The 57121-nt window shown below is 67.8% G+C and carries 51 protein-coding genes, 1 tRNA gene and 1 pseudogene (1 of these 53 cut by a window edge); 20 read left to right on the forward strand and 33 right to left on the reverse strand.

Going from position 1 to position 57121, the window contains the following annotated elements:
* Positions 1-40: 40 nt before the first annotated feature.
* The 20 genes from FA702_RS10505 to FA702_RS10600 form a co-directional block, all read right to left on the reverse strand.
* Positions 41-466 (reverse strand): CopG family transcriptional regulator, encoded by a 426-nt coding sequence (locus FA702_RS10505; RefSeq protein ID WP_136956103.1) that lies wholly within the window; start codon positions 464-466, stop codon positions 41-43.
* A 9-nt stretch (positions 467-475) separates the two neighbouring features.
* Entirely contained in the window at positions 476-2449 is a 1974-nt protein-coding gene (locus tag FA702_RS10510; RefSeq protein ID WP_136956104.1) for a conjugal transfer protein TraG, read from the reverse strand.
* Positions 2450-2465: 16 nt separating this feature from the next.
* Entirely contained in the window at positions 2466-4223 is a 1758-nt protein-coding gene (locus tag FA702_RS10515; RefSeq protein ID WP_136956105.1) for a DUF3363 domain-containing protein, read from the reverse strand.
* Positions 4224-4461: 238 nt separating this feature from the next.
* Positions 4462-5373: a lytic transglycosylase domain-containing protein gene (locus FA702_RS10520; RefSeq protein WP_136956106.1), complete on the reverse strand. Its 912-nt coding sequence runs from the start codon at positions 5371-5373 to the stop codon at positions 4462-4464.
* A gap of 4 nt (positions 5374-5377) precedes the next feature.
* The gene (locus FA702_RS10525) at positions 5378-5710 is read right to left on the reverse strand and encodes a DUF736 domain-containing protein (protein ID WP_136956107.1); all 333 of its coding nucleotides are present in this window, start codon (positions 5708-5710) and stop codon (positions 5378-5380) included.
* A 35-nt stretch (positions 5711-5745) separates the two neighbouring features.
* Entirely contained in the window at positions 5746-6303 is a 558-nt protein-coding gene (locus FA702_RS10530; RefSeq protein ID WP_136956108.1) for a S26 family signal peptidase, read from the reverse strand.
* Positions 6300-6806, reverse strand: coding sequence for a DUF2840 domain-containing protein (locus FA702_RS10535; RefSeq protein ID WP_136956109.1), 507 nt, complete (start codon positions 6804-6806; stop codon positions 6300-6302). The genes FA702_RS10530 and FA702_RS10535 overlap by 4 nt, the downstream gene beginning before the upstream one ends.
* Positions 6803-7069, reverse strand: a complete 267-nt coding sequence (locus tag FA702_RS10540; RefSeq protein WP_136956110.1) for an AlpA family transcriptional regulator — start codon at positions 7067-7069, stop codon at positions 6803-6805. Before FA702_RS10540 ends, FA702_RS10535 begins: the two co-directional genes overlap by 4 nt.
* A 129-nt stretch (positions 7070-7198) precedes the next feature.
* Positions 7199-7720, reverse strand: a complete 522-nt coding sequence (locus FA702_RS10545) for a DUF2285 domain-containing protein (protein WP_255504524.1) — start codon at positions 7718-7720, stop codon at positions 7199-7201.
* Positions 7721-7760: 40 nt separating this feature from the next.
* On the reverse strand, positions 7761-7982 hold the full coding sequence (locus tag FA702_RS10550) for a transcriptional regulator domain-containing protein (protein ID WP_136956111.1): 222 nt from the start codon (positions 7980-7982) through the stop codon (positions 7761-7763).
* A 155-nt stretch (positions 7983-8137) separates the two neighbouring features.
* Positions 8138-8401, reverse strand: coding sequence for a hypothetical protein (locus FA702_RS10555; protein WP_136956112.1), 264 nt, complete (start codon positions 8399-8401; stop codon positions 8138-8140).
* Positions 8402-8880: 479 nt separating this feature from the next.
* A complete protein-coding gene (locus FA702_RS10560) occupies positions 8881-9285 on the reverse strand; it encodes a single-stranded DNA-binding protein (protein ID WP_136956113.1) in 405 nt (134 codons plus the stop codon).
* Between the two features lie 1690 nt (positions 9286-10975).
* Entirely contained in the window at positions 10976-11917 is a 942-nt protein-coding gene (locus FA702_RS10565; RefSeq protein ID WP_136956114.1) for a DUF2493 domain-containing protein, read from the reverse strand.
* Positions 11918-12267: 350 nt separating this feature from the next.
* Entirely contained in the window at positions 12268-13332 is a 1065-nt protein-coding gene (locus FA702_RS10570) for a toprim domain-containing protein (RefSeq protein ID WP_136956115.1), read from the reverse strand.
* Positions 13332-17696, reverse strand: a complete 4365-nt coding sequence (locus tag FA702_RS10575; RefSeq protein ID WP_136956116.1) for a strawberry notch-like NTP hydrolase domain-containing protein — start codon at positions 17694-17696, stop codon at positions 13332-13334. The genes FA702_RS10570 and FA702_RS10575 overlap by 1 nt, the downstream gene beginning before the upstream one ends.
* 224 nt (positions 17697-17920) lie before the next feature.
* A complete protein-coding gene (locus FA702_RS10580) occupies positions 17921-18751 on the reverse strand; it encodes a hypothetical protein (RefSeq protein WP_136956117.1) in 831 nt (276 codons plus the stop codon).
* Entirely contained in the window at positions 18748-19272 is a 525-nt protein-coding gene (locus tag FA702_RS10585) for a hypothetical protein (protein ID WP_136956118.1), read from the reverse strand. The genes FA702_RS10580 and FA702_RS10585 overlap by 4 nt, the downstream gene beginning before the upstream one ends.
* Before the next feature lie 131 nt (positions 19273-19403).
* Positions 19404-19598, reverse strand: coding sequence for a hypothetical protein (locus FA702_RS10590; protein ID WP_136956119.1), 195 nt, complete (start codon positions 19596-19598; stop codon positions 19404-19406).
* A 135-nt stretch (positions 19599-19733) separates the two neighbouring features.
* On the reverse strand, positions 19734-21887 hold the full coding sequence (locus FA702_RS10595; RefSeq protein WP_136956120.1) for a ParB/RepB/Spo0J family partition protein: 2154 nt from the start codon (positions 21885-21887) through the stop codon (positions 19734-19736).
* 115 nt (positions 21888-22002) lie between these two features.
* Positions 22003-22902: a hypothetical protein gene (locus tag FA702_RS10600; RefSeq protein ID WP_255504525.1), complete on the reverse strand. Its 900-nt coding sequence runs from the start codon at positions 22900-22902 to the stop codon at positions 22003-22005.
* Between the two features lie 243 nt (positions 22903-23145).
* Between FA702_RS10600 and FA702_RS10605 the strand changes: the two genes are divergently transcribed.
* From FA702_RS10605 to FA702_RS23165, 3 genes and pseudogenes are all read left to right on the forward strand, one after another.
* Complete coding sequence (locus FA702_RS10605) at positions 23146-23421, forward strand: CopG family ribbon-helix-helix protein (RefSeq protein ID WP_255504526.1); 276 nt, start codon at positions 23146-23148, stop codon at positions 23419-23421.
* Positions 23418-23711 (forward strand): type II toxin-antitoxin system RelE/ParE family toxin, encoded by a 294-nt coding sequence (locus tag FA702_RS10610; RefSeq protein WP_136956121.1) that lies wholly within the window; start codon positions 23418-23420, stop codon positions 23709-23711. Before FA702_RS10605 ends, FA702_RS10610 begins: the two co-directional genes overlap by 4 nt.
* A 379-nt stretch (positions 23712-24090) precedes the next feature.
* Positions 24091-25170 (forward strand): annotated as a pseudogene (locus tag FA702_RS23165) (recombinase family protein); the annotation flags it as partial.
* Here FA702_RS23165 and FA702_RS23170 read toward each other — a convergent pair.
* Both FA702_RS23170 and FA702_RS10625 read right to left on the reverse strand, forming a co-directional pair.
* On the reverse strand, positions 25093-25497 hold the full coding sequence (locus tag FA702_RS23170) for a hypothetical protein (protein WP_255504527.1): 405 nt from the start codon (positions 25495-25497) through the stop codon (positions 25093-25095). The pseudogene FA702_RS23165 and the gene FA702_RS23170 overlap by 78 nt on opposite strands.
* A gap of 249 nt (positions 25498-25746) precedes the next feature.
* Positions 25747-25823, reverse strand: a tRNA-Arg gene (locus FA702_RS10625).
* Positions 25824-25953: 130 nt separating this feature from the next.
* Between FA702_RS10625 and FA702_RS10630 the strand changes: the two genes are divergently transcribed.
* Entirely contained in the window at positions 25954-26364 is a 411-nt protein-coding gene (locus FA702_RS10630; RefSeq protein WP_136956123.1) for a hypothetical protein, read from the forward strand.
* A gap of 48 nt (positions 26365-26412) precedes the next feature.
* Positions 26413-26925 (forward strand): MmcB family DNA repair protein, encoded by a 513-nt coding sequence (locus FA702_RS10635; RefSeq protein WP_136956124.1) that lies wholly within the window; start codon positions 26413-26415, stop codon positions 26923-26925.
* A 48-nt stretch (positions 26926-26973) separates the two neighbouring features.
* On the opposite strand, the gene FA702_RS10640 is transcribed toward FA702_RS10635, so the two are convergent.
* Together FA702_RS10640 and FA702_RS10645 are read right to left on the reverse strand one after the other, a co-directional pair.
* Complete coding sequence (locus tag FA702_RS10640; RefSeq protein WP_136957359.1) at positions 26974-27543, reverse strand: TMEM165/GDT1 family protein; 570 nt, start codon at positions 27541-27543, stop codon at positions 26974-26976.
* 288 nt (positions 27544-27831) lie between these two features.
* Positions 27832-29178: a M20/M25/M40 family metallo-hydrolase gene (locus FA702_RS10645; protein ID WP_136956125.1), complete on the reverse strand. Its 1347-nt coding sequence runs from the start codon at positions 29176-29178 to the stop codon at positions 27832-27834.
* 315 nt (positions 29179-29493) lie between these two features.
* Here FA702_RS10645 and FA702_RS10650 point away from each other — a divergent pair, with 315 nt between their 5' ends.
* The 9 genes from FA702_RS10650 (at position 29494) to FA702_RS10690 (ending at position 39726) form a co-directional block, all read left to right on the forward strand.
* A complete protein-coding gene (locus tag FA702_RS10650) occupies positions 29494-31059 on the forward strand; it encodes a DEAD/DEAH box helicase (RefSeq protein ID WP_136956126.1) in 1566 nt (521 codons plus the stop codon).
* A gap of 255 nt (positions 31060-31314) precedes the next feature.
* A complete protein-coding gene (locus FA702_RS10655) occupies positions 31315-32025 on the forward strand; it encodes a sterol desaturase family protein (protein WP_136956127.1) in 711 nt (236 codons plus the stop codon).
* Positions 32022-32453 (forward strand): DUF2141 domain-containing protein, encoded by a 432-nt coding sequence (locus tag FA702_RS10660; RefSeq protein WP_168195955.1) that lies wholly within the window; start codon positions 32022-32024, stop codon positions 32451-32453. The genes FA702_RS10655 and FA702_RS10660 overlap by 4 nt, the downstream gene beginning before the upstream one ends.
* A 13-nt stretch (positions 32454-32466) precedes the next feature.
* The gene (locus FA702_RS10665; RefSeq protein ID WP_136956129.1) at positions 32467-33729 is read left to right on the forward strand and encodes an MFS transporter; all 1263 of its coding nucleotides are present in this window, start codon (positions 32467-32469) and stop codon (positions 33727-33729) included.
* Positions 33716-34606 carry a CoA ester lyase gene (locus FA702_RS10670; RefSeq protein WP_136956130.1) on the forward strand — a complete coding sequence of 297 codons (891 nt, stop codon included), beginning with the start codon at positions 33716-33718 and terminating at the stop codon, positions 34604-34606. The genes FA702_RS10665 and FA702_RS10670 overlap by 14 nt, the downstream gene beginning before the upstream one ends.
* A gap of 113 nt (positions 34607-34719) precedes the next feature.
* Complete coding sequence (locus FA702_RS10675; protein ID WP_136956131.1) at positions 34720-36240, forward strand: hypothetical protein; 1521 nt, start codon at positions 34720-34722, stop codon at positions 36238-36240.
* 324 nt (positions 36241-36564) lie between these two features.
* Positions 36565-37506, forward strand: coding sequence for an alpha/beta hydrolase (locus FA702_RS10680; protein WP_255504528.1), 942 nt, complete (start codon positions 36565-36567; stop codon positions 37504-37506).
* A gap of 21 nt (positions 37507-37527) precedes the next feature.
* Entirely contained in the window at positions 37528-38916 is a 1389-nt protein-coding gene (locus FA702_RS10685) for a M48 family metalloprotease (RefSeq protein ID WP_136956132.1), read from the forward strand.
* Between the two features lie 9 nt (positions 38917-38925).
* Entirely contained in the window at positions 38926-39726 is an 801-nt protein-coding gene (locus FA702_RS10690; protein ID WP_136956133.1) for a DsbA family protein, read from the forward strand.
* 35 nt (positions 39727-39761) lie between these two features.
* Here FA702_RS10690 and FA702_RS10695 read toward each other — a convergent pair whose 3' ends face one another.
* Positions 39762-40352 (reverse strand): HD domain-containing protein, encoded by a 591-nt coding sequence (locus FA702_RS10695; RefSeq protein WP_136956134.1) that lies wholly within the window; start codon positions 40350-40352, stop codon positions 39762-39764.
* 75 nt (positions 40353-40427) lie between these two features.
* Between FA702_RS10695 and FA702_RS10700 the strand changes: the two genes are divergently transcribed.
* The 4 genes from FA702_RS10700 to FA702_RS10715 all read left to right on the forward strand — a co-directional run bounded on the left by FA702_RS10700 (position 40428) and on the right by FA702_RS10715 (position 44143).
* The gene (locus FA702_RS10700; protein ID WP_124810139.1) at positions 40428-41636 is read left to right on the forward strand and encodes a sensor histidine kinase; all 1209 of its coding nucleotides are present in this window, start codon (positions 40428-40430) and stop codon (positions 41634-41636) included.
* A 61-nt stretch (positions 41637-41697) separates the two neighbouring features.
* Entirely contained in the window at positions 41698-42495 is a 798-nt protein-coding gene (locus FA702_RS10705; protein ID WP_124810138.1) for a LytTR family DNA-binding domain-containing protein, read from the forward strand.
* 48 nt (positions 42496-42543) lie between these two features.
* A complete protein-coding gene (gene nadC / locus FA702_RS10710) occupies positions 42544-43410 on the forward strand; it encodes a carboxylating nicotinate-nucleotide diphosphorylase (RefSeq protein WP_136956135.1) in 867 nt (288 codons plus the stop codon).
* 4 nt (positions 43411-43414) lie between these two features.
* Entirely contained in the window at positions 43415-44143 is a 729-nt protein-coding gene (locus tag FA702_RS10715) for a ribonuclease T2 (RefSeq protein WP_255504529.1), read from the forward strand.
* On the opposite strand, the gene FA702_RS10720 is transcribed toward FA702_RS10715, so the two are convergent.
* On the reverse strand, positions 44140-44595 hold the full coding sequence (locus FA702_RS10720) for a nucleoside deaminase (RefSeq protein WP_136956136.1): 456 nt from the start codon (positions 44593-44595) through the stop codon (positions 44140-44142). The genes FA702_RS10715 and FA702_RS10720 overlap by 4 nt on opposite strands.
* 132 nt (positions 44596-44727) lie before the next feature.
* Here FA702_RS10720 and rpmB point away from each other — a divergent pair, with 132 nt between their 5' ends.
* The gene (rpmB, locus tag FA702_RS10725; protein ID WP_124810134.1) at positions 44728-45012 is read left to right on the forward strand and encodes a 50S ribosomal protein L28; all 285 of its coding nucleotides are present in this window, start codon (positions 44728-44730) and stop codon (positions 45010-45012) included.
* A gap of 83 nt (positions 45013-45095) precedes the next feature.
* Here the strand turns inward: rpmB and FA702_RS10730 are convergent, their stop codons facing one another.
* The 5 genes from FA702_RS10730 to FA702_RS10750 form a co-directional block, all read right to left on the reverse strand.
* On the reverse strand, positions 45096-46136 hold the full coding sequence (locus FA702_RS10730) for an esterase-like activity of phytase family protein (protein ID WP_136956137.1): 1041 nt from the start codon (positions 46134-46136) through the stop codon (positions 45096-45098).
* A gap of 242 nt (positions 46137-46378) precedes the next feature.
* Positions 46379-46879: a peptide-methionine (R)-S-oxide reductase MsrB gene (msrB, locus tag FA702_RS10735; RefSeq protein WP_136956138.1), complete on the reverse strand. Its 501-nt coding sequence runs from the start codon at positions 46877-46879 to the stop codon at positions 46379-46381.
* A gap of 135 nt (positions 46880-47014) precedes the next feature.
* Positions 47015-48349, reverse strand: a complete 1335-nt coding sequence (locus FA702_RS10740; RefSeq protein ID WP_136956139.1) for a cytochrome P450 — start codon at positions 48347-48349, stop codon at positions 47015-47017.
* Positions 48350-48422: 73 nt separating this feature from the next.
* On the reverse strand, positions 48423-49673 hold the full coding sequence (locus FA702_RS10745) for an ABC transporter permease (RefSeq protein ID WP_136956140.1): 1251 nt from the start codon (positions 49671-49673) through the stop codon (positions 48423-48425).
* Positions 49670-50665 (reverse strand): ABC transporter ATP-binding protein, encoded by a 996-nt coding sequence (locus FA702_RS10750; RefSeq protein WP_370385462.1) that lies wholly within the window; start codon positions 50663-50665, stop codon positions 49670-49672. The genes FA702_RS10745 and FA702_RS10750 overlap by 4 nt, the downstream gene beginning before the upstream one ends.
* A 46-nt stretch (positions 50666-50711) precedes the next feature.
* Here FA702_RS10750 and queG point away from each other — a divergent pair, with 46 nt between their 5' ends.
* Positions 50712-51779, forward strand: a complete 1068-nt coding sequence (gene queG / locus FA702_RS10755; protein ID WP_136956141.1) for a tRNA epoxyqueuosine(34) reductase QueG — start codon at positions 50712-50714, stop codon at positions 51777-51779.
* On the opposite strand, the gene FA702_RS10760 is transcribed toward queG, so the two are convergent.
* Complete coding sequence (locus FA702_RS10760) at positions 51763-52989, reverse strand: NAD(P)/FAD-dependent oxidoreductase (RefSeq protein WP_136956142.1); 1227 nt, start codon at positions 52987-52989, stop codon at positions 51763-51765. The two genes, queG and FA702_RS10760, sit on opposite strands and share 17 nt — an antisense overlap.
* Before the next feature lie 114 nt (positions 52990-53103).
* Positions 53104-57121, reverse strand: partial view of an NAD-glutamate dehydrogenase domain-containing protein gene (locus FA702_RS10765; RefSeq protein WP_136956143.1) — the 3' portion only. It continues 683 nt past the right edge of the window; 4018 of the gene's 4701 nt are visible here — the last part of the coding sequence; its start codon lies off the right edge, out of view; its stop codon occupies positions 53104-53106.

Consider the following 57121-nt stretch of genomic DNA (forward strand, 5'->3'; position numbering starts at 1 on the left):
GCGGATCACATCCTCGGCCGAACCGACGATCTCGGGAAGTTTATTCCGAATCGCTCGGCGTTTTGGGCCATACATCTTCGGGGATTTCGTCGAGCACGCTCTTGCCGCTGGCGAAGCGCCGGCCGAGCGTTTCGATGAAGCCTTCGTAGCGTTTGCGCCCCTTCACTTGGGCGGCCGCCTGATCCTCGTCCGGCAGCGGTGGGGTCACGGACAGCCAGAAGCGGACGAACAGCGCCAGCGCCTCAGTCGAAAGGCCCGTATTACGCTCAAGCCGCTGCACCTGACGCGACAGTCGGTCGAGGCGACGGGCGAACGCTGCCTCCATCCGGTCGGCGCCGTCGGGCGACAGGTAGGACGCCACCGCCGCCTCTACGATCGCCGAGCGTGAGATGCGACGCCGTATCGCCAGCTCGTCAACCTGCTTGGCGAGCGCGGGCGGGAAATAGACGTTGAGACGGGTCCGCATCACAGCCTCCTACAGTTCAATGCCGTCGCCGGGGTCGAGTGACGCCTGCCGCGCGATCCCCTGCATTCGGCGGCGCACGGCGGCCTGCCGCGCCGCATCGTCCTGATCGTCTTCGACGATCGAAAACTCCTGCGCCGGTGGCGGCGATGTTTCGGGCACAATGGCAACATGCTCAGGCAGCTCCGGTTCGCGGCGCAGCCCACCGTTGGCGGCATCCTCGGCCTCGCGAACTATTCGCGCGATGTGGCTGGGATCGGCCGCCGCCTGCCGCCCTGTCCAATCGTCGGGACGGATCTCGGCAGCGATCGATGTGGGCGGCGGCGCGATCCGCTCTGACAAGCGGCTGTCCTGGAAATAGCGCGCCTTCTTCGCCCGGATCGGATGCACGCCCGCCACCATGACGATCTCGTCGTCGGGCGGGAGCTGCATCACCTCGCCCGGCGTGAGGAGCTGGCGGGCGGTCTCGGACCGTGACACCATCAGATGACCCAGCCACGGCGACAGCCGGTGCCCGGCATAGTTCTTCATCGCCCGCATCTCGGTCGCGGTGCCGAGCGCATCGGACACGCGCTTGGCGGTGCGCTCGTCGTTTGTGGCGAAGCTGACACGGACATGGCAGTTGTCGAGGATCGCGTTGTTCGGGCCGTAAGCCTTCTCGATTTGGTTCAATGACTGCGCGATCAGAAACGCCTTGAGGCCGTAGCCCGCCATGAACGCCAGGGCGGACTCGAAGAAATCGAGCCGGCCAAGTGCGGGGAACTCATCGAGCATTAAGAGCACGCGATGGCGGTTGCCCTTCGGTGTCAGTTCCTCGGTCAGTCGGCGCCCGATCTGGTTGAGGATGAGGCGGATCAGCGGCTTGGTGCGCGAGATGTCGCTGGGCGGCACGACCAGATAGAGCGTGGCCGGCCGATCGTCCTCCACTAGATCCGATATGCGCCACTGGCACGCCCGCGTGACCTGCGCGACCACGGGATCACGATAGAGGCCGAGGAACGACATGGCGGTCGAGAGCACACCCGAGCGTTCGTTGTCCGACTTGTTCAGCAGCTCGCGCGCGGCCGAAGCGACGACGGGATGCACGCCGGCTTCGCCCAAATGCGGCGTCGCCATCATCGCCGCCAGGGTCTGCTCGATCGTGCGCGCCGGGTCCGACAAAAATCCGGCGACGCCGGCCAAGGTTTTGTCGGTCTCCGCATAGAGGACGTGGAGGATGGCGCCGACGAGCAGCGAGTGGGAGGTTTTCTCCCAATGGTTCCGACGCTCCAGCGAGCCTTCCGGGTCCACCAGCACGTCGGCGACGTTCTGCACGTCGCGCACTTCCCACTGGCCGCGCCGCACTTCCAGCAACGGGTTATATGCGGCCGACTGCGCATTGGTCGGATCGAACAGCAGCACGCGGCCGTGCCGAGACCGGAAGCCGGCTGTCAGGGTCCAGTTCTCGCCCTTGATGTCGTGGACGATCGCCGATGCCGGCCAGGTCAGCAATGACGGCACGACCAGGCCGACGCCCTTGCCGCTGCGTGTCGGCGCGAAGCACAGCACATGCTCGGGGCCGTCGTGGCGCAGATAGTCGCGGGCGAGCTTGCCGAGCATGACGCCGTTTGGCCCGAGCAGCCCGGCGGCGCGCACCTCCCGCACACTCGCCCAGCGCGCCGAGCCATAGGTCTCGGCGTTCTTCAGTTCGCGCGCTCGCCACACCGACATGCCGATCGCGACGACGATCGCGGCAAACCCGCCCGAGACGGCGATGAACGCGCCGGTCTGGAATATCTGCGGCGCATAGGCGTCGAACGAGAACCACCACCAGAAGAAGGCCGGCGGCGGATAGATCGGCCAGTCGAACGCCACGAACCACGGCGGACCAAGCTCGGCCTGATAGGCGAGCGCCGCCGCGGTCCATTGGGTCGCGCCCCACACGCCGACCAACACGATCAGGAACACCGTGATGACCTGGCCCCATAATATCTTCGTCGCGGACATGGCTTTTCTCCTTCAGTCAGATGCCGAGGCCGCGCTTGCGGCCTAGCGCCCAGTCGATGCCGCCACCGGCCCGGACGACGCCGGAGACCTGACGGCCGAGTTGCTGTTCGAGGGGGCTGGCCCAGGGCACGAGCCGGAAGCCAAGGCCATCGTCGATCATGGCGAAGCGGCCCGACGCCAGCGCGAGGCGCTGGCGGACGACGCCCGCGATCTTCTCGCCGGATGCGGTGGGCCGGTAGGTCCGCCCGGTTTCGCCCGCGATCTTTGCGCCGACGGAATCCAGCTCACGCTTGCGCAGCGTGTCGAGCATCCCGCGCTCGAACACCGTGCGCTCGCCGAAGCGCCGCGCCAGCCCCTCCTTGACGAGATGGTCGGTGCGCGAATCCATCGCTCGATGTACTTCCGCGCCGAACCCGCCGTCCGCCACACCCGCGCCGCGCTCGATAAGGCGATGGTCGAGCCAGGTCGCGCCGGGCGCTTTCACCTGTGCGGCAAGGTCGAGGTCCGATCGCGTCGCCAGCACGAGCGTCGGCTTCTCCTCGCCGGGCCGTCCAACGCCACGCAGTTCGACGATGCCGCCGAGCTTGGGGCTATGCTCCAGCGCCTCGATGCCGGGTAGCCGGACATGATGGGTCCGCCCGTCCGTGCCGTCGATCACGGCATAGGCGGCTCCATAGAGTTCGTCGTGCAGCCCCTTGTCGATCAGCCGGCCGACGATCGGCTTCTCGGGCGCACCGCTGACGACCGCATAGCTATCGAGCGGGCGATGCTGTCCCTGATCCTTCAGTGCCTGGCCGATGGTGCGGATGATGTCGCCGCGCGTGCCCAGCTCGCGCAACTTCGTCTGCGCCCCCTCGGCGACCGCCCATCGGCCCGGATCGCCCTCGGCCGCGAGCCCCATCGTCTTCAGATGTTGCAACCGCCCGACCATCAAACGGCGGAGACGCGGATCGTCCGGGCCAGGCCGCTCGGCGCGCAGGTCGATCACACCCAGTTCGTCGGCGGCGCGCCCGATCTCTGCATCGAGCCGGGTCCAGCGCTCGGCCGTCACCTCTCGGTCGAGCGCGCGCTGCACTTCATGCTCGGGCTTCGGCCCCAGCTCGGCGAAGGCCAGTTCCTCGGCGCGCGAGCGCAGGCCGTGGCCGATATAGTCGCGGGCAATAACGAGATCCTGGCCCTGATCGTTGACGCCGCGCACCAGCAGATGGACGTGCGGGTTGTCGGTATTCCAGTGATCGACCGCTACCCAATCGAGCCGCGTGCCGAGGTCGCTTTCCATCTGCCGGACGAGATCGCGGGTGTATTCGCGCAGGTCGGTCAACTCGGCCGCATCCTCGGGCGAGACGATGATGCGGAAATGGTGCCGATCATCCTTGCATCGCTCGGCGAAGCCACGATCGTCGGCGCGGTCCCCGTCCGAGTCGAACATGCGCGTCGGCGAGCCGTCGCGGGTCACGCCGTCGCGTTTCAGATAGGCGATGTGCGCGGACAGCGGCGCCATGCGCCGCCCGCCCCGGCTGCGGGCGGTGACAGGCAGCATCTTGACCAACACCCGGCGCTGCGATCCGAACAGCCGACTGCGGGCGAAGGCCGTGCGGCCCTGTCCGAAATGCGAGTGGCCGCCACGGCGCGGCCCGCCGGCGGTGCGCCGGCCGCTGCTGTGGATCGCCGCGACGCGCAGCACTTCGGCGACAAGGCCGCGTGCGTTGCGCCCCTGCGCCTTGCTGCGCTTGGCCTTGCCCGGCCGGACGCGAAAGTCGCTGTCCTCGGTCATGGCCGGGCCGCTTTCGGTCGAAAATGGCCTGCGGTGCCATTCGAGGCGTTGTTTTCTCTGCCTTTTTTCTTCCGTGCGGCACGCGCGCCGACCGACGCCCCCATGTGAAGCCACGGAAAAGCCAGAGCTTTTCGGCGAAACGGGGTGCGGCTTATATCTTGCCCTCGCACCTCCCCCCAGTTTCCTGCCCTCCCGGTTCCCTTGTTGAATCCGGTGGCCGATCGGGAGCGAGCACCGGTCATTGCGGTCGGCCCGCGCGGGCGCGGGGAACGAACAACGTGTCCGCCTGCGTTTCCGGTGACGAAGGCACAGCGCCTTCTTGCGCTTCGGTAGGACGTGGCGCGATCGTTGACGGCGCATCGGATGTGTCGTCCGATTGCGCGGCCGGCGACACGGACCCGCTGCCTGTGATGCGGACGAACAGCGCCGCACGACGCCACGCGAAGCGATCCGGCGGCGCACTCACCGCCGTTTCGACCGCTCCCGGTGCGCCAACTACGGCCGTAAGTTGCGCGAGATAGCCGACCGTCTCGGCGGGCAGCGGGCGGCCGCGCGATACATAGTCATCGTAGCGCCCCGGTCCCGCATTATAGGCCGCCAGCATCGCGCTAGGATTGCCGTAGCGGTCGTGCATCTCGCGCAGATAAGCCGCACCCGCCATGATGTTGTCGCGCACGTCGAACGGGTCGGTTCCGAGACCGTAACGGGCGCGCAGCCCTGCCCAGGTCGCGGGCATGATCTGCATCAGCCCCATCGCGCCAGCCCGCGAGACGGCGCGCGAATTGCCTCGGCTTTCGACACGCATGACCGCCCAAATCCACACTTCGGGGATGCCGAACCGCCGCGCGGCGTCGGCGACATCGCCGGCGTAAGGATGTGCTGCGACCGGGACGGCGACGGTCGCTTGTTGCGCCCAAGCCGTTCCCGGCGCAGCGCCACTGGACAGCAGAACGGCGGCAATCAATATGGCCGAACCGACTCCGCTTCGCCGCCAGCCTGCCACCGTGCTCTCTGCGGTAAAGGGTTCGCGCGAAGCGCCGACCTTCGGCCGCCCTTGACCTCCGCTGCGCGCGTTGGCCGGCCTTGGGCCGAGCGGGACGAAGGGATGAGACGGCTTTCCCGCGAACAAAGGGATGAAGATGGATCGCACCGGCTCAGTCCTGCTCGCGCGTCTTTGGCTGGCGATTCCAGCGCAGCGACCAGGCCGATTTGTCGCCCGTGGTCTGGAACAGCGCGGCGCGGATCGGCTGTGCGAACGCGGGGTCGTCGATGCGCACCGAGACGTAATCTCCCGCGCGCTCGCCGGTCTCGTTCCAGCCCGCGCCTATCTCCGGGCCTTCGCTGTCGCCGCGGTGGACGCGCCAGTCGGGCGCCTTGTCGGCGTCGCTCTGCTCGGCCGGAACGATCGAGATACGGATGTCGAGCGTCGCTGTCTCGATGATGCCTTCATAGCCGTTTTCGGTGCGGAAAAAGCTGCCGATCTGCATGGGAATGTCCTTTCGTTTGGTGGGTGGAGGGGGATTCAAGGCCGAGCTGCACGCCACGTCAGCGGCGCTTCGGGGGTGTCGCGGGTGATGATCGGGATCGCGCGGCCGAGTACGGTTGAGGCTGGCAGCGGCCCGAAATAGCGACCGTCCAAGCTGTCGGGATGATCGGGGTTGAGCAGCAGCAGCTCACCGGCTGCGAGCGTGCGGCAACCTTGCCACGCGGGCAGCGGACGGCCGACCCGGTCCCGGATCAGGGCGACGGCAACCGCCCGCTCGTCAACGCTGACTGTGGCGCCGATCCGGCAAACGCGCTGCCCCGTCTTGGCGGCGACATGCTTCAACAGCGGCACGTCGTGGCCGAGATAGCCGCGCTCAGCCATCCAATGGCCGAGCCGTTCGGGCGGCGCGACGGCGATAAGCGCGCCAACGGGCGGATCGCTGTCGGGCCGTATGCGATAAAGGCCGAGGGGCGCGCTCGCGCTAGCGTTCCAGATGATGCGCGGCAGCGGATCGGTCAGCGCGACGGCAGCAAATGACAGGACAAACACTGACGCAGCGGCGGCGGTCGCGCGAAAATAGAAACGGCGCGTCATCCCTCGATCTCCCGGCGCTTGAGCCAGGCGCGATGACGCTCCTGTGTGTAAGGACGCGGGATTTGTCCGGCGGCGATGCGGTTATGAACGTGCCGCCAGTGGTCGGGCGCGGCGTCGCACGGATCGACGCCGGCCGCCTCGGTCGCGTCGATCGCGACGAGCACTTGGCTGACCTTGGGCCAGCCCTCGACCTTGAGCAGGATGTCGCCACCCGGCCGCACGAACGGCAACGTGGTGAACGGCTCGCTCTTGCCGACCGCGCGCACGATGTCGATGCGCGAATTGATCGTGCCATAGTCGTTCGCCGCCCAGCGGACGAACGCGAAGATCGCGCCGGGCCGAAAGCGGACGATGCGGCGGCGGCGATCGACGATCTCGTCCACGGTAACGCGGCCAAACCTGATCCAGTGCTCGATCCGCTTCTCGATCCAGGTCAGTTCAACGCGGGTCATACCGTCGTCGGACGGCTGGTGGTGACGCATGGGTGACGGCGGGACGGTCATCGCCGGCTCCGGGCGATGGCCGAATCCTTGCGCGGCATAAGGTCGTCCTGACCCGGATCGGACGTCGAATGCTTGATACCGATGTCGGCCCATGCTCGCAGGTCATCGACCGAATAGACGACGCGACCGCCGATTCGGCGGTAAGCGGGGCCGGTGCCGAAATAGCGGTGTTTCTCCAGCGTGCGACCGGAAAGGCCAAGGAAGCGTGCGGCTTCCGGCGTGCGCAGGAAGCGGGGCGGCAAGTTGGTGGGCGTATCGGACAAGTGACGGCTCCTGCGGGTGGTGGCGGCAGGAGGCGTAATTGTCAGAATGCAAGCGGCTGGGTGGGGTATGAAGATGTGCGGCTGCGCGGATGTGACCCCCCCCCGCGACAGCGGGCCGGAGTGGGCGATTCAGCGGATGCGGAGCAGCTTGCGGTAGTCACCTTTCATCATGGCGATGCCATCACGGACTAGGCGAACCACGAATGACCGGGTCGCTGACATTTTCCAGTCGCTAGCGGAGAGCTTGGTCGCATCCTCGCGCCCCAGCTCGACCGCGATCTGGCGATAGGTTGCACCGCCATCACGCAAATCAAGGGCGCGGAGGATCAGGTTTAGGCGGGCCAAACGATAGGGTGTGAGCGGCCAACCGCGCGGCAACGGACCGGCCTCCCGGCCGAGCAGCCGCCGATGGAAGCGCAACAGGGTGGCGATGCGGGTAACGAAGTCCCGGTCGAGCGGAACGATGGCGGCGAGCGGCCGGCCGGGTGTCGAGTTACGCAGCCACAGACGGTGCTCGCCGGCCGCGTCAGCGACAATGACATGGCGCCCGTCAATCCCCGCTAAGTCCGCGAGCAGCGCACCGAGCGTGCGTGGATCGACCGGCTGGGCGGTCGCGAAACCATCCGGCGCGGCGTCGAGGATGACGGTCACGGCGGACAGCTCTGGCCGCCAGATGATGGGGTCGGTCAGGTCATCCGGCGCCGTGGCGAAAGGATAACCCCCAATGCCGCGCGAACACCGTTTCGGCGGCGTTCTTGGCGACGGCGCCGTCTGCGATGCGCTGCTGCATCTGCGCATATTCGGCGCGATAGGTGCGATTTCGGCGTAAAAACTCGGCGGCTATGTCGGCGCGCCCCAGCGCATCGGACAGTCTGCCGATGCGCCGCTGGCGACGCGCTGGCGGCGTCGGCATGGCATCCTCTCAATCACGCTTTTAGCGCGGCCTATGAAAGGTCCAAGATCGTCATGTAGAGTACGCGCGATAGCGCTAAGTGTGCTCACAACCATGCCGTGTAGGCAGTAATGTGAACTGGCGATTGGTCCGAAATGGAGAGTAATATTAACTATTTAGCCGCGCCCTGTTCTTAGCAAATAGGCGTACCCGATTTCCGTCATCCATCGCGCACGGACAAGGTGGCTTTCGTGCATGAGCTTTGCACGATCCGGCTCACGTGCAACGTCGATACCGAAGATCAAACCAGCGGTTTCACGCCAATCCGCCCCGACGGCATCAGCGTCGAGCAACCACAAGTAATCGCTGAGATGGCCTTCATCATAAGCCGTAAGATCGGCAGAGTTGGGCGCGCAATCATCGAAAAATTTGTTGTTCATCTCATTCTCGCCGATCCGTGCCCTTAACTAACTAGATCAGGTCACTGCATTTTCTATGTGCGTAATAGGCATGATTGGCGGCGAATCTTGCATGGCTCGCCGACACTCCAAAGGGCTGCTGATTTGCGGTGCGCCCCCGCAAACAGCTCCTATGACCCGTGATCGGGGAGTTGGAAAACCGGAATATCTCGGTCCCTATGACCTTTAGCCCGAGAGCCTGTTGTATACGCCACAGGCTCCCCGACCATGCGGTCAAGGATGGCGGCGTCGTCACGGCCGACGCCCAACCGGATATTCCGGGGTTTCCACGCCCCAGGCCGCCGCGTAGCGGCCCTCTGTCCTTCTACGGCAGCGGCAACGAGAATTCCACTACCAAGCGCGAGCCGGGAGCAAGCCCGGCGAGCGCACTTTTAGACCCACTCGTTCAAGATACTGAGGAAGCCCGGCGGCTTGAGCCGCCGGGCTTCACCTGCTCCTGGTCAGAACGGAATGTCATCGTCAAGGCCGTCGGAGGAGCCGCCGCCTGTCTGCGCGGGCTTTGACCGGCTCAGGAAGTCCACCGTCTCGGCGATGATCTCGCAGCCGTAGCGGTCAGCACCCTGTTGGTCGGTCCACTTGGTATAGTGGATGCGGCCGCGGACCAGCACTTTCATGCCCTTCTCGCAATGCTCCTGAATGGTCTTGCCTAGGCCGTTAAAGGCGGTGATCCGGTGCCATTCAGTGTCCTGCACGCGATAACCGTTGTCATCCCGAACGACTTTGCCCTCCGAATAGCGGGGGCGCGAGGTTGCGAGGGTGAAGTGGGTGATATGGGTGCCGCCCTGCGTGGTGCGGCTTTCCGGATTCTGGCCGATGTTGCCGGCGAGTATGACGATGTTCTGCATGATCTAAGTTTCCGTTGCTTCAAGTCCGAGGGACCGTCCCTCCGACGAGACCCGGCCAAGACCGTCGGGAGGAGCAGGCATCGACGCGCAGCGGAGACCTGACCCCCAAGGCCCGAAGTGGTGCGGGCAGGCGCTTCAGCGCCAACACGGTTCGGAAGCCGCGGGGGTTGCTGGCGATAACCGAACGGGCTTAGGGGATCAGTCAGTCGGAGAGGCTGTTCGCTCGGCGAAGCGGCACGGAGCGATTTGCAAAAACAGAGGATCTCACAGCGGTGAACGCACGATCAACCCGGTAGCCGAATCTGGGCGCTGCTACTTCGCCGCTTCCTCGCCTTCGCCCTGCCATGTCGGCTGGGGTCGTTTGACGGGACAGATGGCCACGTGCGGTTTGCCGATCCCGTGTTTCTGCCGAGGACAAGACAAACCAGTCAGGCGCCGGAAAGGAACTTTGCTGGTCGCCGGCATTCCCCCGGAGAGACCGGCCCAGAGCAACAAAAGCGGCGATGGGATTTCGCCGAATGGACGCCTAGCGAGGCGCGCAGACGGGCGGCGGCGATGACTGGCATCGTAGTCATTGCCGATCCGAGTTGCGCGAGCCCGGAGGAGGCGCGCCCCGGTCTTCGTCGGTTTCATGCGGAATGACCGATAAGTCCAGCGCGGTCTAAGGGCGCTGGATATGAACGGCAGGCATGGCCCACTACCAATAAAACCGAGCGACCGCGCAAGGCAGGGATGCACTACGCAACCGCCTCTGTCCTTTCGCCAGCCGGGCCCACTGCGGTTGCAGGCTGTATGAAAAAGATGCGAGGCCGGCTCGGCGCATGTCATCGGCCAGTTTTTGCAGTCGACGCCTTCGGTGCGGTTCAGCGCCGAAGGCGGATGAAGCGTTTCGATTAAGCCGTGAAGGGATCATATTCGTGAACGATGCTGGCCATATCCCCATCGAACTCACGTGCTTCGACGACGCCGAAGATACGGTCGCTGATCTTAAAGACGATTATGGAGGTCATCAGAGTCCGTGCGAGATTCCAGGCATGGGACTGAGCGATTTTAAGGGACATTGAACCGGCTCCTGTCTTTGGGAGCGGGGACCATCCCCGCTCGACAGGCGCCCGAAGTGTCGGGCGGACGGCCGCAATCACCGCACAGGCGAAGCCTGAAGGCCGCACGCTCGCGTAGCGGACCCTTTACGGGTTGATGGCGACAGGCCATCCGTCCGACCAAGGATAGCGACTCAAAGAGCGGGGTGGTGCGCGCGGAGAACGGAGTTGGATGCCCCGACAGGGTGATTGTTCAGACCTATAGCGACTTCACCAGCGATCAACTGTGTCGAACGAGGCCAAGAGGTTGCGTTTGCGGAAACCGTAGGCGCGATCTGCGCCGGTTTTCTGCTTGGCGTCTTGGTGCTTCCCGGATGAGGCGCCCGCCGGGGCCAAGTGCGCAAATCAGCAGCCGACCCAGGAAGAAGGCATTAGCTTTGGGCAATCGCGATCACCTTGGCTGGGGCCATAGCGGAATCATGCCGAGCAAATCAGGAATGGGAACGGATGTGGGGAGCCCCTCTTCACTTCGCACACGGGATCACACGCAACGGGCGATATGCCAGAACGGCCGGGCTTTACCTACGTCCATGTCGGGCAATCGCCGGTGGCAGGAGGCCGCTCCCATCGGGTGACAGGTTTGGCGGCGCTTACGCGCCGCCACGCTGCCGAAAGTCCCAGACCTTGATGCCCATAGCCTTGGCCTTGTCGCGGATGTTGTCCTGAATGCCGGTGCCGGGAAAGACGACGAGACCCTTCGGCATCGTTTCAAGCACATCGTCATTGCGCTTGAACGGCGCGGCCCGCTTGTGCTTGTCCCAATCGGGCTCGAAGGGGACGCTCGGGACGCCGCGATTGTCCGCCCACAGGACGGAGATGTGCTCGCCGCCGGTGCCGGTCGCGCCATGCAGCAGCACCATGTCGGGGAACTTCGCCTTGATCCGGTCCAGCGTCGCGAAGATGAAATTGACATCGTTGAACGCCGGACCCGAGGAGACCGCAATGCGGGTGCCGGGCGGCATGAGCACCTGCTTGTCGGCCCATTTGCGCGCATTGATGAAGTCGCGGCTGGAGATAACCGCCGAGGTGAGCGCCTTGCGGTTGACCTTCGAGCCGGAGCGCGGCGTCCAGGCTTTGCGGATATGGATGCGGTAGTGATCGGCGCAGGCGTCGCGGAAGAACTCCATCGCGTCCCGGCGCTCGATCATGGTCGCGCCCTCGCGCAGCAGCCGCTCCAGCTCGACCGACTTCACCTCGGAGCCATCCTGTTCGCGCTGGCTGCGCTTCTGGGCGAACTCGTTGTCGTCCAACTCGCGCTCGATCCGTTCGCCGGCGCGCTGGAAGACGTTGGTGATGTTCCAGAGCAGATCTTCAAGATCGGGTTCGAGCCGCGTGTCGATCAGGCACGAAACCATCGCGTCGAAGATGTCGGCGACTGCACCCTCGGCCGAGCGGGAGTCGGGGAGCGGGCGCTGGTCGGGCTCGTCCTCGAAGGGCCGGTATCCGTAAAGGGCCATCTCCTGAAGCAAGTACGCGGTGGGGGATTCCTCGTGCTCGGGTTCATGGTCGGGAAGCGGATTGTCGGTTGTCATGGCGACGCCTCTCATCGGTTGACCGCGCCCTCCGCGGCCTTCGCAGGCGTCGAAAGACGGCGGGCGAACCGGGCCTGCACCGCCAACCCCGCCCCTCGCGGGGTGGCGGCCAAGCGCAGCGCCGGACGGCAGGGCGGCGGCTAATTTGTTTCGCGATGCAAAGCGGCCGCTCGCGGCCGCGGCGGAAATTAGCCGCCGAACGCCGTTGCCGGGCCGGGGCGGCTGTCGTCCCGAACGCCTCTCAAGAAGGCAGCAAGGGCGCGGGCCTCTCCGATGATCGCAAGCGTCACCGCAACCGGCAGGCCGGACCTTGCCGAACCCCGAGCCGAAGCCCACGCCGCCTTTCCGGCTCAGCCGGGCATGGCCAGGAAACGGCCCGCATCCTCGGGGACGAGCTGCCCCGCCAGCGCCGCCGCCATCCGCTCGGCCCCGACCAGGCGCAGATCCTCGTTGAAATCGCCGAGCATGGGCGAGAGCGGCACGACCTCGATCCCGGCCCCGGAAGCCCGCTCGGTCAACCTCGCCAACGCAGCGTCGCCGGCCGGATCGTCGTCGCGGCCGACATAGAGGCGTCGGAGCGCGGACGGGAACAGGATGGCTCCAAGGTGGGGCGAGGACAGCGCGGCGATCATGGGCATGGCGGGCATGACCTGACGCAGCGACAGGATGGTCTCGATGCCTTCGCCGGCCGCCATCACCGCATCCGGTCTGCCGAAGCGGACACCGTGCCCAAGAAGGAAACCCATCGCGCGCCGAGGCGTGACCACCGGCGCCTTGGTCGATGTGGCAGGGTCGAGCCAGGTGCGATGAACGCCGGTGATCGCGCCGCCCTCATCGGTGACGGCGGCGATCATGGCAGGCCATGCGCGGCGGGTTCCGGGCAAGTCCTTCCGCGACGGGGTGTAGTAGCAGCGCGGGTGGAAACGGAGCGGATCGTCTGCCCGCAGGGCCGTGATCGCGCGTCCCCGCAGATAGGCTTGAGCGAGCGATCCACGGACAGGCCCGGACGCGGCGAACAGGCGCTTGGCGGCCTGCGGCGAGCCGGTGGGCGCGTTCGGCTCACGCGCATGGCCGGGACCATCGGCGCAAGGCTCGGGATGCGGCAGGCTGAGGAAGCTGCGCGCCTCGTCCAGCGTGTCGCGGAGCTGCGAATGGCCGCAGGCGAGCGCGATGATGTCGAGCAGGTCGCCATGCTCGCCGGTCGCGGCATCGGTCCATTTGCCGGCCGCGCCCCGGCCATCCTCCGAGCCGGACAGCCGCACATAGAGGCTGCGCCCCGGCGTGTTGTGGGCATCGCCGACCAGCCAATAGCGGCCTTCGCGATGCCCCTTCGACAGGTAATGACGGCAAACCGCCTCGGCCCGATCGCCGAGACGGTTTGCGAGTTCGCCTGCCTGATCCGACAGCCGGCCCATCACGCGACCGCCCGGTCGGCGATGCGCTGGAGCGGCCAGCGATCCATCAGGCGCTTCAGCACGGCCACGCCGACGGCATCGACGGGGACGAACATCCTGAGCGACCAGGAGATGATCTCATGGAACAGGCCGTAGGCGGTCAGCCGCTCGCGCATGGCGTCGGTGAAGCCGGTCAGCTCGATCCGGTAGGCGTTCATCACGCGCACGCGGCGAAGCTGGAGACCTTCAGCGAGGTCGAGCACGGTGCGCCCGTCCATCAGCGCGGCGAAGGCGGCTTGCGGGTCGAGGCTCGGCCCATCGTCATTGGCGGTCGCCGTCGCCACCCAGGCGGGCGACACCCGGCGGCCGACGATCCGCTCGCCATCATCGGTCTGGAGCCGATAGACGCGCGTGGATTCGTTCGGCAGGCGCTTCCAGATCGGGAGCAGCAGGCCCGTGACGATGTGCATGGTGCTGGTGGCGAACTCCGGCACCTCGGCCAGTTCCGCCTCCCAGGCGCGGGCGAAGTCCGCCCGGCTCGCCTCGCGCCATTGCGTCTGCGCCATCGCCTCCAGCGGCATCGGCGTCGATTCCATCGGCCGGACCAGCCGCACGCGGCGTTCGACGCTGCCGTCGTCGAGCAAAGCGCCCTTCGTCGGTATCTGCACGGCCGCACGGCCCGATTGTGCGTTGACCAGCAGGACCGCGCGCGGGTCCGACAGCCGGTCGAGCGCGTCGTCCAGTGTGAGGGGCCGATTGCGGTCTTTGCGTTCCATCGTCAGCAACCTCGTCTCCGCCGTGGTGCCCGGATGGGTATAGATGGTGCTCCGCTCGGCGATCGTGAAGCTCTCGGCCTGGAGCGTCTCCAGTCCCAGCTCGTAGGTTCCCGACGCGACGGCGCCCTCGATGCGGGCGGTCAGCAAGTCCTCGAACGCGGTGAACAGGACATTCTGCAAGTCGATGGTGAGCGCCAGCATCCGGTTGAGGAAAGTGGTGATCGGCGGCAGCTCGTCCTTGAGGCCGGTGTCGTCGCGCAGGCTGAGACCCGTCGCCTCCTCAAAGGCGAGCAGCGAACATCCCTCGACCTTGCCCGCATAGAGCAGGCGATAAAGCTGGCGCAGCGCATCGCGCGCATATTGCGATTCCAGATTATCCTCCGGCCGGAACAGCCCCTGGCCGCCGGTCTGGCGCTGGCCGCGCGTGATCGCGCCCAGCGTGTCGAGCCGGCGTGCGATGGTCGAGATGAAGCGCTTTTGCGCCTTCACGTCGGTCGTAACCGGCCGGAACAGCGGCGGCTGCTTCTGATTGGTGCGGTTGGTGCGGCCGAAGCCCTGGATGGCGTTGTCGGCCTTCCAGCCCGCTTCCAGAAGATAGTGGACACGCAGCCGCTGGTTCCTCGCGCCGAGGTCGGCGTGATAACTGCGGCCAGTTCCCCCCGCGTCGGAGAAGATCAGGATGCGCTTGGCGTCGCTCTGGAAGGCGTCGGTCTCGCCGACATTGGCCGAACCCGGCCGGCTCTCGACGACATAGCGGTCGATCCCGTCCGATCCGCGCCGCTTGACGATCCGCCGCGAACGGCCCGTCACCTCAGCAACCATATCGGTCCCGAAGTGGTGGAGAATCTGGTCGAGCGCGGCCGGCACCGGCGCCAGCGAAGCCAGATGCTCGATCAGTCGGTCCCGGCGGGCGGCCGCCTCGCGGGACTCGACCGGATTGCCATCCGGGTCGGTGACGGGCCGGGACGACAGATTGCCCTCGCTGTCGGTGAACGGCTCGTAGAGCTGCACCGGGAAGCTGTGTTCGAGGTAGGACAGGACATATTCGCGGGGTGTCACGTCCACGCGAACGTCGTCCCATTCCTCGGTCGGGATGTCGGCCAGCCGGCGTTCCTGCAATGCCTCGCCGGTCGAGACGATCTGGACGACGGCGCTGTGGCCGGCCGCCAGGTCACGCTCGATGCTGGCGATCAGCGAAGGCGTCTGCATCGCCGTGATGAGGTGATTGAAGAAGCGCTGCTTGGCCGATTCGAAGGCGCTGCGTGCCGCCGACTTGGCCTGGGCGTTGAGCGTGCGGGTCGCGCCGGTGATGTTGGCGGCCTGCATCGCCGCGTCCAGATTGTTGTGAATGATCTGGAACGCGCCCGCATAGGCGTCGTAGATGCCGATCTGCGCTCGCGTCAGCGCATGTTCGAGCATCTCATACTCAACGCCGTCGAAGGACAGCGAGCGGGCGGAATAGAGGCCGAGCGCCTTGAGGTCGCGGGCCAGCACCTCCATCGCCGCGACGCCGCCGTCCTCGATCGCCGCGATGAACTCGCTGCGCGTGGCGAAGGGGAAATCCTCGCCGCCCCACAGGCCGAGGCGCTGGGCATAAGCGAGATTCTGCACGGTGGTCGCGCCGGTGGCCGAGACATAGACGACGCGGGCATCGGGTAGCGCGTGCTGGAGCCGAAGCCCGGCGCGGCCCTGCTGCGAGGGCGCCTGCTCGCCGCGATCGCTGGTGCCGCCGGCCGCGTTCGCCATCGCGTGCGCCTCGTCGAAGACGATCACGCCGTCGAAGTCCGCGCCCAGCCAGTCGACGATCTGCTGCACGCGGCTCGCCTTCGCGCCGCGTTCCTGCGACCGCAGGGTGGCGTAAGTGGCGAACAGGACGCCCTCATCCAGCGTGATCGCCGTGCCCTGCCGGAAGCGGGAGAGCGGCGTCACCAGCAGGCGCTCCTGGCCGAGCGCCTCCCAATCGCGCATGGCGTCCTGATGCAGGGTCTCGGAACGGCTGATCCAGACGGCGCGGCGGCGGCCTTTCAGCCAGTTGTCGAGGATGATGCCCGCGACCTGGCGGCCCTTGCCCGCGCCGGTGCCGTCGCCGAGGAACCAGCCCCTACGGAAGCGCACGGCTTTCTCAGCATCGTCCGGCGCGGCGGTGACGCCATCCCAGCTATCATCGACCGTCCACGCTCCGGCGAGATGGCCGCCATGCGCCTCGCCCGCGAGGATCACGGATTCGAGCTGGGCGTCCGACAGGATGCTGTCGGTGACGAGGTTCGCCGGCAAGGTCGGCCGATAGCTCGGCTTGGGCGGCGAGACCGACGCCATCGCCGCCGATTGGACCAGCGGCGTCGGATGAGGCTTGGCGCCGTCGATGCGCAGCGACTGGAGCGCATAGGGCTCGTAGATCGCATCGGTCAGACGGCCGGCTTCGGCGGGCGTCCAGTCAATTGCCTCATAGGCCAGCTCCGCCGCCTCCGGCAGTACGATGGGCGCGGGCGTGGCTGGCCTGGCATGGCGGCGGACGGCGGGCTTCGCCGACATCGCCCGCATGGCGACGGGCAGCGCCACCGGCATGGCGGGCGGCGGCGCGTCGGGGCCGGACCCACGCGGAGGCACATGGTCGAGCACCCAACCGAGCAGGGTCGCGGTGTCGGGCGCAACACCCGGCGAGGCCGGGAAGACGGAAGGATCATCGGCGGGAACGCGCTCGATGACGGTCAGGCGCGTGTCGATGGTCGTGCCGTGCTTGGCATAGACGCGGCCGTCGATCGCAGCGGAAAACAGGACGCGCCCGCGCTCCTGAAGCCCGATGAAGCTGTCGGTCCAGGTGGAATTGTCGGGCGCGCAGCTCGCCCCGGTGATCGCGATCAGGCGGCCGCCCTCGGCGAGCCGGGCCAGCGCCGACCCGATATGGCGCAGCGCCGCGTCCTTCATCGTGCGATCGACATGGGCGACGGCCGAGAAAGGCGGGTTCATCACCACCACGCTCGGCACGATGTCGGCGCGCAGATAGTCATGGATATGCGCGGCGTCGTGGCGGGTGACGGGGCAATCGGCGAAAAGCCCCGCGAGCATCTCGGCGCGGATCTCGGCCAGCTCGTTGAGAACGAGGCTGCCCCCGCGCGTCTCAGCCTGGACCGCGAGGAGCCCGGTGCCGGCGGAGGGTTCGAGCACCAGATCGCCCGGCCCGATCGCGGCCGCGACAGTGGCGACGAAGCCCAGCCCGGCCGGGGTCGAGAATTGCTGGTACGCTTGGCTGGTCTCGGAGCGGCGCGTATGGGTGGGGAGCAGCGCCGCCACCTTCTCGATCATCGCCAGCGCGGCGAGCGGCGAGGCGGATTTACGCAGGACCGGGCCGCCATATTTACGCAGGAACAGAACCTGCGCGGCTTCGCAGGCGTCGTAGGCGGTCTTCCAGTCCCAGGCGCCATCGGCGTCCGAGCCGCCAAAAGCGGTCTCCATCGCCGAGCGCAGGGCGCGCGCGTCGATGGCGCGGCCCCGTTCGAGGTCGGGCAGGATGAGCGCGGCGGCGGCAAGGATGGACCGGGCGGTCGCGGCGAAACCGGGCGCGACGGGAAACGGCGCCGCCGAACGGGCAGCGGGAGCAGCAAGAGTCATGGCGAATGTCCTTGAGGAGAGCCGGGAGGGAATGGGCCACCGGACGCTCTCTCTCGATCCGGCCGACCCGCCCGTTCCCGGTCCGCCTCTCACTCTCTTGCAGTCGCGTGCGGTCAGAACACATCGGACACGCCGATCACCGCGCCGCGACGAATCCGGTCTCCAATCGCCGGACAAAAAAAGAGCCCGTCCCCGGCCGAAGCGGGGACGGGCCATGCTGAAGGTCAGGTATCGGGAGCGATCGGCAGCGCCCAGGTCTCGTGCCGGGCTTCGTCGATGACGAACCCATGCGGGCCGGGAGAATATTCCGCCGCGGGCACGAGAAAGCCGCGCAACGGCCTCCGTTCACGCTTGCCGCCGAGCGCCGCGACGCACTCCACGAACCCCGGCGAAGTCTGCGACCGGCTGGCCGAGACGACGATCCAGTCCTGGGCGTGGGCCTCCTCGAACAGGCGACGATCGTTCGAGAAGGATTCGCCCGGCGCGAGGGGCCGGCCGTGGACGGCTTCCCAGCGTTGGGGATAGGTATCGCGCAGGGTCTTCTCGGCGATGCGGCGCTCGTAGGCGGTGAACAGTTCGGGAAAGCCGCACGCGACCATCGCCCAATCGCAATCCTCCTCATACCAGCCACCCTCGATGCGAAGCGCGGCGGGCATCGCCGCGTTGCGGGCGTCATCGAGATTGAAGCCGCCATGGCTGGCGGTGACATGGAAGACGACGCCCTCGGCATAGACCGAGCCGCCCTGCGACGCGCCCCAGGGACTCCAGCGATCGGATGCCCGGTGCTGCCGGTCGAGCGCGATCATCTCGCGCCGATGCTCGACCTGCTCCGCGACGAGCGCCCGAAACTCCGCTTCGTCGGCGATCGCGTCGCCGAAGCCGGAGAAGTCGGCCCGCCGCCACTCGGCGATGGGCCGGTTGATCCGCCAGGCGCTCGCGAGGCGGAAGCCATCGTCGACCGGCAGCGCGAGATAGGCGTTGTCGCCGACCTGCGCCGCGAGATACTGATCGGCGGTGCGGCCATAGACGGCTTCGATCGGAGCGGCGGCGTTCATGCCGCCCTCCCGACCGGGATGGCGCCGGCTTCATCGTCGCCGACGATCTCGGCGATGGGATCGCAATAGCGGTTCTTTGCCATCCAAGCCTCCGCCTCGGCCATGTCGGACGCAAGGCGATGCAGTTCGGCGCCGCCCTTGCGGCGCGAGAGAACGCGGACCATTCCAGGCTTCGGCAGGTCGATGATCTCGAAGCGCAGGAACGTCGTGACATCGAAGACATGGTTGACCACGAGGATGACCGTGCCCTCGGACCCATAGGCCCCGTCGCGAAGCGTGATCGTTGCGGGATAGAGGAAACTGCCCGACCAGGGGGCGGTCTTCGCGTTGAGGCGGCCGACGCCATTGAAGCGTTGCCAGGTCCGCAATTTGCGGGTGAAGCGTTCCGGCGGCCTTGGCGTCCCGTCGAAATAGCGCAGGGTCGCGCCCAACGGAACGCGATCATAGACGGCATTGCCGTCAAGCGGGGGCGCAGCGGATGCGCCCGCCGGAGCGGCGGGAACGGTGGCGGAATATGTCATGGCGGTTCTCCGGGAGAGCGGGAAAGGAGCGAGCCGTCCGGCGCTCTCTCTCCATCCGGCCGGCTCACCCGGCCCCCGGCTTTCCTCGGGCTCTGGCCGCCGGCCCCGTTATGGGACCGGCGGCGCGCGGCTCAGTCGGTGAGCTTGCCGGCCGCGATGTCGGCGATCCATTCGGCGGCCTCGTCGAAATCGGCGTCGCCGTCGTCGACCTGCCGCGCCAGCGCGACGGCGCCCGATCGGCCGAGCTGGCCGAGACGCTGAATGGCGGCGAGCAGAACGGGCGCGAGCGCCTCGGCGTCCGCCAGGGCGATATCGTCGATCTTCATGGGATTCTCCTATGTTGGAATTGGAAGCCGCTGGCCGGAAGTGGCCCGGCGGCCATGCGAAAAGGCCCGGCGCTCGGCCGGGCCATTGGGCGCAAAAAAGGGGCGGAGCGGCCGAAACCGCCCCGCCCGATGCAGCTATTCCGCCGCGATGGCGTAGGCCGAGCCGGGCTCGTCCTCATCGCCGTCGTCGCCATCCTCGCCGAGGAACGCCGGGAGCGCCTCGCCGTCGGCGGCCGTGTCCGCGATCGGCAGGACGGGATCGACCTCCGGCATCCTCAGCGGTTCGGGAAGCCAGCCGGAATCGGCCAGCAGCCGCTCGGCTTCGCGGGCCATGTCGCCCTTCTTGAGGTGGTCGATCAGCCCGGCCTTCTGCGGCTCGGTGCCTTCGGCGACCGCTTCGAGGATGCGCGGCTTGGTGATGCGGCCGAGATAATTCTCGTAGGTCGGCCGCCAGCCCGTCACCGCCATGTCGAACCCGATAGCGCGGGCCAGGACATTGGCGTGCTCGATCCGGCGCGCGACGCCATGCGCCGAGACGCGGCCACCGCCATGCTTGGGGACCGGCTCCCATTGCGCGTTCACCGCATAGGCCGCGCAATGGGCGAACAGCGCCGCTTGGTCGGCGCCGTCGAGCTGCTGGATCGCGTCCCATGCATCCTTGTCGGACTTGGGAAGCCGCGCCTTCCAACCGGCGTGGCGTTCCTCCATCGCCTTCGCCGCCGCGCTTTCCCGCAGGCCCGGCGCCTGGAACGGGAAATAGACGCGGGAAACCGACAGCTCCAGGCAGGTCTCCGTCCGCACCTGATAGAAGGTGGTGAGCACCATCGCGTGCAGCACGGCGGCGAAGGCCACCGAGGGGTTCTGCGCGAAGGCGTCCTGCAGCGCGACCGTGCGGGATGCGGTCAGTTCGGCCACCAGCCTGTCCGGTAGCGGCTTGATGACTTCATCGTCGTCTTCGTCGCTGTCGGTGGCGACGGGCGCGACCGCGCCACCAAGCCTCTCGGAACCCGCCTGCACGGCGATGTCCGCCGGTTCATCGCCGGTCGCCTCGATCTCCTCATCGGTCTCCTCGTCGTCGGTTTCGACGGCTTCCTCCTCCGGCTCATCCTCCGGCCGCACATAGCCGCGGTCGATGTAGAGGGTGCCGTCAGCTTCGAGGCCGACGAACACGCCGGCGCGAGCCTGCTCCTGCGCGTCGTAGGTGCGGCGACCCTGCGACAAGGCGGCCAGCTCGACATCGATGGCGGTGACGCGGGCATCGACCTCGGCCGGGACGTCGCCCTTGCCCGCCCACTGTTCCTCCAGCGCATCGGCCTCGGCGCGAAGCTCGGCGATGCGGGCTTCGTCTTCCTCGGTCGGCGGCTCGCGGGTGGCTTCGATCGCGCGGCAGTCCGCGTCGTAACCATAGGGCAGATCGACCAGCGCCTCGACCCACTTCCAGCCTTCGGCCCTGATCCTGTTGGCCTCGGCGTCGAGCTTCTCGGCGACCAGGCGGTCGAGCAAGGCCGGATCGGTCAGCCAGCCGCCGTCATCGGGCTCGAACAGGTCGCGCGTCGGCGCCACGCCGCCCGCCGCGAGATAGGCGTCGAGACCGACGAACCGCACGCGGGCATCGGACATCTCCACCATATCCTCGGTCAGCTTGTCGCGGATGAAGCTGGGCGACTTGTTGATGCTGTGGTCGAGCTGCTTCCAGAGCTGCTCCTGGCGGGCATGATCGTCGCTGACGGTGAAGGCCATGAGCTGATCGAGAGTCATGTCGCCGGCGACATAGACCTCGTGCAGCGTCGGCGAGACCGCGGCGAGCTTCAGCCGCTGACGCACCACGGCCGGCGTGACGCGGAAGTGCGCGGCGATGGCCTCCTCGCGCTCACCCTTGTCGATCAGCACCTTCATGCCGTGAAACTCGTCGAGCGGGTGGAGCGGCTCGCGCTCGCTGTTTTCCGCAAGCGAGTCCTCCTCGGCCAGGACCGGATCGTTGGCCGCCTTGACGACGCAAGGCACCAGCGCATCCTTGGCCATCCGCTTGCGCTTCACGAGGATCGCCAGCGCGCTGTAGCGGCGGCCGCCGGCGGGCACCTCGAAGAAGCCGGTTTCGGCGCCGTCGTCATCGAGCTGCGGGCGGACATTGAGGCCGTGCAGCAGGCTGCGGCGCGCGATGCTGTCGGCAAGGTTCTCGATCGTCACGCCGTTCTTCACCCGGCGGACGTTCGATTGGGACAGGATCAGCTTGTCGAAGGGAATATCCCGCGACGGGCTGAGAACGATCTTGGCGGCAGCTTTTGCCATGTCGGTTACTCCATGACGAGCCGCCGCGAGACACTCTCTCGGCTATCCAGCCCGTCACGAAACCGAAGGCCCCCTCTCACTCTCTCCTGCGCTGCCGGGGCCGCCACGCCCGACGCTAGACGCCGCACATGCCCTCGCACTCATTGCCCCAGAGATCGAGCTGACCGCGATCGGCCGGGGTGCTGAGATCGGCTTGGTCGAGCGGCACGGCCGAGCGGTGCAGATACACCTCGCCCCGGATGCCGCGCAGACCGGTGCGGATCGCGCGGTCCACCACGACTGCTTCGCCCCAGGCTTCGGGATCGTGATCGCGGATCTCGCGCCAGCGCATGTCGGAATGGAAAGGACAGCCGACGCAGGCGCTCTTTGGCGGGATCGGGTAGTCGTGACGTTCGAGCCACCGCAGGCAGTCGTGTCGCGACATGCGCTGCTCGATCAGCGGCCAGCGGTTGACCTGCCACGCCTCGAACGAGGGCTTCATCCGTATCAGCTCGTCGAGCGAGATGCCGATCCACTGTTCGACGACAGGATGATCGGGCGAGCGGCGGCGGGTCAGGCCGATCAGCTCGCGCACCTTCCGGCGAATGGGGACGATCTTGTAATCTTTGGTGCATTGGCGCCGGATCATACCGATCTCGACATGGCGACGCTTTACCGTGCGGGTGAAGGCAGGGATCGAGGCCCAGCGTTCGCCGGCGCCGGCGCGCAGCAGGTCGGCACGAATATCGCCGGCTGAGACGATATGCACCGGGAATGGCAGGACGTTCGGCGACATGAGCCAGGCGAGATGCTCGCGCACGGCGCGCGGTTCCCAGCCTGTGTCGGCGAATATAGCGCAGTCGGGCATCGGCCCGATCTCCCCATGCGCGGCCATCAGCGCCAGCGTAGTCGATTGGACGCCCGCGCCGAGGCTGAGGACGCGCAACCGAAGCCGATCGCTAGAGGGGTTCTGGCCGAGGGTGATAAGGCCCGCTTGGTCGTAATATGCGTGGGCGGCTGTTGTGGTGAGCGCCATCGCGATTCTCCGCGACGGACCGGCAAGGGCTACTCCCTCTGCCTCGTGAGCCCGTCACGGCGACCGGGCCGGGCTCTCACTCTCAGCGGGGGCGTTGCGGGGGCGGCAGCCGCCCGCTCGAAGGGGTAGCGGGGGACCGCAAGGGCGCCCGCTCAGGGGAAGACTTTCCCCTCCCATCAAATCCGCATCAACCTTGCTTCCAGATTATTTTTGATTATATTTTAATCGAGTTGATAGAAGGTGATGAACATGGCGATCGAGACAAAAGTATTGACTACGCACGTCCCGCTGCATCTCGCGGAAAAGGTGGAAGCGATGGCCTCCCGGCTTGAACGCTCGCGCGGCTGGGTGATGAAGCAAGCGCTCGCCGCCTGGGTAGATCAGGAGGAAGAGCGTCACCGGATGACGCTCGAAGCGCTGGATGATGTCGATGCCGGGCGCGTGATCGACCATCAGGCCGTGCGCGCATGGGCGGACAGCCTCGGCACCGACGCCCCGCTGCCGCCGCCTTCGGCATGAGGATCAAGTGGACCGGCAAGGCGTCCTCGGATCTGGTCCGGCTGCACGAGCATCTGCGCCCGGTCGCTCCGGAGGCGGCGGCGCGGGTCGTACAGCAGCTCGCGCGCGCACCGGATCGGCTGCTCGACTATCCCCGGATCGGCGAGAAGCTGGACGCCTACGAACCGCGCGAAGTCCGGCGCATCATCGTAGGCAACTACGAGCTGCGTTACGAGATAGCGGACGCGACAATCTTCATCCTGCGCCTGTGGCATTGCCGCGAGGAGCGCAGCTTCGAGTCGGACGATTGACGATGAGACTGGCCGCCCGAAGCACTAGGACGCAGTGCACCGCCCTTCGCCCCTATCTGCGCTTCGCCGCGAGAGAGGCTTTGCATGAAGCGCGGGCACGACGCAGCTTGGCGGGATGGCCCTTCCTCGCAAATTACGTCGCCGCCAGCCTCGCCGCTGGGCCGAAGACCTTGACGACCTTTTCGACTACACCAACCGCGTTGCGCCACGGCGGGTGTCGCGCCGGGTGCGCTGCGATGACGGCCCGATCGTCGTCACGGACGACTGGCCGGACCAAGTCCCGATCGGCGATACCGAGCTGCGGGCGATCGAAGGCCATATGCGGCTGGAGCTGGACAAGCTGTTCGGTCCGCTGCCGTGAAGTGAGGAGTGAAGTATCATGACCAGCGCCGCCCTGCGACGAGGTAAAGATGAGGCGCCGGTCGTGGCGACCGCGCGCGCCGCTCTCTACCTGCGCGTCTCGACCGGCCGTCAGGCCGATAGCGACTTGTCGATTCCCGATCAGCGCCGCCAGATCGAAGGCTATTGTCTGTCGCGCGGCTGGGAAGTCGCGGCCGAGTTCGTCGAGCCGGGCAACACCGCGACCGACGACCGCCGGCCTGCCTTTCAAGCCATGATCGACGCGGCGATGCAAAAGCCATCGCTTTTCAACGTGATCCTCGTCCACAGTTTTTCGCGGTTCTTCCGCGACCAGTTCCAGTTCGAGTTTTACGTCCGCAAGCTGGCGAAGAATGGAGTGAAGCTCGTCTCGATCACGCAGGATTTGGGCGATGATCCGATGAGCGTGATGATGCGCCAGATCATGACGCTGTTCGACGAGTATCAGTCGAAGGAGAACGGCAAGCACACGTTGCGCGCGATGAAGGAGAATGCCCGCCAAGGCTTTTGGAATGGGGCGAGAGCACCCATCGGCTATCGCGTGGTTGCAGCCGGGGAGCGTGGCGCGAAGATCAAGAAAAAGCTGGAGATTGACCCGATTCAAGCGGAAACGGTGCGGCGCATCTACCGAATGGCGCTCAACGGCGTCGAAAATCGGGGACCGATGGGCCTCAAGTCGATCGCCACCTGGCTCAATGAGAACAATATCCGCACCCGCGATGGCGGGCGCTGGGGCTTGGGCGCGGTGCATCAAGTGCTCACTCGCACAACCTACATCGGGCAACACCGCTTCAACACTCGTGACCATAAAACGAAGACGCCGAAGCCGGAGAGCGAGCACGCCGTCATGGAAGTGCCGCCGATCGTCTCGGAAGCGGAGTTCGAGGCGGTCCAGCGCTCGCTCAAGGCGCGTAGCCCAAAAATGATGCCGCCGATGGCGGTGGGCGGGCCGACGCTGCTTACAGGCATCTGCTTCTGCGCGTGCTGCGGCGGCGCGATGACGCTACGAACGGGCACAAGCAGCATGGGCCGGGAGTATCGTTACTATACCTGCTCGACGAAGGCACGGCAGGGTTCCACCGGCTGTCCCGGCATCACCGTGCCTATGGAACGGCTCAATGAGGCGGTGGTCGATCATCTCGAAGCGCGGCTGCTCGACCCTGCACGGCTCGAAGCTCTGATGGATCAGATCCTTGAACGCCGCGACGAATGGGTAAATCACCGTCGCCAGCATGTCGCCGACCTTGAGCGGCGCGCGACCGAGGCGGAAGCCAAGCTCAAGCGGCTCTATGACGCGATCGAGAACGGCGTCATCGACGTGAATGATTCGTCGCTCAAGGACCGCATCGCCGAACTGACCGCAACCCGCGATCAGGCCAAAGGCGATTCCGAGCGGGCGTTGGCCCATATTGTGAAGATCGGCCCGGCCATCACGCCCGAGAGCCTGCGGGCCTTTGCCGCCGCCCTGAAAAAGAAGCTGAGGAACGGCGACGGCACATTTGCGCGCGACCAGGTTCGTGCGGTCGCACAGCGGGTTGAAGTGGTCAGCCGAAAGGAGATTCGGATTCGCGGCCTGCGGAGCGAACTCCTGCGAACGCTAACCGCCGCCTCTGGCGTAGAGGCGGCGGTTCTAGGCGTTCGCAGCTTTGAACCGAAATGGCGCACCCGACAGGATTCGAACCTGTGGCCTCTGCCTTCGGAGGGCAGCGCTCTATCCAGCTGAGCTACGGGTGCAACGGCGGCGGTGCCTAGCAGCGAGGCGCACGGCTGGCCAGCGGTTTTTGCCCTGCGGTTTGCTCTCCGGATTTCCCGTCCCGGGCGGCCTTAGCGATTTGGTAGGGACGGCACATGTATCCCGCGCGGCATGGCATGGGATTCCGCCAGCGGCGCAGCGGCGCCCGATGGCGCGCCGGTGATGGGCGCGGCGATCGCGGATTCGCCGCCCGGTGCCGCTTCCCTCACCGACACGTGGAACGCCCTGCACGAAGCCGCCGCGATCGTCGGCGCGCTGGCCGGCCGGTCCGTTGCCGAGGACGCCGGTGCTTCGCCGGCGGCGATCGAAGCCTTTCCCGCGACGATTCTCCACGCCGGCGGCTGGCGCCTGGCGCTGGCGCAGCAGGGGATGGACGATCTGGCTGCGATCCTGGAGACCGGGGTTTCCGCGCGGGGTCGCTCGCCCGCCCATGCCGCCATGGCCTTGCACGACGAATTCCGCGCGGCGCGTGCGGCCCTGCTCGCGCTGGTGGCGCCCGCGCCGGTCCGCCATCCGGTCTGACCGCGCGGCCACTTTACCTGTTCCATTTTTGTTCCTACGGTGCGGAGCATGATCGATTCGCCCGTCGTCCCGCTCGCCGATCTGCCGGACAGCGCACGGACTACCCCGCGCGAGGCGCAGGCCGTGGCGCGTGGCATCGCGCGGCTGTTCGCCCGCAACGGCATCTGGTGCCTGCCGGAAATGCCGCTGCGCTCGGGCCGCCGCGCCGACCTGATGGGGATCGACGCGAAGGGCCATGTGGTGATCGTGGAGATCAAGGTCAGCCGCGCCGACCTGCTGGGCGACGGCAAGTGGACCGATTATCTCGACCATTGCGACCGGTTCTACTGGGGGCTGGCCCCGCACCTCGACCGCGCCTGCCTGGAAGGGCCGGATTTCCGGCCCGAACGCTGCGGCGTGATCGTGGCCGATGGCTATGACGCGGAGATCCTGCGCCCCGCGCCCTCGCATCCGCTGGCGGCGGCGCGGCGCAAGGCGGAAGTCGAACGGCTAGCCCGCGCGGCGCTGCGCCGGCACGTGGTGGGACTGGACCCGCACTGCGCCGGCTGGGGCGAAGGCTAAGCCGCTTCGCCACCCCGCCCGACCGATACGTTCAGACCAGACCGCCCATCAGACCAGACCGGCGGTCTGCGCCAGCAGCCAGCCGCCGATGGCGATGAACAGCACCGCCGCCACCATCCGCACCACGCCCAGCGGCACGCGGCGGATCAGTTCGCTGCCCAGGAACACCGCCGGCACGTTGGCGATCATCATCCCCAGCGTAGTGCCCGCCGTCACCGCCAGCGCATCGTGGAAGCGCGCGCCCAGCGCGATCGTCGCCACCTGGGTCTTGTCGCCCATTTCGACGAGGAAGAACGCCACCAGCGTCGTCAGGAACGGGCCGAAGCGGCCGGGCTTCTCCTCCGCGTCATCGAGTTTGTCGGGGATCAGCGTCCACAGGCCCATGGCGATGAACCCCGCCGCCACGGCATAGCGGAACCACAGGCCATCGAGCAGCGAGGCCGCCGTGGCGCCGACCAGCGCGGCGAGGAAGTGGTTGGCCAGCGTGGCGCAGAGGATGCCCAGCACGATCGGCCAGGGCTTGCGGAAGCGGGTGGCGAGCACGATGGCGAGAAGCTGGGTCTTGTCGCCGATTTCCGCGAGCGCGACGATCGCGGTGGAAGTGGTCAGGGCTTCGATCATGAACGGTTCCGGGGCCGGGCAGCTTATCGAGACAACGGCACAACACCCTCCCGCCCGGCCTGAGCGGAAAGCATGATGCCATTGGTCTCGCCCGGAAGGCCCCCGCAAGGGCCGCTCCGCCTGCGCCATGGCCTCTCGGCCAAGCATGTTGACGCGCCGTACCGGCATGGGCCAGCTGGCAAGGGACCGCGCGATGCCCTGATGACAGGACGGGCGCGGTGGCTACTCCCCAAGTAACGCAAGCCGGTTACGCCCCGCGCGCGGCCGACGCAAGCCCCAACGCGCTCACTTCTTCCCGACGGGCTTCACCGCCTTTTCGCGCGAAAGCCGCGTCATCAGCAGCGCGGCGCGCTTGGCCTGCCGCCAGATGCTGGGCACATCGGTGGTTTCGGCGGGCGAATGATCGCCGGTGCTGGCGGGGCCGAGGCCGACCAGCCCGTCGACATCGGCCGCCACGAACGAGATGTCACCCGCGCCGCGCTTCAGCGGATCGAGCGGAGCCATCGCCGGCAGACCCAGCGTTTCGTTCACGCCGTTGAGCCGCGCCAGCAGCGCCTGGTTGCCCGGCGTCGGCGCCATCGGCGGATAGCCTTCCTCGAACGTGATGGCCGCCTGCGCGCCCGGCCAGGTGCGCGCCACGATCGCGCGCATCCGCTCCATCGCCCGCCGGTCCTGCTCGGGGCTGAGCGAGCGCAGGTCTCCACGCGCGATCGCCTTGGCCGGCACGATGTTGGTCTTGCCCGCCGCCGCAACGTGCGCCGCGTCGGGCGCAAGCGTGGCTTCCGCCCCGCCCGCGATCAGGCCGACGTTCAGCGTCAGGTTCGGCTCGGGCACTTCCTCGCGGATCGCGGCGATGATGCGCGCGGCGGCATAGATCGCGCCATCGCCCATCGCGGGCGAGAACACCGCGCTCGAATGGCCCGACTTCGCGGTGACGGTGAGCGTCCACGAATTGGACGAACGCCGCGCGATCGAGCCCATGTCCTTGCCGTCTTCCTGCGACAGCCCCTCGAAATCGAGCGCCGCGTCAGCGCGCCGGCCGGCCGCGACCAGATCGGCGCGCGCCACCTCGGTCGGCTCGCCCGCGTCCTCCTCGTCGCCGGTCAGCACCACCTCGATGTTGGCGTCCCTGAGCGTGCCCGCCGCCTGCATCGCACGCAGCGCGGCGATCATCACCGCCATGCCGCCCTTGTCGTCGGCCACGCCCGGGCCGGTGGCCTTGTCGCCCTTCAGCGCGAACGTCTGGAACGGCGAATCCGGTTCGAACACGGTATCGAGATGGCCGATCAGCAGCAGCCGCTTCATGCCCTTCGCGCCCCTGTGCGTCAGGATCAGGTGCCCGGCGCGCCCGGTCTGCTCCATCGGCACCCAGCGCGCGGCAAAGCCCAGCGCGGTGAATTCGGGCGCGACGATATCGCGCACCTTACGCACGCCTTCGAGGTTCCGGCTGCCCGAATTCTGGTTCACCATCCGTTCGAGCAGCGCCAGCGTGCGCGCCTGTTCGGCATCGACGGTGGCGACCATCCGCTGTTCCGCCGGCGTGGCCGGCGCGGCGAGCACAGCCCCGCTCCCCAGCCCGCCCGCGAGCAGCGCCGCACCGATGATAGAGCCCGCAAACTGATGATACCGCATCGAAATCCCCGTCCAGTCACACGGTGTACGTTGCCGGTCACGCGGAGGCCGGGCAAGGCCCTTTGCGCAATTTCCTTGCTTTTCGGAGCAATCGCGCCTATGTGCGCCGCAGCAAGACCGGCGGCCCCCGTGCCGCAAGCCGCGTCAGCGTGAGATTGCGCCTCCATTTGCCAAGGGCATTTGCGAAAGGCGCGATCCGGCCCGGCCCCACGGTCTCTTGCCTTCACGGCTTCCCCTTTCACGCATGGGTCGCATGGTACGACCCCTGCCGCGCCCGCGATTCTTCGTGGAGCGCCAACGAAAGCATTGTTTTTCATGTCCTATTTTAGCGATCTCGGCCTTGCCGAGCCCATTCTTCGTGCGCTCGAAAGCAAAGGCTACAACGATCCCACGCCCATCCAGCGCCAGTCGATTCCGGCGCTGCTCGAAGGCCGCGACCTGCTGGGCATCGCCCAGACCGGCACCGGCAAGACCGCCGCGTTCGCGCTGCCCTCGCTGCATCGCCTCGCCGCCGACCCCAAGCCGCGCAAGCCCGCCTCGTGCCGGATGCTGGTGCTTTCGCCCACCCGCGAACTCGCCGCGCAAATTGCCGACAACATGAAGGGCTACGCCAAGAACCTGAACCTCTCGGTCGATTGCGTGTTCGGCGGCGTGCCCATCGGCAAGCAGGCGCGCCGTCTGGTGCCGGGCATCGACATCCTCGTCGCCACGCCGGGCCGCCTGCTCGACCTGATCGACAACCGCGCGCTGACGCTGGGCCGGGTCGAGATCTTCGTGCTCGACGAAGCCGACCAGATGATGGACCTCGGCTTCATCCATGCGCTGCGCCGCGTTGCCAACCTGCTGCCCAAGCAGCGCCAGAGCCTGTTCTTCTCGGCCACGATGCCCAAGTCGATCGAGGATCTGGGCAAGCAGTTCATCAACAATCCGGTGCGCGTGGAAGTGGCGCCGCAATCGACCACCGCCGAACGCGTCGACCAGTTCATCACGCTCATCAACCAGGCGGAAAAGCAGGCGCTGCTGACGCTGCGCATCCGCGCCATGCTGGCGGACAAGTCGCTCGACCGCGCGCTGGTCTTCACCCGCACCAAGCACGGGGCGGACCGCGTCGCGCGGCACCTTGCCGGCGCCGGCGTGGAAGCGCGGGCGATCCACGGCAACAAGTCGCAGGCGCAGCGCACCGCCGCGCTCGAAGCCTTCCGCCAGGGTTCATGCCCGATCCTCGTCGCCACCGACATCGCGGCGCGCGGCATCGACGTTTCGGGGGTGAGCCATGTGTTCAACTTCGAGCTGCCCAACGTGCCCGAACAGTACGTCCACCGCATCGGCCGCACCGCGCGCGCCGGCGCCGATGGCGTGGCGATCAGCTTCTGCGCGCCCGATGAGAAGCCCTATCTGCGCGATATCGAGCGGCTGACCGGTGTTAAGCTGATGCCGCAGGCGCTGCCGGAGAACTTCATGCAGGAAGCCGCCCGACTGCCCGCGCCCGCGCGCAGGCCGCAGGAAGACGACGCTCCACGCCACCAGCAGGGCAATCGCCGCGATGGTGGCCAGCGCAGCGGGGGCCAGCGCAACGGGGGGCAGCGCAGCGCGGGGCAGGGCGTCGGAGGTCAGCGCACTGGCGGTGGTCGCGGCGACCAGCAGGCCCATGGTGGCCGCGCGCAGGGTCGCGACGGCAAGCCGCGGGACGTGAGCCAGCGGCAGGAACGCCGCGACGGCCAGAACGATCGGGGTCCGGTGCGCAATCCGCTGCATACCGAGCGCGCAGACCGTCCCGAAGGCGAACGCGCAGGGGAGCGCGACGGCCAGCAGCGCCGGTTCCGCCCGCGCGGCCCCGGCAATGTCGGCCAGCACCGCAACCGGGTGCGCCGCGCCGGGTAAGCGGCGACACATTGCGGAACTAGGGTCAGGGCCCATTACTGGCGCGCTCGAGGTTTGAAGCAAAATGGCCTGTTGCAAGGAGAGAGGGCGCGGGAATATGTCGATATTTCAAGCCCTCTCGACGCCGCAGCGGGCCATTTTGGTCAAATCCCGCAGGGACGTCCAAATGGCTTCCGTGCCTTCCGCGAACGGAATGCCGGTGCGCGAGGGAACGCGCTGGATCGTCCCGGCTTCGTCCGCAAAAGGCGGAGCTTCATGAACAGCATCGGGCTTTCCGCGCTGGCGATGACGCTGATCGTGGGGGTGCGCTATCTCCTCACCAGCGGTCTGTTCGCCGCGCTCACCGGGCGGAAACGCCCGGGCCTCTATCGGGGGCTGACCCCGCAGATCCGCAAGGAAATCGCCTGGAGCCTCGCCTCGTCGGCGATCTACGGCATTCCCGCCGGGATCGTCGCCTGGGGCTGGCAGGCGCACGGCTGGACGCGGATCTACACCGATCCGCGCGCCTGGCCGCTGTGGTGGATGCCGGTCTCGCTGCTGCTCTACCTGTTCCTGCACGATACCTGGTTCTACTGGACCCACCGCTGGATGCACCGCCCGCGCGTGTTCCGCGCGGTGCACGCGATCCACCACGCCAGCCGCCCGCCGACCGCCTGGGCGGCGATGAACTTCCACCCGGCCGAAGCCGCGCTGGTCGGCCTGCTGATCCCGGCGCTGGTCTTCGTGATCCCGATCCACGCGGGCGTGCTGGGCCTGGTGCTGCTCGTCATGACGGTGATGGGCGTCACCAACCACATGGGCTGGGAAATGTTTCCGCGCCGGCTCGTTCATTCCCGGGTCGGCCAATGGCTGATAACCGCAAGCCATCATCAACGGCATCACGAGCAATACCGGTGCAACTACGGACTCTACTTCCGCTTCTGGGACAGGCTGTGCGGCACCGACAAGGGGCTGGGCACGCTGTGAAATCCGCCCTGATCCTGCTGCCGGCCGCGCTGGTCTTGGGCGGTGCGGTGGCGCCGGAGCACGCCTCGCTCACCGTCGACGTCACCGGGCTGCGCTCGGTCCGGGGGCTGGTGCAGGTGTGCATCACCACCGATCCGGCGACATTTCCCGATTGCCAGAAAGACCCGCACGCGCGCCATCTTTCCGTGCCGGCGCGCAACCCCGCGATCACGTTCGCCAATGTCGCGCCCGGCCGCTATGCGGTGGCGCTGTTCCATGACGAAAACGCCAACGGCAGGCTGGACAAGGTGCTGATGGTCCCTAAGGAAGGCTTCGGCTTCTCGCGCGATGCGCCGGTGCGGTTCGGCCCGCCCCGGTTCGCGGCGGCAGCCCTGACCCTTGGCGAAGGCGAGGTGCGGACGGAAATCCGCATGCGCTATATGCTGTGACGGAGAGCTGTCGATGCTGAAAGCGATGCACCGCGGCGGCGCGCTGGCACCGTTCCGCTATCCCGCTTTCCGATCGATCTGGACCGCCAACCTCTTTTCCAACGTCGGCTCCACCATCCAGTCGGTCGCCGCCGCCTGGCTGATGACCGACCTGACCAGCAGCCACGTGATGGTCGCGCTGGTGCAGGCTTCGGCTACGATCCCGATCATGCTGCTGGGCATGATCGCCGGGGCCATCGCCGACAACTTCGACCGCCGCCGCGTGATGCTGGCGGCGCAGACGGCGATGCTGGCGGTGTCCGCCCTGCTCGCCGCGCTGGGCTATGCCGGGATGGTCGGCCCGTGGTCGCTGCTCGCGCTGACGCTGATGGTGGGCATGGGCACCGCGCTCAACGGCCCGGCGTGGCAGGCATCGGTGCGGCTCCAGGTGGGCAAGGACGATCTGCCGCAGGCGATCGCGCTCAACGCCATATCGTTCAATCTCGCACGCAGCGTCGGTCCCGCGATGGGCGGGTTGCTCATTTCGATCTGGAACGTGAACCTGGCCTTCGCGCTCAACGCGATCAGCTATGTCGGCATGATCGTGGTGCTGTGGACGTGGCGACCGCACCGCGCGCATACCCCGCAGCGCCAGCCGATGTTCGCCTCGATCAAGGTCGGCATCGATTTCTGCGCGCGTTCCGCGCCGATCCGCAAGGTGCTGCTGCGCGGCTTCGCCTTCGGCTTCGGCGCGGCCGGCTTTTCCGCGCTGATGCCCACCGTGGCGCGCGATCTGCTGCGCGGCACCGAGCTGGACTATGGCCTGATGCTGGGCGCGTTCGGCATGGGATCGATCGTCACCGCGTTGTGGGTGGGCAAGGCCCGGCGGCGCTATGGCGCGGAAGCCGTGGTCTCCGCCGCGACGCTCGCCTTCGCCGCCGCGCTTGCCTCGCTCTCGTTCACCGCCTCGGTGCCGCACGCGATGGTCACCGCCTTTCTCGGCGGCTCGGGCTGGGTCGCCGCGATGACCAGCCTCAACGTCGCCATGCAGCTCCGCTCGCCCGAAACGATTCTCGGCCGCTGCCTGTCGATCTACCAGGCGGTGACATTCGGCGGCATGGCGCTGGGCGCCTGGGCCTGGGGCAGCGTGGCCGACCTCGGCGGCCTGCAGACGGCGCTGCACGCGGCGGCGGCGTGGCTGCTCGCTTCGCTGGTGCTGCGCGTGCTGGCGCCGATGCCCACGCGCGAGGAAGGACGGCTCGACATCGTACAGGAACCCGCCAATGCCAAACCCTGAAACGTCCCCCGACGCCCGTCCGCTGCGCTCATTGCTCTACATGCCGGCCAGCAACCGCCGCGCCATCGACAAGGCACGCGGCCTCGATACCGATGCGGTCGCGCTCGATCTCGAAGACGCCGTCGCGCCCGAGATGAAGGCCGAGGCGCGCGCCGCGCTGCTGGAGGAACTGACAGCGGGCGGCTTCGGCCATCGCCGCCTGATCGCGCGGATCAACGCGCTGGACACGCCGTGGGGGCAAGACGATCTCGTCACGCTGGCCGTCGCGCCGGTGGAAGCGGTGCTGGTGCCCAAGGTGGACGACGCGGACGACGTGATCGCGCTTTCGCGCGCGATGGACGCGGCCGGCTATGCGCCCGGCGTGAAGCTGTGGGTGATGATCGAGACGCCGCGCGCAGTGCTGGCGCTCGAACGCATCGCCGCCTGCGCCGCCACCACCCGGCTGGCCGCCTTCGTGCTGGGGCTCAACGATCTCGCCAAGGATACCGGCATGGCGCAACTGCCGGGCCGCGCGGTGTTCCTGCCGGTGCTGACGCTGGCCGTGCTGGCAGCGCGCGCGCATGGCCTCGCCATTCTCGACGGCGTGTGCAACGCGATAGACGACTCAGCGCGGCTCGAAGCCGAATGCGTGCAGGCGCGCGACGGGGGATTCGACGGCAAGACTCTGATCCACCCGGCGCAACTTGACATCGCCAACCGCGTGTTCGCGCCCGACGATGACGCCGTTGCCGAAGCGCGCGCCATCGTCGCCGCCTTCGCCGACCCCGCCAACGCCGGCAAAGGCGCGCTGCGGGTGAACGGAAAAATGGCGGAATTGCTGCATCGGACGCAGGCTGAACGCCTGCTGGCAAAGGCCGCCGCCATCGCCGCGCGCTGAAGGCAGCCCCGCCTCCGGCCGGGGACCGTGCGGGAATCGCGCCGGCGCAACTTAAACAAACCTTTACCATGTTGCGCCAGAACGGTCACAAACGGATGGCAAGGGCGCCTTTCATGGATGGATTGCACGAGTTGGGCGGCGACGGTTTCGGCATGAACGCGCCTGACTATATTTCTCTGGACGACGATGCGATCGTCGAGGCGCCGCCGCCGGTCGTCGGTCAGGACGAACGGCGCCTGCAGGTGCGGGCCTACAATTTCTGGACCGGCCTGCTCGATGGCGGGCCATTCCCGCCGGTCGCGCCGCTGCTTGCCGGCAACCTGCCCGATTTCGCCGATCGCTCGGTCCTGCTGCATTTCGACGAAGGCTACGAAGATCCCGCGATCGTTCAGCTGGGCGCGCTGCTGGCCAGCGAATGCGGCGACGGGCCGATGCCCGCACGGCTCAGCGATGTGCCGGGCCGCACCCTGCTGTCGCGCATCACCGACCACTACATGCAGATCATCGCCAACGAGGCCCCGATCGGCTTCGAGGCCGAGTTCGTCAATCAGGACGGCCGCAACATCCTCTATCGCGGCATCCTGCTGCCGTTCTCGTCCGATGGCGAAACGATCGATTACATCTACGGGGTCATCAACTGGAAGGAACTGGCCGACCAGCAGACCACCGACGATCTCCTGTTGCAGATCGGGCAGGCGCTGGCTGCGGTGCCGGCGCAAAGGCCGAGCGGCATGGGCATGCTTGACGCGCTGAATGCGCCGGAACCGGCCGACCGGGCCGGAGTGTGGGCCGATGGACCGCGCGCGCTGCCATATGGCGCGGACGAGCCGGAACTCGACCTTGCCGAGATCGGCGCGGAAATCCTGTCGTTCCCGGGTTCCTTGGACGAGGATGAGACGGGCATCCTGCCGATGCCGGGTTTCGGCGCCAATGGCGTTCCCGGCGACGATGACGTCATGGACCTTGCCGGGCTGGAGGAAGTGCCGTCCGATCTCGACGAGGCCGTGCTCACACCCTCCACCCCGATCAACGACGATTTCGGCCTGGCCGACTGGCTGGCTTCGGCGCGCGAACTCGCCCATGCCGCGCACACCAGCGAGGATCGCACGCGCGGCGCGCTCTATGCCGCGATCGGCCGCGCCTGGGATTTCGCGCTGGCCACGCGCGATGCGCCGGAAGACTATGCCGACATGATCGCCGACGCCGGCCTTTCCATGCAGGCCCGCGCGCCGCTGATCCCGCTGGTCAAGCTGGTGTTCGGCGCGGAATACGACAAGACGCGCCTGACCGAATACGCGACGGTGCTGGGCCATGCCGAACGCATCGGGCTGCAGCGCGGCGAACTGGGCGGCTTCCTGGCCAGCGCGCCGGGCGGCCTGAAGGGCGTGGTGTCCACCGAACGCCGGCTGCGGCGCGAGGAAAGCGGCAAGGCCCGTGTGCCCGATGCCGCCGAAGTGCTGGCGCAAGGCCTGCGCGCGCTGCCGGCCCGGCCGCTGGCCGATCTCCCCGCCGAAGGCCCGGAATTCGCGCTGGTCATGGTCTGCCGCCAGGGCGATGGCACCGTGGCGCTGCTGGGCGACGTGACCGGCGACCAACCTCTGTTCGAACGCGCCGCGCGCAGGCTGGTTGGTTAAGCCGCCTTGACCTGCCAGGCGGCGTGGACAAATTCCGCAACGCCACAGCTGGAGGCAAAAGCCGCCAGTTCGAGGAGGCGAGGCGAAGGAATATCGGCCATATTTCGAGCCGAGCCGACGCTGAAATGGCGGCTTTTGGTCCAGCGCCGAAGGGGTTGCCCTGAAACAGGCCCTGGCCGCGTTGCTCGGCCTTGAAAGAGACCCGCTCTTCCTGCGGCCTCGCGCCTTGCCAGGGCCTGTTTCAGGGCAACTGTGGTGTTGCGGAATTTGTCCACGCCGCCTAGCCACGCGTCCATGGCGGGTGGAACGCAGGAAAGGACGCGCGTGGCATTTCCCGGATGGGGCTGGCTCGGCTGGAGCCTGGCCATGCTGGCGTTGATCGTCGCGGGCGGCGGCACGGCACTCGCCCTGGCGCTCCGCACCAATGCCGTTGCCGTGCTGGATAATGCCGACTGGCTGCTGCGTGGCGGCGGCGACGTGGTTCTGGCGGCCAGCGAACGCTATGGCGCGGACCCTGCGCAAAAACTCGAAATGTTCGTGCCGCGCGGCGCGCGCGGGCCGCTTCCCGTCATCGTATTCATCCACGGCGGCAGCTGGGCCAGCGGCGATCCGCAGAACTACCGCTTCGTCGCCCGCGCGCTCGCACCACAGGGCTACGCCGTGGTGCTCGCCGGCTACCGGCTCTACCCGCGGGTCCGCTATCCCGGCATGCTGGAAGACGGCGCGCTGGCCCTGCGCTGGGTGGCAGACCATGCCGCAGCCCACGGCGGCGATTCCTCGCGCGTGGTGGTGATGGGGCATTCGGCCGGCGCTTACAACGCGCTGATGCTGGCGCTGGACCGGCGCTGGCTGGCGGCGCGCGGCCTGTCCGCCGATGCGCTGCGCGGCGCGGTCGGCGTTTCCGGCCCCTACGCCTTCTATCCGTTCGATACGCCCGCCGCGATTCACAGCTTCGGGCAGGCGCCGGACCCGCAGGATACCCAGCCCGTGGCCCACGCCCGTGGCGACGCGCCGCCGCTGCTGGTGGTGACGGGCGATGCCGATACCGTGGTCAAGCCGCGCAATTCGATCACGCTCGCCCGCGCCATGACCGCCGCCGGCGCGCCGCTGCACGCCATCCTGTTGAAGGGCGCGAGCCACGAGGACACGATCAAGATGCTGGCCCGCCCGTTCGACCGCGACCGGCGCGTGCTGGACGCGATCCTGCCGTTTCTGGCACGCGTGACCGCGCCCGCTTCAGGCGCGGTTCAGGCGGCGGCGCGATAGGCTGGCATGGTGACGATGCGCATGGCCCCCTCTCGCACGATAGCGTCGCGCGCGGCCTCGATCGCAGGGCGCATCGCAGCCGCTTTCGCCGCGCTTTCGCTCACGCTGCAGCCGGCGGCGGCGCAATCGGTGCTGCGCGATGCCGAAACCGAAGCGCTGTTCCGCGACCTTTCCGCGCCGCTGATCAAGGCCGCCGGTCTCGAACCGCGCAACGTCGATATCGTGCTGCTCAACGACGGCTCGATCAACGCCTTCGTCGCGGGCGGGCAGGCCGTATATGTCCACAGCGGGCTGATCGGCGCGGCCGACCACGTCAGCGAAGTGCAGGGCGTGATCGCGCACGAACTGGGCCACATCACCGGCGGCCACATCATCCGCAACGACGAGGGCGCTCGGCCCGCCACGGGAATCACCATCCTCAGCCTGCTGCTGGGCGCGGCGGCCGCCGCCGCCGGCGCGGGCGACGCGGCGATGGGCGTGTTCATGGCCGGGCAGCAGGCGGCGTTGGGCAAGTACCTCGCCTTCAGCCGCGCGCAGGAATCCTCGGCCGACGCGGCCGGCGCGCAGTTCTTGTCGAAAGCGGGCATTTCCGGGCGCGGCTCGATCGATTTCTTCAAGAAGCTGCAGAACCAGGAGTTCCGCTATGGCTTCACCCGCAACGCCGACAGCGAGTTCTATTCCTCGCACCCGATGACCGCGGACCGCCTGACCACGCTGCAGGATACCTACGAACGCGATCCAGCGTGGAACAAGCCCGAAGACCCGGCGCTGCAGGCGCGCTTCCTGCGCGTGAAGGCCAAGCTCTATGGCTATCTGGCGGAACCGCAGGCGACGCTCAACGCCTATCCGGAATACCTCAACGACGTGCCCGCCCACTATGCCCGCGCCTATGCCTACCACAAGGAGGCGTTCATGGACAAAGCGCTGGCCGAAACCCAGGCGATCCTGAAACAGCAGCCGAACGATCCCTACGCGCTGGAGCTGGAAGGACAGATCCTGCTCGAATCCGGGCATCCGGCCGACGCGCTGGAGCCGCTGCGCCGCGCCACCGCGCTGACCAACAACGAACCGCTAATCGCCACGACGTTCGGCCACGCCCTGCTCGCCACCGAGAACAAGGCCAATTTCGACGAGGCGGAGAAGATCCTGCGCACGTCGATCGCGCGCGACCGCGAGAACCCGTTCGCCTGGTACCAGCTTGGCGTGGTCTATGAAGCCAAGGGCGATACCGCCCGCGCCCGGCTGGCCAGCGCGGAACAGCAATTGATGTACCTTGAGCTGCCCGAGGCGATGCGCAATGCCGAAGCCGCCGAAGCGGCGCTGCCCAAGGGGTCCGCCGACTGGCTGCGCGCGCAGGATATCGCCTATTCGGCGCGGGCGATGATTGAGCGGCAGGGCAAGAAGAAGTAGCGCAGGTCCATGGCTTCCCCTTTATCCCGCATTCGCCCGTTCTGGCTTCTCGCCATCGCCCTGCTCGTGACCGGCACCGGCCTTGGCTGGTGGTACGAGCGCCATCGCACCGCGAGCGAAGCGGAGGCCGGCAGCGACGCCCAGCTTGAACAGACGCTCGCCAGCGCCGGAATCAGCGCGAAGCAGCGCGCCGCCATGGAAGAGCTGGTGCGCGCCTATATCCTCGACCATCCCGAGATCCTGCCCGAAGCGATGGACCGGTTGCAGCAGCGCGAGGCGCAGGCCCGGATCGCGCCGATGCGCGGGGCGCTGGAAACGCCGTTCCCCGGCGCGGTCATGGGCAATCCCGCCGGCAAGGTGACGCTGGTCGAGTTCACCGATTTCGCCTGCACCTATTGCCGGCGCAGCGTGGGCGATGTCGATGCGCTGATCGCCGCCAACCCGGACCTCAGGGTGGTGGTGCGCGAACTGCCGATCATCGCCCCGGCCAGCGAACCGGCCGCGCGCATGGGGCTGGCCGCCGCCGCGCAGGGCAAGTACCCGGCCTTCCACAAGGCGATGTTCGCGGGCGACGCCCCCGGCGACGCCAGCATCGCCGCCGCCGCCGGCACCGCCGGAGTCGATCTGGCCACCGCGCGCAGCTTCGCGCGCGACGCCGGTGTCGATCAGGAAATCCAGCGCAACCTGGGTCTGGCCCGGCAGCTTGGCATCAACGGCACCCCGGCGTGGGTGATCGGCAATGAACTGCTCTCGGGCGCGGTCGGCAAGGAACGGCTGCAACAGGCGATCGACGCCGCGCGCAAGGGCTGAACGACCTCCGCCCCTGCCCGTCCCGCGACCGGGCGTCAGTCGGGCTTCTTGTACATGCTCGCCAGCGGCTTCGCCATGACCCGGCGCAGCATCGGCTCGAAGAACGACAGCGGCAGCGTATCGTAATCGGGATCGAACGCGGCCTGATCGTACTTTTCGCAGAATTCCGCGCAGGCATCGAACCACGGATGATCGCGGAACCGTTCGCGCAGGTTCCGGTCCAGCCCCAGGTAGTGGAAGTAGTAATAGCCCTGGAACGCGCCGTGGTTCTGGCAGATCCAGTGCTCCTCCTCGGACACGAAGGGCTTGAGGATCGCCGCGGCGACTTCAGGATGATTGTAGGTGCCCAGCGTATCGCCGATGTCGTGCAGCAGGGCCATGACGACGTAGCGTTCGCCGCGCCCGTCGCGATGCGCGCGGGTCGCGGTCTGCAGGCTGTGCTGCAGGCGATCGATCGGGAACCCACCGAAATCGCCGTCGAGCAGCCGGAGGTGGGTCAGCACCCGGTCGGGCAGGTGATCGGCAAAGGCGTAGTAATCGCGCCCGATGATGTCCCAGTCCTCCTGGGTGCCTTCGCGCATGGCGCGGAAACGGGCGCGTTCGGCGGTATCGGTCGTGGCTGTCATGGCATCTTCTCCCGTTCCGCAGCTTACGCTTCCCACGGCTTTGCGCAACACCGCGCTTGGCGCTAGAGTACCGTCATGGCCGTGCTGCCGTTTCAACCGACGCCGTTCTTCGGCAACAAGAACCGCGCCTTCTGGCGCCTGCAATTCCTCGGCTGGGGCGGCGCGATGCTGCTGCGCGCGATGTCGATCATCGCCAACGCGCAGCCGTGGTCCAATCTCGTCATCCTGCTGATCGTGACGATCACGGGCTTTTCGATCTCGCTGATCCTGTCGGTGATCTACCGCGCGCTGATCAACCGGCGCCCGATCATCACCTGGGGCGTGACGGCCGTGGTGCTGGCCATCGCCGTGGGCATCTATGCCTTCATCGATTCGTGGGTGCTGAGCCTCTACCGCCCGAACAGCGAGGCCGGCTTCGCCCAGCGCTTCGTGGGCGTGTTCTACCTCGATCTCACGCTGCTGGGGGCCTGGTCGGCGCTCTATTACGCGATCAACTTCTTCCTTCAGGTGGAGGAACAGAACGATCAGCTGCTGCGGCTGGAAAACCAGGCGACATCGGCGCAGCTCGCCATGCTGCGCTATCAGCTCAACCCGCATTTCCTGTTCAACACGCTGAATTCGATCTCCACGCTGGTCCTGCTCAAGCAGACCGAGCCGGCCAACGCGATGCTGAGCCGGCTGTCCTCGTTCCTGCGCTATACCCTGGTCAACGAGCCGACCGGCCGCGTCACCGTGGCGCAGGAGGCGGAGACGCTGAAGCTCTACCTCGATATCGAACGGATGCGGTTCGAGGAACGGCTGCGCACCGAGTTCCGTATCGAGGACGAGGCGCGCAATGCGCTGCTGCCTTCGCTGCTGCTGCAACCGCTGGTGGAAAACGCGATCAAGTATGCCGTCTCCCCGCTGGAGGAAGGCGCGCAGATCACCATCGCGGCGCAACTCGTCGGCCCCACGCTTCGCGTCACCGTGTCGGACACCGGGCCGGGCTTGCAACCGGGCACCGACCCCACGAAATTGTTCGGCGTGACAAGCGATAGCGGCGACACGACATCGGTATGGAACGGCGGCCACGTTTCCACGGGGGTTGGCCTTGCCAACATCCGTGACCGGCTTGCCCAGGCCTATGGCGAAAACCAGCGGTTCGATATCGCCAACGGCCCCGAAGGCGGCCTGACGGTGGTGATCGAGCTGCCCTACGAGGCGAAGGAAACGCCTGCGCGGCCGGCACGCCCGATCGCCGGCTCAGGCACGGGTTTGGCCGCCAGCCTGGCTTCCGCCGGGTGAACATCCCCTCCCTGCCGTACCGCCCCTGTCGCGGCTCCTCCAAGACAAGCAAGGGTTACGCATGACCATCCGCACGATCCTCGTCGATGACGAAAAGCTGGCGATCCAGGGGCTGCAACTGCGCCTGGAGGCCTTTCCCGACGTGGAAGTGATCGACACCTGCTCCAACGGCCGCGAGGCGATCCGCAAGATCAAGACCGAGAAGCCGGACCTGGTGTTCTGCGACATCCAGATGCCCGGCTTCGACGGGTTCAGCGTCGTCCAGGGCGTGATGGAGATCGACCCGCCGCTGTTCGTGTTCGTGACCGCCTATTCCGAACACGCGATCCGGGCGTTCGAGGCCAACGCGGTCGATTACCTGCTGAAGCCGGTGGAGGAAGACCGCCTGGCCGACGCCCTGGACCGCGCGCGCACCCGCCTGGCCGAAAAGCGCGGGCTGGAAGAGGCCGAGAAGCTCAAGAACGTGCTTGCCGAAGTCGCGCCCGATGCGATGCCGGACATGCCCGAGGAAACCGAGCCGACGGCGGGCCGGTTCGAGAAGCTGATCAACATCAAGGATCGCGGCCAGATCTTCCGCGTCGATGTCGATACGATCGAACGGATCGAGGCGGCGGGCGACTACATGTGCATCTACACCGGCGACAATTCGCTGATCCTGCGCGAAACGATGAAGGATCTCGAACGCCGGCTGGACCCGCGCGTGTTCCAGCGCGTCCACCGCTCCAAGATCGTCAATCTCGATCAGGTCCGGCAGGTCCGCCCGCACACCAACGGCGAATGCTTCCTGGTGCTCGAAAGCGGCGCGGAAGTGAAGGTCAGCCGGTCCTACCGCAACGTGGTGGCGCGCTTCGTGCATTGACCCATACCCGCGCTCGACACGGTCGCACGCAGTGGTAAGGGACAGGGCATGACAGACTTCGCCCTCCCCGGTTTCGACCTTTCCGCCTTCGTTTCCGCCACGCTGGACGAGGATTTCGGCGTCGGCCTGCCCGATGGCGGGCATGACGTAACCAGCGAAAGCGTGATCCCGGCCACGGCGCGCTTTGCAGGCGTGATGGAAAGCCGTGATGCCATCACCGTGTGCGGCCTGCCGATCGCCGCCGCGTTCTTCCGCGCGCTCGATCCGGCGATGGCGGTGGAGATCCTGGTCGAGGAAGGCGCGCGCGTCGCGCCCGGCAGCGCGCTGATGCGGCTGGAAGGCAACGCCCGGGCGATGCTGACGGCGGAGCGCAGCGCGCTCAACACCGTGCAGCACTTGTCCGGCGTCGCCACGCTGACGCGGACGTATGTGGACGCGATGGGCGATACCCGCGCCGTGCTGCTCGATACGCGCAAGACCATCCCCGGCCTGCGGCACCTCGAAAAATACGCGGTGCGCTGCGGCGGGGGGAGCAACCACCGCATGGGCCTGTGGGACGCGGCGATGATCAAGGACAACCACGTCCTCGTCGCCGGCGGCGTGGGCGAAGCGGTGCGCCGCGCGCTCGCCGCCGGGGTGAAGGACGTGATCTGCGAGGTCGACCGCCTCGACCAGATCGCCCCCGCGCTCGATGCCGGCGCCACCCGCCTGCTGTTGGACAACATGGGGCCGGACCTGCTGCGCGAAGCCGTGGCGCTGGTGGACGGGCGCGTGCCCACCGAAGCATCGGGCGGCGTCCGGCTCGATACCATCGCCGCCATCGCCGCTTCGGGCGTGGATTACGTGTCGGTCGGCCGCCTGACGCAGAGCGCGCCGGCGGCGGACATCGGCCTCGATTTCACGCAGCTGGACTGACCCGGTGATCGTGCCGCGCCACCCCGCCCTGCTGGTATCGCTGCTGGTCACTTTTACCGCCGCGCCCGCGTTCGCGCAGGCCGGCCAGTGCAGCGTGCCGGCGCAAGTGGACGTGCCGCCGATACCTACACCCGATGCGCCAGCCAATGTCGTGCCCGTCACCGGCTATTCGCTGGCGCTGAGCTGGTCGCCCGAATTCTGCCGCACCCGCCAGTCCGATTTGCGCCATGCGATGCAGTGCGGGCGTGGGAACGGGTCACTGGCCCGGTTCGGCTTCGTGCTGCATGGCCTGTGGCCGGAAGGCGATGGCGCCACGCCGCCGCAGTGGTGCAGCGCCCGGCCCGCGCCGCTTTCCGCGCAGACCGTCCGCCGCAACCTGTGCATGACGCCCTCGCCCAATCTGCTGGCGCACGAATGGGCCAAGCACGGCACCTGCGCCTGGCCAGACCCCGACGCCTATTACGCCAGCGCCCAGCGGCTCTATGGCGCGGTGCGCTTTCCCGACATGGCGGCGCTCTCGCGCCGGGGCGGCCTCAACGCCGGTGACCTGCGCAGCGCGCTGGCCGCCCGCTCCCCGGGCCTGTTTCCGCAGGCGATCCGGGTGGAGGCGAATCGGGCGGGCTGGCTGCAGGAAGTGCGCATCTGCTATTCGCGCGTGCTGCGCCCCGTCCGCTGCCGCGATGTCGGCCTGCCCGACGGCGCTCCCCTGAAAATCTGGCGCGGCGGCAGCTAGCGCCGCTCTCGGAAGAACGCCCGCAGCAGGTCGGCCGCTTCGCTTTCCCCCATGCCCGAATAGACCTCCGGCCGGTGCAGGCAGCCGGGTTGGTCGAATACGCGCGCGCCATGTTCCACCGCGCCGCCCTTGGGATCGGGCGCGGCGTAATAGACCCGGTCGATTCGCGCGTGAACGATGGCGCCCGCGCACATCGCGCAGGGTTCCAGCGTGACCCACAGGTCGCAGCCATCGAGCCGTTCGCGGCCCAGCACGCGCGCCGCTTCGCGAATCGCCAGCACTTCGGCATGGGCGGTGGGATCGTGCAGCGTGCGCGGAGCGTTGTGCGCGGCGGCGATAACCGCGCCATCGCGCACGACCACCGCGCCAATCGGCACCTCGCCCGCGTCGCGCGCGCGCAGGGCGGCGTCCAGCGCCTCGCGCATCGGTGGAGGGAGCGGCCAGCGGGTCATCCCGGCGGCGCTAACCCGGCCCGACACGCCGCGCAAATCGAATCGCCGTGCGAATCCTTGACTTCGCGCCGCAAATGGATAATTGCCGCGCCTTCCCGATAGACATATCGACTTTTGAAGCGAGTTTTATCCATGTCGCGTATCTGCGAACTGACCGGCAAGGGCCGCCAGATCGGCCACAATGTCAGCCACGCCAACAACAAGACCAAGCGCGTGTTCCTGCCCAACCTGCAGAACGTGACGCTGATGAGCGAGAAGCTGGACCGCAGCTTCAAGTTCCGCGTCTCGACGCACGGTCTGCGTTCGGTGGAGCACAACGGCGGCCTCGACAACTGGCTGCTGAAGCAGGCCGACGCCAAGCTGAGCCCCCGCGCTCTCAAGGTGAAGCGCGAGCTGGTCAAGGCCGTCGCCGCCTGATCACGGCTGCCCGCAAGGGCAATCCGCCGATGCTTCCGTCTCGAGCCGGGCTTTTGCCCGGCTCTTGTCGTGTCCGGCTTCCCTCACAAATCCGATAGGCGCTGGCCGGGCCGCAGCCGCAGCTTGAGCAGCAGCGTGCGCTGCGCCCAGACCATCAGGTTGCTGTCAGCGATCAGCCAGACCGTCACCGCGCCATCGGCATCGCGCGTCACGGTCATCCCTTCGTAGTTCTCGCGCAGGCGCGGATCGGTGATTCGCGCCAGTTCGCGCGTCGGCAGCACGCCACCGGGACGAATCGCGGCGGGATCGGCGATCGAGATTGTCGTGCGGAAGCCCGCCAGCGTCAGCTTGCGCCCCAGCACCAGCAGGCGGCCATCGGGCAACAGTGCCAGTTCGGTGGGCCGGAAGCCCTCGGGCATCTCCACCTCGAACAGAGCAGGCATTTCGCCGGGTCGGGGCATGCCCGGATAGAGCAGCGCCGGATGCAGCCGCCGGTCGAACCAGCGCGCATAAAGCTCCCCGATCACCACCACGCGCCCATCGGCAAGCCGCGCCATCGCTTCCGGCCCCTGATTCCCGTTCCACCGGTCCAGCACCGGCGCGGGAATTGTCTCTCGCCACGAAAGCGTGCGGCTGAAGTGATAGTAATAGGGCGACCCTTCGTAGCCGACGAACAGGTCCTGCCGCACCGGATCGATGAACAGCGATTCGGCATCGACATCGATATAGCCGCGCCGCGAGCTGCCCTCGATCGGCCGGTACATTTCCGCCCGCCACGGGCCGGGCCGGTCGGGCGGCGTAAAATAGAGCGCGTCGTTGCGGTCGCCAAAGGCGATCAGCGTGCCATCCGCGAACTGGCCCAGCGCGGAATAATTGCCGAACAGCGCGTTGTCGCTGGCGAGCTGCCAGGCGCCGGCCAGCGCGAACGGCCCCAGCTCCCGCGCGATCCGCCCCCGGTCCTCCGCCCGCAGCGATGGCATGAGATCGGTGATCGCGATCCTTGGATCGTTGTTCGGGACCGGCGCCGGGCCACGAAGCCATGTCAGCGGCAACAGTGTGCATGCCAGCAGGACGGACGCGATCAGGGCAGGCTTGAGGAAGCGCATCGCAGCGGCGATTGCCACACCGGCCGGCGCCGCGAAAGGGACGGCAGGCCACGCCGCCGAACCATGCACAGCTTATCATGGTTAACGCGGCGATCCCATGTTCCGGCCCTGTTTTTCGAGGCGATTTCGGTCTTTGCGAACTCGGAGCGTGCAAAGCCCACCCCGCTGCGACTAACGCCGCCTGCGGCGGCGCAAGTCTCGCTCCCCTCCCGCTTGCGGGAGGGGTTGGGGGTGGGCCGCGCCGCGTTCAGACGCGCGCTTCAGGCCGGGCGAAATTGCAGCGCGTCGCCGTTCATGCAGTAGCGCAGGCCGGTCGGCGGCGGTCCATCCTCGAACACATGGCCGAGATGCCCGCCGCAGCGCAGGCAGTGCACTTCCGTCCGCACCGTGCCGAACGACCGGTCGACCGAGGTTCCGACGGCGCGCGGCAGGGGGCGCCAGAAGCTGGGCCAGCCCGTGCCGCTATCGAACTTGGTGGTGGAGGCGAACAGCGGGTTACCATCGGCCGCGCAGATGAACGTGCCGCGCCGGTGTTCGCCCAGCAGTGCCGAGGTGAACGGACGCTCCGTCCCTTCCTGCCGCAGGATGTAGAACTGGGCGGGCGTCAGCAGCCGGCGCCATTCGGCCTCGGTATGCTGGACCGGGAAGGTGCCCTTGGAGCGCGCCGGGGCGGCGCTGCACGCCGAGGTGACCGACATCGCCGCCGTCGCGCCCAGGAAGGTCAGGAACTGGCGACGGGCAACAGCGAAGGGGGCAGCCATGGTTCGGTTCCGCAGCTTTGGGAAAGCTCGTTCCGCCGGGGGCGCCAGAGGGGGGGCAGGGTAGGCGCGCACCCCGGCGGAACGCACGCCTTCTAACCCGCCCCAGATGAACCGCGCGTGAGCGCGATCACACTTTCACCAGCGCTCGACTTCCACTTCCATGCGGCGGAAGCCATGGACGAAGTTCGCGCGGACGCGTTCGACCGCGCCGGTGACATGAACGCGCAGGCGGCGCTTGTGCATTTCCTCCAGCAGGATGCGCAGTTGCAGTTCGGCCAGGCGCGCGCCGACGCAGCGGTGGATGCCGTAGCCGAACGCCAGGTGGCGGCGGGCATTCTCGCGCGTGACGATCAGCTTGTCCGGGTTCTCGAACACCGTCTCGTCGCGGTTGGCGGAGATGTACCACATCACCACCTTGTCACCCGCCTTCACCTCGTGCCCGAACAGTTCGGCATCGGCGGTGGCGGTGCGGCGCATATGCGCCAGCGGGGTGACGAAGCGGATGCATTCCTGCACCGCGTTGGGGATGATCGACGGGTCCTTTTCCAGGACATCGCGCTGATCGGGAAACTGGTCGAGCGCATGGACGATGCCCGACATGGTGTTGCGCGTGGTATCGTTGCCGCCCACAATCAGCAGCACCAGATTGCCCATGAACTCCTGCGGGCTCATGTGCTTCATCGCCTCGGAATGGATCATCATCGAGATCAGGTCGGGCGTCGGCTCGGCGTTGACGCGCTCCATCCACAGGCGCTGGAAGTAGTGCGCCATCTCGCGCAGGATGTCGAAGCGCATGTCTTCCATGCCCTTCGCCAGCGCGATCTCGAGATCGCCCGCCCAGTCCGACCAGAACGTCAGCAGGCGGCGGTCGTCCCACGGGAAGCCGAACAGAATCGCCAGCATGCCCGTGGTCAATTCGATCGAGACCTTGTCCACCCAGTCGAATTTCTCGCCGATCGGCAGCGTATCGAGCACGCTGGCGGTGCGCTGGCGAATCTCGGTTTCCATGCGCACCATTTCCGCGGGCGTGAACGCGGGCGCGACGGTGCGGCGCTGTCCGGTGTGTTCGGGCCGGTCCATGGCGATGAACATCGGCATCTGCCGTTCGGCGAGCTTCGCCGGATCGATGTCGGCCGGCGGATCGCCGATGGTGATGCCGCCGTGCTGCCACGACGAGGAGAACAGTTCCGGCAGCGATTCGACGTGGCTGATCGCCTTGTGCGAGACCACGTTCCAGTAATCGCCATAGGGCGTGCCGGTCACCTTGTTGACCGGGGCTTGCGCGCGCATTTCCGCGAAGATCGGCTGCCAGCGGTCCTCGGCATAGATGTCGGACCGGCTGACGTCCCAGGGGTGGGTATGCACCGGCCGTTCCAGCGGATGCTGACGCTGCCATTCGCGGTGCGCCTCCTCCACGGTGGGCGAGCGGCGGTAGGTGAACGGCGCTTCGGGCGCGAGCTGGGTAGCCATGGCAATCCTCCGTTGCGGTCCCTTGCGGACGGGACTCTGCGCAATGGTACTATCCCTGCAACCTACACTTGTGTCAATAAGCGTTCGTCACCGGCGCCTCACGCTTCGTCGCAACCCGCGCGAACAGCCTGGAAACCAGGCCGCCGCCCTTGCGCGCGCCGCCCGATTTCATCACGTTGCGCCGGAACAGCCGCGCCCCCATGCGCACGATCGCCAGCACCCACGCGCCCTGCCAGGCGAGCGCCACCAGATGCGGCCACAGCGCCGGCCCCTGCGCCGCCCGCGCCAGCATGGCGAAGGGCGAACTCAGCGGGAAGACCACCGCGCTCCATTCGATCGCGCTGCCGGGATGGGCCAGCGCGTAGCTGGCGAAGAAGAACACCATCAGCTGCATCATCGTGACGGGCATCGACAGCGTCTGCACTTCGCGCACGGTGCTGGCCATGCCGCCGATCGTCAGGAACACCGATCCCAGGAGCAGGTAGGCCATCGCGAAGCAGAGGAAGCCCAGCAGCAGGAACACCGCCCAGCCGACCGCCGGCGTCGCCAGCAGCGGCAGATGCTTCGCGCCGGTCAGCACCAGCACGCCGCCGGCCATGCCCCACACCGCGATGCCGACAAGGCTGAACGCCAGCATGGCGAACAGCTTGCCCAGGAACAACGCGTCCATCGGGATCGCCGCCGCCAGCACCTCGATGATCTTGTTGCTCTTTTCCTCCACGAGGTTGGACAGGACCATGCCCGCCAGCAGCATCGTCAGCAGGAACAGCAGCGTCTGCCCGGCCTGCGCGGTCGCGACCTGGCCGTTGCGCGTCTGGTCGGCGCTGGTGGCCACGACTTCGGCCTGCACCGCCGGGAACGTGCCCGGATGGGCTTCTCGCGCGCGGGCGGCGAAGGTGGAGACAATGCCCTGCCACATGTCCACCCGCTCGGGCGTGCCGGTCAGCACAGGGTGTTCGAGCGTGCCGGTCACCACGGCCGCGAGCCGGTCCGGCCCCTGGCGCAGCGCGGCGCGGCCATCGAAGCGCTCGCCGGGCACAAGCCGCTTCAGCTCCACGAAATCGGGCACGCCGCCGGCCATGCGATCGGCCATCGCGTTGCGCGCGGCGATCAGCGCCTGCCCCTGCACGCCTTCCATCGCCACGCCGATTTCGGGACGATCGAGATCCTTCTGCACTTGCGCGCCGATGCTGCCGGCCATCACGCCGATCACGATCGGGAACAGCGGCCCCAGCAGGAACAGCAGGAACGTCTTGGAGAAGATCACCGCGGTGAAATCGCGACGGGCGACGACGAAGGCCGCGCGCACCTTTTCTGCCATCATCGGCGGCGTTCCTCTTCCTTGTCCTGTTCCAGCGCCCGCGCGGCGGCTTCGCCGGCAATGGCGACAAAGGCATCGTGCAGGCCCGCCCGCTCGATCGACAGGCTGAGAATGCCCGCATCGCCCTCGATCAGCGCGCGCAGCAGCGGCTCGACCCCGCTGGCCGGCAGGTTGAAATACCAGAACGCGCCTTCGTGGCGCGCATCGGCGGGCAGCGCGGCGCGCCACGGCCCGTCCTGCGCGCGGGTTTCCAGCCGCACCTGCGGCGCCAGCCGGTCGCGCGCCACGTCCACCGGCCCCGCGAAGGGCACCTTGCCGCCGGCGATGATCGCCACCTGATCGCACAGGCGTTCGGCATGGGCGATGACGTGGGTGGAGAAAATCACCGTCTTGCCGCGTTCCGCCAGCCCGCGCATCATGCGTTCGAGCTTGCCCTGGTTGAGCGCGTCGAGGCCCGAAAACGGTTCGTCGAACACCACCAGATCGGGATCGTGGACGAGCGTGCCGAGCAGTTGCACCTGCTGCGCCATGCCCTTGGAGAGCTGGCGGATCTGGCGATCGGCGGCATAGCCCAGCCCGTGCGCCTCCAGCAATTCACGGCCGCGCCGGCGCCCCTCCTTCAGCGGCACGCCGCGCAGCGAGGCCAGGAACGCGATCGCCTCGGTCGCCTTCATCGCGGGATAGAGGCCGCGCTCCTCGGGCAGGTAGCCGATTCGCCGCGCGGCGTCGGTGGGATGATCACAGCCCAGCACGCGGCGATGGCCGGCGTCGGGATCGATGATGCCCAGCAGCATCCGCAGCGTGGTGGTCTTGCCCGCGCCGTTCGGCCCGAGAATGCCGTAGATCGCGCCTTTCGGCACGGAAATGTCCACGCCATCGACGGCGGTGAAGCCATCGAACCGCTTGACCAGTCCGCGCGCCTCGATCGCCAGTTCCACGCCCGAGGCGTCAACCTCATTGCCCGCCACGGGCCATTCGCCTAGCTCCATCCGCATGGGACGCGGCCTAGACGGTAAGCGATGAACGAGCGGGACAGCAAGCATGGTTAACGCCGATGCAATCCTGCTGGCGCAAAGGCTGCGCGCCGAAGCCGCCCGCATCGGCTTCGCGGCCACGGGCATCGCTCCGGCCACGGACGATCCGCTGCGCGCGCGCCGGCTGGAACAATGGCTGGCCGATGGCTGCCACGGCACGATGGAGTGGATGGAGACCCGGCTCGATCACCGGCGCGGCCCGCAGGCGCTGTGGCCGGCGGCGCGCAGCGTGATCGCGCTGGGGATGAGCTATGCCCCGGCGGCCGATCCGCTGGCGCTGGCGGACCATCCGGAGCGCGCGCGCATCTCGGTCTATGCGCAGGGCGGCGACTATCACGATACGGTGAAAAAGGCGCTGAAGGCGTTGGCGCGCTGGCTGGTGGCCGAAGCTCCCGGCGCGGAAGTGAAAGTCTTCGTCGATACCGCGCCGGTGATGGAAAAGCCGCTGGGCCAGGCCGCCGGCATCGGCTGGCAGGGCAAGCACACCAACCTCGTCAGCCGTCGCCATGGTTCGTGGCTGTTCCTGGGCGCGATCTACACCACGCTGGACCTGCCGACTGATGCGCCGCACGCCGACCGCTGCGGATCGTGCCGTGCCTGCCAGGACGCCTGCCCGACGCAAGCCTTCCCCGCGCCCTACCGGCTCGATGCGCGGCGCTGCGTGTCCTACCTGACGATCGAGCACAAGGGGCCGATCCCGCACGATCTGCGCGCAGGCATCGGCAACCGCATCTACGGCTGCGACGATTGCCTGGCCGTCTGCCCGTGGAACAGCTTCGCGCAGGCCGCGTCGGCCAACCGCGCGTTTCTGCCGCGCGCCGAGCTGGCCGCGCCGCGCCTCGCCGATCTGCTGGCGCTGGACGATGCGGGATTCCGCCGCCTGTTCGCGGGATCGCCGATCAAGCGGATCGGGCGCGACCGCTTCGTGCGCAATTGCCTGATCGCGGCGGGCAACAGCGGCGACGTGGCCCTGTTCGGCCCGGTGGCCGCGCTGGTCAACGATCCCGACCCGGTGGTGGCCGAGGCGGCGAGCTGGGCGCTCGACCGCCTCGTGTCGGTTATGCCAGTTCCTTGAGCGGCGTACCGGCGTCCGCGAGCCGTTCGGGCGCGATTTCGGCGCGGGCTTCCACCAGCTTGCGGCCCTGGACGTAGTCCTTGACCATGTTCACGCAATCGAGCGCGACGATGCGGCCCTGCTTGAGGTAGATCACCGAGAAGCTGCGCGTTGCCGGATCGCCACGCAGCACGGTGGCGTCGTGCCCGGCGGAGAGGCCGACGGTCTGGAGCCGCAGGTCGTACTGGTTCGACCAGAACCACGGCGTCGCCTTGTAAGGTTGCGGATCGCCGAGGATCGACTTCACCGCCGTCGTCGCCATGTCGTTGGCGTTCTGCACGGATTCGAGGCGGATCACCGCGCCTTCCGCGAAACCGTTGGCGTGGGCCGCGCAATCGCCGATCGCATAGACATCGGGCAGCGAGGTGCGGCAGAATTCGTCCACGTCCACACCGTTGCCGCCGGCCGCGCCCGCCGCCAGCAGCGGACCGACCGAGGGGATGATGCCGATGCCGACGATGACGAGGTCCGCCGGCAGCACGCTGCCATCAGCCAGCTTCACGCCGGTCACCTTGGTCCCGTCGCCTTCCAGGCAATCGACAGCCACGCCCGTGCGCAGATCCACACCGTGCGCGCGGTGTTCGTTCTGGTAGAATTCCGAAAGCGCCTCGCCCGCCACGCGCGCCAGCACGCGCGACAGCGCTTCCAGCAGCGTGACATGGCAATCGAGCTTGGTCAGCACCGCCGCCGCTTCCAGCCCGATATAGCCGCCGCCGATCACCACCGCGCGGCGCGCGCCGGCATCGAGTTCGCCCATCAGCCGGTCCACGTCCTCGCGCGTGCGGACCGCGTGGACGCCCGCCAGATCGGCGCCAGTGCACGACAGCCGGCGCGGATCGCCGCCGGCGGCCCAGATCAGCGTGCCGTAGCCGACCTTGCCCCCATCGCCGAGCGTGAGGACTTTCGCGGCGGGATCGACCGCCGTCACTTCGTGGCCCAGCATCAGCGTGACGGCCTTGTCGTCCCAGAACTGCGCCGGCCGGATGTAGAGGCGTTCGAAGGTCTTTTCGCGGGCGAGGTATTCCTTGGACAGCGGCGGACGCTCGTAGGGCGGCTCGGGCTCGCGCCCGATCATCAGGATCGTGCCTTCGAACCCGTGCTGGCGCAGCGCGATCGCGGCCTGCGCCCCGCCATGACCCGCACCCACAATGACGACGTCTGCCTGATCCATCCGAATCCTCCCGGTTGTCCGGGGGGATTTGGCGAAAAGACCGACCGCGTCAACCACTCCGGCGCAAACTTGGCCCCATTTGCGCAGTCTTCGTCGCAGTCTCCCTTCTCACGCCTATCGCGCGAGCAGCCCGCGTGCCTGCCCCGCGATCTGCGCCAGCATGGCCGCGCCGACCAGCGGAGCGGCCTGCGCACGGGCGACGAGCGCCCGGAAACTGGCAACCGGCGCGGCATTGCGCCCGGCCCATTCGGCAACCGCTGTCCCCGGTGCGGCAGCCCCCGCGCGCGCCAGGAAATCGAGGCGCATCTGCTGGAAATCGCGCGCCAGTCCGGCGGCGAGCAGGCGCTCCCACGGATCGGACGGATTGAGCCGGCTGGCCGCCTGCTGCGCCCAGTCCAGCCCCAGCCGTTCGCCCAGATCGGTGAAGGCGCGGGTCAGCGCGGCCGCGTCGATCCCGCTGTCCGCCGCCAGTTCGGCAAGCCCGATCCCGCCGTCCATGTCGGCCAGAAAGCGCACGCGCTCGGCCACGTCGGCGGGCGCGCCCGCCTCGGCCAGTTCCGCCGCGATGCGCAGCGATTGCGCGCGCGCCTCGGCATGGAGCAGATCGGCGATATCGCGCGTCAGGGCTTCGACCCCGCCCGCAAGCCGCGCCACCAGCACGCCGGGCCGTTCCTCGCCCTTGCCCGCGCGCAGCAGGTCGGCGACATGGCCGCGCAGCGCGCGCGCCACGCGTTCGAACAGCATCAGCCGCACGTCTTCCGCCATCGGCGCGCTATCCAGCTGTGCCCAAGTCGCGGGCAGGTCGAGCAGACGTTCGGCGGCGACGAAAGCCGCGGCCACCTGCGCCAGCGTGACGCCTTCCTCCTCGACCAGCTCGAACGGATTGACCGGACCCAGCCGGTTGACCAACCGGTTGGCCAGCTTGGTGGCGATGATCTCGCGCCGCAGGCGGTGGCCGGTGATGTCCTCGCGGAAGCGCTCGCGCATCGGCGTGGGGAACGCGGCGAGAAGCTGGTCCTCAAGCGCCGGGTCATCGACCACAGTGCTTTCCTCCAGCGCGCGCTGGAGCACGAGCTTGGTGCTGGACAGCAGCACGGCGAGCTCGGGCCGGGTCAGCCCCTGCCCGCCGGTGGCGCGCCGCGCGAAGTCCTCGGCGCTGGCCAGCCCTTCGGTCTTGCGGTCCAGGTCGCCGGCTTCCTCCAGCACGTCCATCAGCCGCGCGAACGAAGGCACGGCCGACGCGCCTGCGCGCTGTGCGATCGAGAGCGCCAGCGCCTGCAGGCGGTTGTCCTCCAGCACCAGATGCGCGACCTCGTCGGTCATCGAGGAGAGCAGCGCAACGCGCTCCTCCTCGGTCAGCCGCGCGGCGCGCTTGGCGGAGGCCAGCGCGATCTTGATGTTGACCTCGTTGTCCGAACAATCGACGCCGGCCGAATTGTCGATGAAGTCGGTATTGATGCGGCCACCCTGAAGCGCGAACTCGATGCGCCCGGCCTGCGTGGTGCCCAGGTTGGCGCCTTCGCCCACCACCTTCACGCGCAAGTCCGCGCCGTTCACCCGCAACGCGTCGTTGGCGTGATCGCCCACGTCGGCGTTGTTTTCGGTCGCCGCCTTCACATAGGTGCCGATGCCGCCGAACCACAGCAGATCGGCCGGCGCCTTGAGAATCGCGGCGATCAGCGCCTCGGGATCGAGTTCCTCGGCCTCCACGCCCAGCGCCGCGCGCACCTGGGGCGAAAGCGGGATCGCCTTCATCGTGCGCGGGAACACGCCACCGCCTTCGGAGATCAACGCGGAGTCATAGTCCGCCCAGCTCGACCGGGGCAGCGCGAACAGGCGCGACCGCTCGGCCCAGCTTGCCGCGGGATCGGGATCGGGATCGAGGAACACGTGGCGGTGGTCGAACGCGGCCACCAGCTTGAGCGCCTTCGACAGCAGCATGCCGTTGCCGAACACGTCACCCGACATGTCGCCGCAGCCGACCACGCGGACCGGATCGGCCTGCACGTCCACGCCCATTTCCAGGAAATGGCGCTGCACCGAAAGCCACGCCCCGCGCGCGGTGATGCCCATCGCCTTGTGGTCATAACCCTTGGAGCCGCCGCTGGCGAAGGCATCGTCGAGCCAGAAGTCCTTCGATTCGGCGATGGCGTTGGCGACGTCGGAGAACGTGGCCGTGCCCTTGTCCGCCGCGACCACGAAGTACGGGTCTTCGCCGTCAAGGATCACCACGCCCTTGGGGTGGACCACCTTGCCGCCGACGATGTTGTCGGTGAGCGAGAGCAGCGTGCGGATGAACACCTGGTAGCTGGCCTTGCCTTCGGCCAGCCAGCCATCGCGATCGCGCGCGGGATCGGGCAACTGCTTGGGATAGAACCCGCCCTTGGCGCCGGTCGGCACGATCACCGCGTTCTTCACGCGCTGCGCCTTCATCAGCCCCAGGATTTCAGTGCGGAAATCGTCGCGCCGGTCGGACCAGCGCAGGCCGCCGCGCGCCACCGGCCCGGCGCGCAAGTGAATGCCTTCCACGCGCGGGCTGTACACGAAGATTTCGCGCCATGGCACGGGCCGGGGCAGGCCCGGCACCAGCGCCGAATCGAGCTTGAACGCCAGCGCCTCGGTGGCCGCCGGGGCGAACGCGTTGGTCCGCAGCATGGCATCGACCAGCGCGCGGAACTGGCGCAGCAGGCGATCGTCATTGATCGCGGCCACGCCGGCCAGGCCGGTGCGGATGCGCTCGGCCGCCGCATCCGCCGCCGCCGCGCGATCGCCGGCAAAGGCGGGATCGTGCCGCGCGACGAACGCCGCGATTAGCCCGTGCGTCACGTCGGGCGCGTTCTTCAGCGCATCGACCACGGTGGCGATGCCGAAGGTCATGCCGCCCTGCCGCAGATAGCGGAACCAGGCGCGCAGCCAGTTCGCCTCGCGCGCGGACAGCCCGGTGGCGACGATCAGCCGGTTGAACGCATCGTCCTCGGCCGCGCCGTTGAGCACGGCCGCCAGCGACGTCTCGATGGCCTCGGCCCGCTCCAGCAGCGCCTCGGGCGTCACGTCCGCCGGGTGCGCGACCAGGAAATCGTGGATGTAGCCCAGCCGGCCCTTGTCGAGCGGGGTCGGCACTTCCTCCAGCACGCGGAATCCGAAGTTCTCCAGCACCGGCACCGCATCCGACAGGATGATCGCGCCCTCGCGCTGGTAAAGCTTGAGCCGCACCCCGCTTTCGCCCGGCTGGCGATAGAGGCGCGCGGCGCGGCGCGGCGCGTTCTCGCCGCCCAGCGTGCGCAGCACGCGGATGTCGCGCGCCGCCTCGCCCGCGCCATAGGCGCCGCGATAGCCGACCGGAAAGGCATCGGCGAAGCGGGCGGCGATGGCCGCGGCGCGCGATGGCTCCTCGCCCTTGGCCAGCTCGGCCTCGACCGCGCCTTCCCACCCGCGCACCAGCGCCTGCACCGCGGCATCGAGCGCGGCCTCGTCGGGATCGGCATCGCCATCGCGGATGTCGAGCACGAAACGGATCAGCGCGAGCGTGCTGCCCTCGACCTGCAGGCTCCAGTCCAGCACTTGCGCGCCGGCGGCCGCTTCCAGCAGATCCTGCACCTGCATCCGCATCGCGGTCGACTGCGCATCGCGCGGCAGCCACACGAAGGCGTAGAGGTGGCGGGCCAGCGGCGCGCGAACCAGCGCGAGACGCGGACGCGGCCGATCGACCAGGCTCATCATCGCGGTGGCGATGCGTTCGATGTCGGTATCGGAAAAGCTGATGAGCAGGTCGTGCGGCAGCGCCGTCAGCGCATGGACCAGCGACTTGCCGGCATGGCCGCTGGGATCGAAGCCGAATTTCTCGGTCAGCGCGGCCAGCTGGCTGCGCATCCGGGGCACGCGATCGGGCGGAGTCGCCAGCGCGGCGCTGGTCCAGACGCCGGCATGGATCGACAGCGCGACAACCCTGCCGTCCTCGACCTCCGGCACGATGAACAAGTCCAGCGGCACGCGGCGGTGCACGTTGGCGATGCGGTTGGCCTTGACCACGAGCGGCGCGCGCACCGCGTCCTCGTCCTTGCGGCCCGCGCGATCGAACCACGCAAAGGCGCGGTCATAGGAAGCGTCCGCCAGCAGCTTGGCGGCGCTGGCG

This window comes from Novosphingobium sp. EMRT-2, assembly GCF_005145025.1.
Classification (GTDB): domain Bacteria; phylum Pseudomonadota; class Alphaproteobacteria; order Sphingomonadales; family Sphingomonadaceae; genus Novosphingobium.

Excerpts from the sequence above, each read along its gene's own strand:
- FA702_RS10585 (WP_136956118.1), bottom strand. The coding sequence starts at position 19,272 with ATGACATATTCCGCCACCGTTCCCGCCGCTCCGGCGGGCGCATCCGCT.
- FA702_RS10635 (WP_136956124.1), top strand. The coding sequence starts at position 26,413 with ATGATCGATTCGCCCGTCGTCCCGCTCGCCGATCTGCCGGACAGCGCA.
- FA702_RS10600 (WP_255504525.1), bottom strand. The coding sequence starts at position 22,902 with ATGGCGCTCACCACAACAGCCGCCCACGCATATTACGACCAAGCGGGC.
- FA702_RS10745 (WP_136956140.1), bottom strand. The coding sequence starts at position 49,673 with ATGATGGCAGAAAAGGTGCGCGCGGCCTTCGTCGTCGCCCGTCGCGAT.
- FA702_RS10675 (WP_136956131.1), top strand. The coding sequence starts at position 34,720 with ATGGATGGATTGCACGAGTTGGGCGGCGACGGTTTCGGCATGAACGCG.
- FA702_RS10530 (WP_136956108.1), bottom strand. The coding sequence starts at position 6,303 with ATGACGCGCCGTTTCTATTTTCGCGCGACCGCCGCCGCTGCGTCAGTG.
- FA702_RS10700 (WP_124810139.1), top strand. The coding sequence starts at position 40,428 with ATGGCCGTGCTGCCGTTTCAACCGACGCCGTTCTTCGGCAACAAGAAC.
- FA702_RS10740 (WP_136956139.1), bottom strand. The coding sequence starts at position 48,349 with ATGGCTACCCAGCTCGCGCCCGAAGCGCCGTTCACCTACCGCCGCTCG.
- FA702_RS10570 (WP_136956115.1), bottom strand. The coding sequence starts at position 13,332 with ATGGGCCGGCTGTCGGATCAGGCAGGCGAACTCGCAAACCGTCTCGGC.
- nadC (WP_136956135.1), top strand. The coding sequence starts at position 42,544 with ATGACAGACTTCGCCCTCCCCGGTTTCGACCTTTCCGCCTTCGTTTCC.
- FA702_RS10575 (WP_136956116.1), bottom strand. The coding sequence starts at position 17,696 with ATGACTCTTGCTGCTCCCGCTGCCCGTTCGGCGGCGCCGTTTCCCGTC.
- FA702_RS10630 (WP_136956123.1), top strand. The coding sequence starts at position 25,954 with ATGGCATGGGATTCCGCCAGCGGCGCAGCGGCGCCCGATGGCGCGCCG.
- FA702_RS10535 (WP_136956109.1), bottom strand. The coding sequence starts at position 6,806 with ATGACCGTCCCGCCGTCACCCATGCGTCACCACCAGCCGTCCGACGAC.
- FA702_RS10560 (WP_136956113.1), bottom strand. The coding sequence starts at position 9,285 with ATGCAGAACATCGTCATACTCGCCGGCAACATCGGCCAGAATCCGGAA.
- FA702_RS10550 (WP_136956111.1), bottom strand. The coding sequence starts at position 7,982 with ATGCCGACGCCGCCAGCGCGTCGCCAGCGGCGCATCGGCAGACTGTCC.
- FA702_RS10565 (WP_136956114.1), bottom strand. The coding sequence starts at position 11,917 with ATGACAACCGACAATCCGCTTCCCGACCATGAACCCGAGCACGAGGAA.
- FA702_RS10670 (WP_136956130.1), top strand. The coding sequence starts at position 33,716 with ATGCCAAACCCTGAAACGTCCCCCGACGCCCGTCCGCTGCGCTCATTG.
- FA702_RS10590 (WP_136956119.1), bottom strand. The coding sequence starts at position 19,598 with ATGAAGATCGACGATATCGCCCTGGCGGACGCCGAGGCGCTCGCGCCC.
- queG (WP_136956141.1), top strand. The coding sequence starts at position 50,712 with ATGGTTAACGCCGATGCAATCCTGCTGGCGCAAAGGCTGCGCGCCGAA.
- FA702_RS10665 (WP_136956129.1), top strand. The coding sequence starts at position 32,467 with ATGCTGAAAGCGATGCACCGCGGCGGCGCGCTGGCACCGTTCCGCTAT.
- FA702_RS10505 (WP_136956103.1), bottom strand. The coding sequence starts at position 466 with ATGCGGACCCGTCTCAACGTCTATTTCCCGCCCGCGCTCGCCAAGCAG.
- FA702_RS10650 (WP_136956126.1), top strand. The coding sequence starts at position 29,494 with ATGTCCTATTTTAGCGATCTCGGCCTTGCCGAGCCCATTCTTCGTGCG.
- FA702_RS10690 (WP_136956133.1), top strand. The coding sequence starts at position 38,926 with ATGGCTTCCCCTTTATCCCGCATTCGCCCGTTCTGGCTTCTCGCCATC.
- msrB (WP_136956138.1), bottom strand. The coding sequence starts at position 46,879 with ATGGCTGCCCCCTTCGCTGTTGCCCGTCGCCAGTTCCTGACCTTCCTG.
- FA702_RS23170 (WP_255504527.1), bottom strand. The coding sequence starts at position 25,497 with ATGGGCCAACGCCCGCTCGGAATCGCCTTTGGCCTGATCGCGGGTTGC.
- FA702_RS10645 (WP_136956125.1), bottom strand. The coding sequence starts at position 29,178 with ATGCGGTATCATCAGTTTGCGGGCTCTATCATCGGTGCGGCGCTGCTC.
- FA702_RS10605 (WP_255504526.1), top strand. The coding sequence starts at position 23,146 with ATGAACATGGCGATCGAGACAAAAGTATTGACTACGCACGTCCCGCTG.
- FA702_RS10720 (WP_136956136.1), bottom strand. The coding sequence starts at position 44,595 with ATGACCCGCTGGCCGCTCCCTCCACCGATGCGCGAGGCGCTGGACGCC.
- FA702_RS10510 (WP_136956104.1), bottom strand. The coding sequence starts at position 2,449 with ATGTCCGCGACGAAGATATTATGGGGCCAGGTCATCACGGTGTTCCTG.
- FA702_RS10655 (WP_136956127.1), top strand. The coding sequence starts at position 31,315 with ATGAACAGCATCGGGCTTTCCGCGCTGGCGATGACGCTGATCGTGGGG.
- FA702_RS10595 (WP_136956120.1), bottom strand. The coding sequence starts at position 21,887 with ATGGCAAAAGCTGCCGCCAAGATCGTTCTCAGCCCGTCGCGGGATATT.
- FA702_RS10685 (WP_136956132.1), top strand. The coding sequence starts at position 37,528 with ATGGCCCCCTCTCGCACGATAGCGTCGCGCGCGGCCTCGATCGCAGGG.
- FA702_RS10750 (WP_370385462.1), bottom strand. The coding sequence starts at position 50,665 with ATGCGGATGGAGCTAGGCGAATGGCCCGTGGCGGGCAATGAGGTTGAC.
- FA702_RS10705 (WP_124810138.1), top strand. The coding sequence starts at position 41,698 with ATGACCATCCGCACGATCCTCGTCGATGACGAAAAGCTGGCGATCCAG.
- FA702_RS10515 (WP_136956105.1), bottom strand. The coding sequence starts at position 4,223 with ATGACCGAGGACAGCGACTTTCGCGTCCGGCCGGGCAAGGCCAAGCGC.
- rpmB (WP_124810134.1), top strand. The coding sequence starts at position 44,728 with ATGTCGCGTATCTGCGAACTGACCGGCAAGGGCCGCCAGATCGGCCAC.
- FA702_RS10525 (WP_136956107.1), bottom strand. The coding sequence starts at position 5,710 with ATGCAGATCGGCAGCTTTTTCCGCACCGAAAACGGCTATGAAGGCATC.
- FA702_RS10580 (WP_136956117.1), bottom strand. The coding sequence starts at position 18,751 with ATGAACGCCGCCGCTCCGATCGAAGCCGTCTATGGCCGCACCGCCGAT.
- FA702_RS10695 (WP_136956134.1), bottom strand. The coding sequence starts at position 40,352 with ATGACAGCCACGACCGATACCGCCGAACGCGCCCGTTTCCGCGCCATG.
- FA702_RS10610 (WP_136956121.1), top strand. The coding sequence starts at position 23,418 with ATGAGGATCAAGTGGACCGGCAAGGCGTCCTCGGATCTGGTCCGGCTG.
- FA702_RS10555 (WP_136956112.1), bottom strand. The coding sequence starts at position 8,401 with ATGAACAACAAATTTTTCGATGATTGCGCGCCCAACTCTGCCGATCTT.
- FA702_RS10760 (WP_136956142.1), bottom strand. The coding sequence starts at position 52,989 with ATGGATCAGGCAGACGTCGTCATTGTGGGTGCGGGTCATGGCGGGGCG.